48 protein-coding genes, 2 tRNA genes and 1 other RNA gene (1 of these 51 running past the window's edge) are annotated in these 57,671 nt (G+C 47.2%); 20 read left to right on the forward strand and 31 right to left on the reverse strand.

Annotated features, from left to right (window positions below; translation table 11 throughout):
- Positions 1–629: 629 nt before the first annotated feature.
- Positions 630–1,697: a chorismate synthase gene (gene aroC / locus C8D98_RS12460; RefSeq protein WP_132874500.1), complete on the reverse strand. Its 1,068-nt coding sequence runs from the start codon at positions 1,695–1,697 to the stop codon at positions 630–632.
- Positions 1,698–1,709: 12 nt separating this feature from the next.
- Positions 1,710–2,087, reverse strand: a complete 378-nt coding sequence (gene crcB / locus C8D98_RS12465; RefSeq protein ID WP_132874501.1) for a fluoride efflux transporter CrcB — start codon at positions 2,085–2,087, stop codon at positions 1,710–1,712.
- Positions 2,088–2,121: 34 nt separating this feature from the next.
- On the opposite strand from crcB, the gene C8D98_RS12470 reads away from it, so the two are divergent.
- A complete protein-coding gene (locus C8D98_RS12470) occupies positions 2,122–2,385 on the forward strand; it encodes a hypothetical protein (protein ID WP_132874502.1) in 264 nt (87 codons plus the stop codon).
- Here the strand turns inward: C8D98_RS12470 and C8D98_RS12475 are convergent.
- The 20 genes from C8D98_RS12475 to C8D98_RS12570 all read right to left on the reverse strand — a co-directional run bounded on the left by C8D98_RS12475 (position 2,372) and on the right by C8D98_RS12570 (position 27,856).
- A complete protein-coding gene (locus C8D98_RS12475) occupies positions 2,372–4,555 on the reverse strand; it encodes a heavy metal translocating P-type ATPase (protein WP_132874503.1) in 2,184 nt (727 codons plus the stop codon). The two genes, C8D98_RS12470 and C8D98_RS12475, sit on opposite strands and share 14 nt — an antisense overlap.
- Before the next feature lie 91 nt (positions 4,556–4,646).
- The gene (gene lon / locus C8D98_RS12480) at positions 4,647–6,983 is read right to left on the reverse strand and encodes an endopeptidase La (protein WP_132874504.1); all 2,337 of its coding nucleotides are present in this window, start codon (positions 6,981–6,983) and stop codon (positions 4,647–4,649) included.
- A gap of 21 nt (positions 6,984–7,004) precedes the next feature.
- The gene (locus C8D98_RS12485) at positions 7,005–7,412 is read right to left on the reverse strand and encodes an Hsp20/alpha crystallin family protein (RefSeq protein ID WP_132874505.1); all 408 of its coding nucleotides are present in this window, start codon (positions 7,410–7,412) and stop codon (positions 7,005–7,007) included.
- Positions 7,413–7,432: 20 nt separating this feature from the next.
- On the reverse strand, positions 7,433–8,296 hold the full coding sequence (galU, locus tag C8D98_RS12490) for a UTP--glucose-1-phosphate uridylyltransferase GalU (RefSeq protein WP_132874506.1): 864 nt from the start codon (positions 8,294–8,296) through the stop codon (positions 7,433–7,435).
- A complete protein-coding gene (gene amrB, locus C8D98_RS12495) occupies positions 8,293–9,096 on the reverse strand; it encodes an AmmeMemoRadiSam system protein B (RefSeq protein WP_132874507.1) in 804 nt (267 codons plus the stop codon). The genes galU and amrB overlap by 4 nt, the downstream gene beginning before the upstream one ends.
- Positions 9,075–9,890, reverse strand: coding sequence for a hypothetical protein (locus tag C8D98_RS12500; protein ID WP_132874508.1), 816 nt, complete (start codon positions 9,888–9,890; stop codon positions 9,075–9,077). The genes amrB and C8D98_RS12500 overlap by 22 nt, the downstream gene beginning before the upstream one ends.
- 1 nt (position 9,891) lies before the next feature.
- A complete protein-coding gene (gene mqnE, locus C8D98_RS12505) occupies positions 9,892–10,902 on the reverse strand; it encodes an aminofutalosine synthase MqnE (protein WP_132874509.1) in 1,011 nt (336 codons plus the stop codon).
- A gap of 94 nt (positions 10,903–10,996) precedes the next feature.
- A complete protein-coding gene (locus tag C8D98_RS12510; protein ID WP_132874510.1) occupies positions 10,997–12,301 on the reverse strand; it encodes a GGDEF domain-containing response regulator in 1,305 nt (434 codons plus the stop codon).
- 118 nt (positions 12,302–12,419) lie between these two features.
- Entirely contained in the window at positions 12,420–13,958 is a 1,539-nt protein-coding gene (gene nhaB / locus C8D98_RS12515) for a sodium/proton antiporter NhaB (protein WP_132874511.1), read from the reverse strand.
- A gap of 97 nt (positions 13,959–14,055) precedes the next feature.
- Positions 14,056–15,585, reverse strand: coding sequence for a sodium/proton antiporter NhaB (gene nhaB, locus C8D98_RS12520; RefSeq protein WP_132874512.1), 1,530 nt, complete (start codon positions 15,583–15,585; stop codon positions 14,056–14,058).
- 116 nt (positions 15,586–15,701) lie between these two features.
- Positions 15,702–16,880, reverse strand: coding sequence for a molybdopterin molybdotransferase MoeA (locus tag C8D98_RS12525; protein WP_165871330.1), 1,179 nt, complete (start codon positions 16,878–16,880; stop codon positions 15,702–15,704).
- 2 nt (positions 16,881–16,882) lie between these two features.
- The gene (locus tag C8D98_RS12530) at positions 16,883–17,902 is read right to left on the reverse strand and encodes a molybdopterin-binding protein (protein ID WP_132874514.1); all 1,020 of its coding nucleotides are present in this window, start codon (positions 17,900–17,902) and stop codon (positions 16,883–16,885) included.
- A 23-nt stretch (positions 17,903–17,925) separates the two neighbouring features.
- Positions 17,926–18,327 (reverse strand): bifunctional nuclease family protein, encoded by a 402-nt coding sequence (locus C8D98_RS12535; RefSeq protein ID WP_132874515.1) that lies wholly within the window; start codon positions 18,325–18,327, stop codon positions 17,926–17,928.
- The gene (gene miaB, locus C8D98_RS12540) at positions 18,314–19,645 is read right to left on the reverse strand and encodes a tRNA (N6-isopentenyl adenosine(37)-C2)-methylthiotransferase MiaB (protein ID WP_132874516.1); all 1,332 of its coding nucleotides are present in this window, start codon (positions 19,643–19,645) and stop codon (positions 18,314–18,316) included. The genes C8D98_RS12535 and miaB overlap by 14 nt, the downstream gene beginning before the upstream one ends.
- 44 nt (positions 19,646–19,689) lie before the next feature.
- On the reverse strand, positions 19,690–20,613 hold the full coding sequence (locus C8D98_RS12545) for a glycosyltransferase family 9 protein (RefSeq protein WP_165871331.1): 924 nt from the start codon (positions 20,611–20,613) through the stop codon (positions 19,690–19,692).
- 143 nt (positions 20,614–20,756) lie between these two features.
- Complete coding sequence (gene rfaD, locus C8D98_RS12550) at positions 20,757–21,698, reverse strand: ADP-glyceromanno-heptose 6-epimerase (RefSeq protein WP_132874658.1); 942 nt, start codon at positions 21,696–21,698, stop codon at positions 20,757–20,759.
- A complete protein-coding gene (gene hldE, locus C8D98_RS12555) occupies positions 21,698–23,110 on the reverse strand; it encodes a bifunctional D-glycero-beta-D-manno-heptose-7-phosphate kinase/D-glycero-beta-D-manno-heptose 1-phosphate adenylyltransferase HldE (RefSeq protein WP_132874518.1) in 1,413 nt (470 codons plus the stop codon). Before hldE ends, rfaD begins: the two co-directional genes overlap by 1 nt.
- Before the next feature lie 8 nt (positions 23,111–23,118).
- Positions 23,119–23,832 carry a hypothetical protein gene (locus tag C8D98_RS12560; RefSeq protein WP_132874519.1) on the reverse strand — a complete coding sequence of 238 codons (714 nt, stop codon included), beginning with the start codon at positions 23,830–23,832 and terminating at the stop codon, positions 23,119–23,121.
- Positions 23,829–25,040: a hypothetical protein gene (locus C8D98_RS12565; protein WP_132874520.1), complete on the reverse strand. Its 1,212-nt coding sequence runs from the start codon at positions 25,038–25,040 to the stop codon at positions 23,829–23,831. Before C8D98_RS12565 ends, C8D98_RS12560 begins: the two co-directional genes overlap by 4 nt.
- Positions 25,028–27,856, reverse strand: coding sequence for an anaerobic glycerol-3-phosphate dehydrogenase subunit C (locus tag C8D98_RS12570; protein ID WP_132874521.1), 2,829 nt, complete (start codon positions 27,854–27,856; stop codon positions 25,028–25,030). Before C8D98_RS12570 ends, C8D98_RS12565 begins: the two co-directional genes overlap by 13 nt.
- 157 nt (positions 27,857–28,013) lie before the next feature.
- Between C8D98_RS12570 and pdxA the strand changes: the two genes are divergently transcribed.
- From pdxA to C8D98_RS12620, 10 genes are all read left to right on the forward strand, one after another.
- Complete coding sequence (gene pdxA / locus C8D98_RS12575; RefSeq protein ID WP_132874522.1) at positions 28,014–28,976, forward strand: 4-hydroxythreonine-4-phosphate dehydrogenase PdxA; 963 nt, start codon at positions 28,014–28,016, stop codon at positions 28,974–28,976.
- Complete coding sequence (gene rsmA, locus C8D98_RS12580; RefSeq protein ID WP_132874523.1) at positions 28,960–29,763, forward strand: 16S rRNA (adenine(1518)-N(6)/adenine(1519)-N(6))-dimethyltransferase RsmA; 804 nt, start codon at positions 28,960–28,962, stop codon at positions 29,761–29,763. Before pdxA ends, rsmA begins: the two co-directional genes overlap by 17 nt.
- Positions 29,756–30,373 carry a 3'-5' exonuclease gene (locus tag C8D98_RS12585; protein WP_132874524.1) on the forward strand — a complete coding sequence of 206 codons (618 nt, stop codon included), beginning with the start codon at positions 29,756–29,758 and terminating at the stop codon, positions 30,371–30,373. Before rsmA ends, C8D98_RS12585 begins: the two co-directional genes overlap by 8 nt.
- A gap of 98 nt (positions 30,374–30,471) precedes the next feature.
- On the forward strand, positions 30,472–31,320 hold the full coding sequence (gene accD, locus C8D98_RS12590) for an acetyl-CoA carboxylase, carboxyltransferase subunit beta (RefSeq protein ID WP_132874525.1): 849 nt from the start codon (positions 30,472–30,474) through the stop codon (positions 31,318–31,320).
- Complete coding sequence (locus C8D98_RS12595; protein WP_132874526.1) at positions 31,320–32,456, forward strand: bifunctional folylpolyglutamate synthase/dihydrofolate synthase; 1,137 nt, start codon at positions 31,320–31,322, stop codon at positions 32,454–32,456. The genes accD and C8D98_RS12595 overlap by 1 nt, the downstream gene beginning before the upstream one ends.
- A gap of 35 nt (positions 32,457–32,491) precedes the next feature.
- Positions 32,492–34,624, forward strand: coding sequence for an LPS-assembly protein LptD (locus C8D98_RS12600; protein WP_165871332.1), 2,133 nt, complete (start codon positions 32,492–32,494; stop codon positions 34,622–34,624).
- 4 nt (positions 34,625–34,628) lie between these two features.
- Positions 34,629–35,654 carry a hypothetical protein gene (locus C8D98_RS12605; protein ID WP_132874528.1) on the forward strand — a complete coding sequence of 342 codons (1,026 nt, stop codon included), beginning with the start codon at positions 34,629–34,631 and terminating at the stop codon, positions 35,652–35,654.
- An 11-nt stretch (positions 35,655–35,665) separates the two neighbouring features.
- Positions 35,666–36,655, forward strand: coding sequence for a DHH family phosphoesterase (locus C8D98_RS12610; RefSeq protein ID WP_132874529.1), 990 nt, complete (start codon positions 35,666–35,668; stop codon positions 36,653–36,655).
- 44 nt (positions 36,656–36,699) lie between these two features.
- Positions 36,700–36,861: a rubredoxin gene (rd, locus tag C8D98_RS12615; protein WP_132874530.1), complete on the forward strand. Its 162-nt coding sequence runs from the start codon at positions 36,700–36,702 to the stop codon at positions 36,859–36,861.
- Between the two features lie 62 nt (positions 36,862–36,923).
- Positions 36,924–38,135: an FprA family A-type flavoprotein gene (locus C8D98_RS12620; RefSeq protein ID WP_132874531.1), complete on the forward strand. Its 1,212-nt coding sequence runs from the start codon at positions 36,924–36,926 to the stop codon at positions 38,133–38,135.
- 256 nt (positions 38,136–38,391) lie between these two features.
- On the opposite strand, the gene C8D98_RS12625 is transcribed toward C8D98_RS12620, so the two are convergent.
- Positions 38,392–39,357 (reverse strand): serine protease, encoded by a 966-nt coding sequence (locus C8D98_RS12625; protein ID WP_132874532.1) that lies wholly within the window; start codon positions 39,355–39,357, stop codon positions 38,392–38,394.
- A gap of 84 nt (positions 39,358–39,441) precedes the next feature.
- Between C8D98_RS12625 and C8D98_RS12630 the strand changes: the two genes are divergently transcribed.
- From C8D98_RS12630 to C8D98_RS12645, 4 genes are all read left to right on the forward strand, one after another.
- On the forward strand, positions 39,442–39,855 hold the full coding sequence (locus C8D98_RS12630; protein WP_132874533.1) for a hypothetical protein: 414 nt from the start codon (positions 39,442–39,444) through the stop codon (positions 39,853–39,855).
- Positions 39,856–39,947: 92 nt separating this feature from the next.
- A tRNA-Ser gene (locus C8D98_RS12635) sits at positions 39,948–40,036 on the forward strand.
- 34 nt (positions 40,037–40,070) lie between these two features.
- Positions 40,071–40,169: signal recognition particle sRNA small type (gene ffs, locus C8D98_RS12640), an RNA gene on the forward strand.
- A 61-nt stretch (positions 40,170–40,230) separates the two neighbouring features.
- On the forward strand, positions 40,231–42,132 hold the full coding sequence (locus C8D98_RS12645; protein ID WP_132874534.1) for a SurA N-terminal domain-containing protein: 1,902 nt from the start codon (positions 40,231–40,233) through the stop codon (positions 42,130–42,132).
- A gap of 544 nt (positions 42,133–42,676) precedes the next feature.
- Here the strand turns inward: C8D98_RS12645 and C8D98_RS12650 are convergent.
- The 8 genes from C8D98_RS12650 to C8D98_RS12685 form a co-directional block, all read right to left on the reverse strand.
- On the reverse strand, positions 42,677–44,359 hold the full coding sequence (locus C8D98_RS12650) for a methyl-accepting chemotaxis protein (RefSeq protein WP_132874535.1): 1,683 nt from the start codon (positions 44,357–44,359) through the stop codon (positions 42,677–42,679).
- A 211-nt stretch (positions 44,360–44,570) separates the two neighbouring features.
- Complete coding sequence (locus tag C8D98_RS12655; protein ID WP_165871333.1) at positions 44,571–45,701, reverse strand: sensor histidine kinase; 1,131 nt, start codon at positions 45,699–45,701, stop codon at positions 44,571–44,573.
- 92 nt (positions 45,702–45,793) lie between these two features.
- Positions 45,794–46,027 carry a hypothetical protein gene (locus tag C8D98_RS12660; protein WP_132874537.1) on the reverse strand — a complete coding sequence of 78 codons (234 nt, stop codon included), beginning with the start codon at positions 46,025–46,027 and terminating at the stop codon, positions 45,794–45,796.
- Between the two features lie 125 nt (positions 46,028–46,152).
- A complete protein-coding gene (purF, locus tag C8D98_RS12665; RefSeq protein ID WP_132874538.1) occupies positions 46,153–47,523 on the reverse strand; it encodes an amidophosphoribosyltransferase in 1,371 nt (456 codons plus the stop codon).
- Entirely contained in the window at positions 47,520–49,751 is a 2,232-nt protein-coding gene (gene purL, locus C8D98_RS12670; RefSeq protein ID WP_132874539.1) for a phosphoribosylformylglycinamidine synthase subunit PurL, read from the reverse strand. The genes purF and purL overlap by 4 nt, the downstream gene beginning before the upstream one ends.
- Positions 49,748–50,446: a phosphoribosylformylglycinamidine synthase subunit PurQ gene (gene purQ / locus C8D98_RS12675; RefSeq protein ID WP_132874540.1), complete on the reverse strand. Its 699-nt coding sequence runs from the start codon at positions 50,444–50,446 to the stop codon at positions 49,748–49,750. The genes purL and purQ overlap by 4 nt, the downstream gene beginning before the upstream one ends.
- 2 nt (positions 50,447–50,448) lie before the next feature.
- Positions 50,449–50,682, reverse strand: a complete 234-nt coding sequence (gene purS / locus C8D98_RS12680) for a phosphoribosylformylglycinamidine synthase subunit PurS (RefSeq protein ID WP_132874541.1) — start codon at positions 50,680–50,682, stop codon at positions 50,449–50,451.
- A 102-nt stretch (positions 50,683–50,784) separates the two neighbouring features.
- Positions 50,785–51,795: a glycoside hydrolase family 3 N-terminal domain-containing protein gene (locus tag C8D98_RS12685; RefSeq protein WP_132874542.1), complete on the reverse strand. Its 1,011-nt coding sequence runs from the start codon at positions 51,793–51,795 to the stop codon at positions 50,785–50,787.
- A gap of 78 nt (positions 51,796–51,873) precedes the next feature.
- Between C8D98_RS12685 and C8D98_RS12690 the strand changes: the two genes are divergently transcribed.
- From C8D98_RS12690 to C8D98_RS12710, 5 genes are all read left to right on the forward strand, one after another.
- Positions 51,874–51,947, forward strand: a tRNA-Arg gene (locus C8D98_RS12690).
- 200 nt (positions 51,948–52,147) lie between these two features.
- Positions 52,148–53,293 carry a tyrosine-type recombinase/integrase gene (locus C8D98_RS12695; RefSeq protein WP_132874543.1) on the forward strand — a complete coding sequence of 382 codons (1,146 nt, stop codon included), beginning with the start codon at positions 52,148–52,150 and terminating at the stop codon, positions 53,291–53,293.
- A 212-nt stretch (positions 53,294–53,505) separates the two neighbouring features.
- Entirely contained in the window at positions 53,506–53,820 is a 315-nt protein-coding gene (locus tag C8D98_RS12700; protein WP_132874544.1) for a hypothetical protein, read from the forward strand.
- A 488-nt stretch (positions 53,821–54,308) separates the two neighbouring features.
- Positions 54,309–55,337: a Fic family protein gene (locus C8D98_RS12705; RefSeq protein WP_132874545.1), complete on the forward strand. Its 1,029-nt coding sequence runs from the start codon at positions 54,309–54,311 to the stop codon at positions 55,335–55,337.
- Between the two features lie 774 nt (positions 55,338–56,111).
- Positions 56,112–57,671, forward strand: the 5' portion of a protein-coding gene (locus C8D98_RS12710) for a P-loop NTPase family protein (protein WP_132874546.1). 1,236 nt of this gene lie beyond the right edge of the window; the window shows 1,560 of its 2,796 coding nt (coding positions 1–1,560); the start codon lies at positions 56,112–56,114; its stop codon lies beyond the right edge, outside the window.

Below are 57,671 nucleotides of genomic sequence, written 5' to 3' on the forward strand. Positions count from 1 at the left end.
GCCAGCGTTCGTTCTGAGCCAGGATCAAACTCTCCATCCGAACTCTGTATAAATCTTTTTATCACATATCGACCTTATTCTGTTGTCAAACATCAGTGGAACCCACCTGAACCATTCCTGATCCAACCAAGCCCCGGAGACTTTAAATCCCCTTTGCAGGGGAGGATTAACTTACCTGATTCCCTTTCGAAAGTCAAGAAGTTTTTTTAAACTTTCTTTTTTCCTTCCGTCCGGCCCATCAAGCATCCCGCTCTCTCAAGCGGCTGGTGAATCTATCAAATATACCCACCGTTGTCAATCTCTTTTTTATAAAATCTAACATCTTTTTTTTCAACCCCCTCAAAGGCCTTAACCTTCTCAGGAGTCGGTGAGCTTACTTTATTCAGCCCGCCTTGTCAACCACTTTTTTTGCTCTTCTAAGAATTCTTTTCAGCACCCTTTTAAAAAGCAATCGGCATCTTGCGATGCCGCTTTCTAACATCTTTTCCGTCTGAACCTTTTCACCATTCAAGGTGTGGTGTCCGGCGGAGATGTGTTATAGCCAATCCGGCTTATGAAGTCAATAACTTATTTCATTTTTTTTAACATTTTTCTACAAGCCCTGTCAGGGGCGCATCACGGCCTTATCCTTATTTAGTGAAGAACTTAGCTACAGCTCTGTCAGACATTATCAGGTCAAGGACAGTGACAGCCGACATGGCCTCTGCAACCGGAACGACACGGGGTGCGACGCAGGGATCGTGGCGTCCTTCGGTTATTATTGTCTTCTCATTGCCGTACAGATCGATACCCTGCTTGGGCACGGTAATGGAGCTGGCGGGTTTTACAACGAAGCGGAACACTATGTCCTGTCCGCTGGCTATGCCGCCCAGAGTTCCCCCTGCGTTGTTTGAAAGGAAGCCGTATTTGGTGACCTCGTCGTTATGTTCGCTGCCCCTCATGAGAGCCGCCTGAAATCCGCTTCCGAACTCGATACCCTTAACGGCAGGAATGGACATTATAGCTTTCGCAAGGTTTGCGTTCAGTCTGTCAAACACGGGTTCGCCCACGCCCACAGGTACACCCTTCACAGTTACCTCGACTATTGCGCCCACAGAATCACCGTCCTGTTTCGCATCAAGTATATAGTCTGTCATTGCCTGAACCGCATCAGGGTCGCAGGTGCGTATGATATTCTTCTCTATATAGTCAAAATCTTTTTTAACCGCTTTGTGGGGGCCGACCTGAATAACGTATCCTGTTATAGAGATGCCCAGTTGAGAAAGCACAGCCTTTGCAACTGCGCCGCCGCACACTCTGCCGATTGTCTCACGGGCAGATGAACGGCCGCCGCCTCTGTGGTCACGGATGCCGTATTTGGAGAAATATGTAAAATCCGCATGACCGGGGCGAAACAGATTCTTAACCGCATCATAGTCCTTTGACATCTGATTTTTGTTGAACACCATCATCATTACAGGTGTTCCGGTGGTTCTCCCCTCAAATACGCCGCTGTAGATGTCCACAGTATCGGACTCGTCTCTGGGGGTGGAGACTTCGCTCTGGCCGGGTCTGCGCCTGTCCAGTTCCTTCTGAACATACTCTGTTGAGAGTTCTATGTTGGGGGGGCAGCCGTCTATAACAACGCCGACAGCCTTTCCGTGGCTCTCGCCGAATGTTGTTATGGTAAAAATGTTACCGAATGTATTTCCAGCCATTTAAATCTCCGTTTATGATATTATACTGCGGGCTATGAGCATTCCGCCGTATGCCGCCAGAAGGCTCAGAAAAAGGTTACAGCCTATATATATGAGAGCGGGCACAAAAGAGCCCTCCTCAAGAAGATACATTGTTTCCACTGAAAATGTCGAGAAGGTTGTGAAGCCGCCAAGGACGCCTACGCCTATGAAAAGCCTGATATCCTCGTTCACCACCAGCTTTTCAACAGCCATAACCATCAGAAAGCCTATTATAAATGAACCGGCAACGTTTACGACAACCGTTCCGAAGGGAACTTTTGACGGGAACAGCAGGTTTGTCCATTTAGATGTATAAAACCTTGCAACTGACCCGATGAAGCCGCCTAAGCCGATTAACAAAATTTTCATTTACAAAACCTCATTCCAGTCTTATATAGAAATCATGACATCAATTCAAGGCGTTATTGCAATCTGCATAGTTGCGTTTATTCTGAATCTGCCGTTTGGCTGGCTTAGAACCTACACCAGAAAGTTTTCGCTGGCATGGATCACCTGCGTACACGCCCCCATTCCCGTGGTGGCGATTATACGCATATCCACGAACACTCCATGGACGTATATCCCGCTTTTCCTGCTTTTTTCAGTTGCCGGTCAGCTCATCGGCGCATGGCTGAAAAAGTATTACTACTCCCTCAAAGCTTCTTGATCTTAAGCCTCAGCGAGTTGCTCACCACACTTACAGAAGAGAAAGCCATGGCCACGCCCGCATACATGGGCATCATCCTTATTCCGAAAGCCGGATAGAACACGCCCGCCGCAAGGGGGATCAGCACTATGTTGTATATGAAAGCCCAGAACAGGTTCTGCCTTATGACGTTCAGGGTGTAGCCTGACAGCTTTATGGCTTTGACTATTCTGTCGGTCTTGTCCGCAATAATCGTTATGTCTCCTGACTGCATTGCAACTTCCGTTCCGCCGCTCATGGCAAATCCCACGTCGCTGGCCGCAAGAGCCGCCGCATCGTTTATGCCGTCACCAACCATGGCGACGATATCGCCGTTGTCACGGTATTGATGGAGCTTGTCCAGTTTGCCTTTGGGTGATACTCCGCTGAAGTATTCATAGATACCGAGTTTTTCGGCAACGCTTTTCACGGATTTTTCATTGTCGCCGGAGATTATCACAGGGGTGATGTGCATCTTCTTAAGCTGGGCAACGGTAGCCGCCGCATCCTCTTTAACCGTGTCTGCGACGCCGAACACGCCAACATAGACACCGTCCACAGCCACATAAACATGTGAACCTGCGAAGTCCGAAGGAACAGCCTCGACACCGTTACCGCTGAGGAAATCAAGTTTGCCCACCAGAACCTCACGGCCGTCAACATTTCCTCTCACGCCTTCTCCATCTATATTATGGAAATCAGCCACCAGTTGGGGGTGGATGTTCTTCGATTTTGCATATGTAACCACCGCCTTTGCCAGAGGGTGTTCCGACAGAGACTCAAGGGATGAGGCATATTCAAGAAGTTTCTCCTCGGTATACCCCACTGCAACGTGGACGTCCTCCACTCGGAGCTTTCCGGTGGTAAGGGTTCCGGTCTTATCGAATATCACTCTGTTCACACGGCATGCTTTTTCAAGGGTCTCGCCGTTCTTAACCAGTATCCCCTCGGATGCTCCCCTGCCCGTTGCAACCATTACCGCTGTGGGGGTCGCAAGCCCCATTGCACAGGGACACGCAACGATGAGTACTGAAACGAAGGCCACCAGACTGTTTGTCAGGACAGGTTCGGGGCCGAATATCATCCATGTTCCCAGCGTTGCTCCTGCGATGAGTATCACCACCGGAACAAAGACCGCCGAGAGCTGATCAGCCATGCGCTGAACTTTCGGTTTGGATGCAGTGGCACCCTTTACCGCCTTAATTATGCCCGCAAGCACAGTGTCGGAACCGACTGAGGCGGCATGATAAAGCAGGGTGCCGCTGGTAAGGATCGTTCCGGCATACAGATTGTCGCCCACACGCTTTGAAACAGGAACGGATTCGCCTGTGAGCATGGATTCGTCCACACTGCCCTGCCCGTGTTCCACCACACCGTCAACGGCTATTGAGCCGCCGGGTTTAACACGGATGACATCGCCTATTTTAAGTGACGAGGCGGCAACTTCCCGCTCTCCGTTGTTCTCTATTATGGTAGCGGTCTTGGGTGCGAGGTTCAGAAGTGCCTCTATAGCTCCCGCCGCCTTCTTTTTTGCCCTTGTTTCAAGGAGTTTGCCCAGCAAAATGAACGTGATGATAACTGCTGATGCGTCATAATAAACGTGCGCCGCACCGAGTTTGTAAAAGAAATCATGAAACACTGTGACCGCAGCCGAATAGCCGAATGCGGACAGGGTTCCAAGTGCAAGCAGGGTGTTCATGTCCGAAGTGCGGTTTTTCAGGTTCTTCCATGCAATTTTATAAAATGAGCGCCCGCCGAAGTACATCACATGCAGGGTCAGAAACATCATCACCCAGTTGGTGATCACCATGTATTCGTGGGGCGGCATTATGACCATTGTGAAAAGGAAGACGATGAACGCCACAGGGGCGGTCAGTTTCAGGGATTTAGCGTAATACGCCTCTGTCTCGTCCTCCATGAAGTCCTTATCAGAACCCTTATAGACATAACCGATGCGCTCTATCTCTTCACCGATGGCATCGATATCAGTCACTGCGGGGTCATATTCAACTGCGGCCGAATTAGTCGCCAGATTAACGGAAACGGAGGCTATACCCTCCATCTTGCCGAGCTTCTTCTCGACCCTGCGCACACAGGCGGCACAGGTCATCCCGCCGATATTGACGTTCTTTTCTATAAGTTTTGAGGACATATGAGACTCCGGAAAATATTATTGATACTCAACATCAATATAGAAAAAGCCCTCCTGTTTTGCAAGAGGGCTTTACTGAATATTCAAATATTTAATCTATAAGTGCATGTGGCACGACCTCGTCGAAGGTTGACACATATACTATATCAAGGGATTTTGTGACATACTTCGGCAGTCCACGCAGATCTTTTTCGTTCTTGGCAGGAACCAGAACCTTTTTAATGCCGTGGCGTTTCGCCGCCAGCAGTTTCTCTTTCAGACCGCCGATGGGCAGAACCTTTCCGGTGATGGTTATCTCTCCGGTCATGGCCACACCTTTGTCAACCTTTCTGCCTGTGAGACAAGAAAGGATACAGGTCGCCATAGTTATGCCCGCACTGGGGCCGTCTTTCGGAATAGCGCCCGCAGGAATATGCACATGGAAGTCGAAGTTATCGAAATCGTCCGGGTTAACGCCGTATTTCTCGGCTATGGTGCGGACGTAGGTCATTGCCGCTCTGGATGATTCCTTCATAACATCCCCAAGCTGACCGGTAACGTTCAGAGCACCCTTGCCCTTGTATTTCGTACACTCGATGAACAGGACGTCGCCGCCCACAGGGGTCCACGCAAGACCGGTGACAACGCCGACCTCATTCTCTTTCAGTGCTTCCTCACCGATGAACTTAACCGGCCCGAGAAACTTTTCCAGAGACTTTTCGGTAACTGTGAATGATTCCGACTTGTCTCCCTCAGCTATCTTACGGCCTATTTTCCTGCATACGGTTCCGATGGTGCGCTCAAGGTTTCTCAGTCCGCTCTCCATGGTGTAGCCGGATATAAGCTCGGAAAGTGACTTCTTGGTGAAAATTATCTCGTATTTGTCCAGACCGTTCTCTTTCTTCTGTCTGGGTATCAGATACTTTTCGCATATTTTTATCTTTTCCTCTTCGGTGTAGCCTGGGATGTTGATGATCTCCATCCTGTCTTTCAGCGCCGGAGGAATGGGGTCGAGGTAGTTAGCCGTTGTTATGAACAGTACCTTCGACAGGTCAAACGGCACGCCGAGGTAATGGTCGACAAAGCTGACGTTCTGCACGGGATCGAGAACCTCAAGCAGAGCCGATGAAGGATCGCCTCTGAAATCCGAACCGAGTTTATCTATCTCATCCAGCATAAAAATGGGGTTGTTCGTGCCCGCAGTCTTCATACCTTGAATAATCTTTCCGGGAAGCGCACCGATATAGGTTCTTCTGTGACCTCTTATCTCGGCCTCATCACGTACGCCGCCAAGGGACATACGAACGTATTTTCTGCCCATGGCCTTCGCAACGGACATACCCAGAGAGGTCTTACCTACGCCGGGAGGGCCCGCAAGACAGAGGATTGGGCTTTTCAGGTCATTCTTCAGCTTGCGCAGGGCGAGGAAGTCCAGAATCCTGTCCTTAACCTCTTCCAGCCCGAAATGATCCTCATCCAGAATCTTTTTAGCGTTCTTGATATCTATCATATCCTTGGTGGCCTTGCTCCAGGGTATCTCCACCATCCAGTCGAGATAGGTGCGTGCCACTGTGGATTCAGCCGAATCGGGATGCATCTTCGACAGCCTGTCCAGCTGTTTCATAGCCTCTTCGTTCACCTTCTTCGGCATTTTGCATTTCTTTATCTTCTTGGCATATTCCTCCATCTCCAGCTGGAAATCGTCCTCTTCGCCAAGTTCCTTCTTGATGGCCTTGAGCTGTTCACGGAGGAAATACTCTTTCTGGCTCTTGTCTATCTCGCCTCTGGCATCGTTCATTATCTTCTGCTGAACTTCCAGAATGGATATCTCACGGTTTAGGAGTTCGCCCACCTTCTTAAGTCTGTCCACAGGGTTTTCAATCTCAAGAACCGTCTGTCCCTCGTCCATCTTAAGTCCGAGGTTGGACACTATGATATCTGCCAGTTTGCCCGGCTCCTCAATACTGTCGATAACTGCGAGCAGATCGGGAAGCATGGGTTTGCCGAGGGATACGGCTTTGGTCAGCAGGTCTTTGGAATGGCGCAGAAGAGCCTGAACATCGATGTTCTCCTCTTTAACGTCATCGGCTATCTGCTCAATCTTGACTCTGAGCCCCTGATCGCTCTCAACATAGTCGGTTATCTTCGCACGCTTGATACCCTGAATCAGCAGTTTTACCCTGCTGTCGGGCATCTTGAGCATCCGCAGAATAACGGCCACGGTTCCGACCTTGTAAATCTCTTCCTTCTCCGGATCTTCCACGGAAGCATCCTTCTGACAGGCAAGAAAAATAAGCCTGTCCTCGTTCAAAGCCTCGTTAACTGCGGCGATGCTCTGTTCCCTGCCCACATAAAGGGGCAGTACCATATATGGAAAAACCACGATGTCCCTTACGGGCAGAAGCGGAAGCTCATCGGGTATGTTTATCTCCTGTTCAAACTGTTCCATCCTTGTCCTCCATTAAAATAATCACTCTATCTCACAGGCACATCTGGATATTTTTACGGTGAGAATCCCGTCTTTCAGTTTTGCAGTGGTTTCGGAATCATTTACGCAGAAAGGCAGACGAACCACCCTGCGAAACCATACGGCCTCACGCTCAACACGGATGAACCGCACCATCTCCACCTGCTCTTTGGGTCTCATCCCCTCTATCACCACAAGATCATCCAGCTGATATACGGTGAAATCATCCGCACAAAGCCCCGGAAGCTCAACATACAGAGTAACGTCTCTGTCGCTGATGACTATATCCATTGGCGGCCCCTGAGTTTCCGTCAGGCTGGCCTTTGCCGAATTGGCAAATTTAAGAAGCTCATCCAGTTCCTTTTTGAAGAGTCCGTGGATAAACTTTATTTTCTCTATTCTGTCCTGCATTTGACTCACCTCTCAGGGTGTCAGATTTGCATACCTTTAATAACGTTCATCGCATGCTCACGCATGTCTTCCCTCTCCAGAGCGAAGTTGACAGCCGCCTCGAAAAGACCGAATCTATTGCCGCAGTCGAAACGCTTTCCTTCGAAGTGATAGCCGTAGACCCTGCTCTGTTTTGCAACCTCAAGGATTGCGTCCGTAAGCTGAATCTCCCCGCCTGCACCTCTGGGTATGTTCTCCAGAGCGTCCATGACCTCGTTGGTGAGGATATATCTGCCGATAATGGCAAGATTTGACGGCGGATTCTCTTTCGGTTTCTCCACCATACCCTCAAGCCTCATAAGCCTGTCGTTCACCTTTTCGCCGGGAACGACAATACCGTATTTGCTTGTGTCCCCTTCCGGAACCTCCATAAGGGAGATAACGGATTTTTTGGTCTGGTTGAACTGCTCAATAAGCTGTGCCGTAACCGGTGTCTTGCTCATAATGATATCATCCGGCAGTATCACGGCAAATGGTTCACGTCCCACGGCGTCTCTGGCGCAGAGAACTGCATGGCCGAGGCCTTTGGGGTTCTTCTGGCGGACATAGGTTATGTCACACATTTCGGAGATGCGCTTCATCTCCTCCAGAAGTTCGTTCTTGTTGTTGCCCTCAAGCTGATATTCAAGCTCGGGAGAATAGTCGAAATGATCCTCCAGTGCTCTTTTGCTTCTGGCGGAAACAAATATCACCCTTTCGATACCAGCCGCAATGACTTCCTCAACTGCGTACTGTATCAAAGGTTTATCAATAAGCGTCACCATCTCTTTAGGAATCGATTTTGTCGCAGGCAAAAGTCTGGTTCCGAGCCCCGCAACGGGAAAAACCGCCGTTCTGACCTTCATTCTTCACCCCTGTAATATATAATTCCGGCATAGCCCACCACGCTGTCGTAATCGCCCGAGGCCAGGCCGCTGTGTGTATGTTCCGTAAGTTCCGCCCTGTGCTCCCCGCAAAGTTTGCAATACAGCAAACCGATGTACGCAGGAAACACTCCGCACATTGATATATCATTGCCGACCACAACATTATACAGCATGTTTTCATCGGATTTCAACAGAGCATCTATGGCGAGAGCGTCTTTTTGCTCCGTAATCTGTGCATTTTCGAAGTGATTCATATCAGAACTCACCACAATCAGCACATTTTTGTTCCTAACAGATGAAAATAGTATCTCTGATGCAGTTTTTAAAGTGTTTTTATTGGAATTTTTCACTGTGATGCAGACAATTTTAACGTCAGGCCGCAGAAATCTGAGCATTGGTACAATCACTTCCAGTGAATGCTCCCTGCGGTGAGCCTGTGTGTCACGCTCGAATACCCCCGATGAACAAAGCTCTGCAATGATATCATAATCGGTTTCAACGTCACCGAACGGAGTTTCCCACGAACCTTCGGGAAATACAGAAATTGATGTGCCCTGCCCTGTGTGATTCGGTCCCAGAAGAACAACCGTTTCAGGAATATTCAAGGATGAAAGCGTTCTGAAGGCTGTTGCGCCCGAATAAATGTATCCCGCATGGGGAACAATCGCCATCAGGGCATCTTTTTTGGGTGATAAAGAAGTGTTTTCGTTAAAGAAACGGGAAAGAGTGTTTTTGTCTGCGGGGTAGAAATAGCCCGCTACCGCTGCCTGTCTGCGCATATCTGTTTACCTACCTTGTCAAACCACTCGGAGGACAGCTTAACGGATACGTTGAAATAGCTGAAATCGTTCAGGAGGATCAGCCGTTTATCCAGACTGTTCATCACCCATGGCATTCTGTTTCGGGAGATGACCAGTTCCTTTACCCTTTTAAAGCTGAATTTGTTCAGAAAATGCAGTTTGGAACTTAAAAATGCAAGATTATCGTTGTTTTTATTACCGATTACAACCAGTCTGTTGCCCGAACGGCAAAGCTCGACCCTGTGGCCGTCCTCCATAAAGATTATGTAGTCGTTGCCCAGAGCCTGATTAATATCGAAATCCGTGTCATACATGGACAGTTTTTCACTGCCCGCCACAAACTCCATGTAGCCCGTGACTATGACGGCGTTTCCGTTATCTTCGGCGATGGCCGAAAAGCTGGATGCGCTGGAAATTTTTTGTGTGGAGGTGTAGGTGTCCTCAATGGCCTGCCGCCTGAAAAGCGAAAGATCCACAATATCTCCGGCCGACAGCCCCCTTGATATGCTGCCCAGCTCGAATGAAACCGCACGGACGCTGAACCCCGACAGAAAGCCTTTTTTCATTTTCATGAATCTTTTGGAATTTCCCAGACCGGGCTCGTCCTGAAAAAAAGTTTTGTAGGTTCCGTTATAAAAAACATGAACCGTTTCCGCAGATATGTCGGGAAACTGCTCGTTTCGAACAAGTTTCACGTCGAAACCTCTGTTGCGGACGTTCTCTGCAACTTTCAGCAGGTTCGGGGAGGGGTTTAGGAATATATAATCAGCCATATCAGCCGTATACCTTTATTTCGTTATAGAATGCGTCCCGCTCAACGGCTATCAGCCCTGCGGAACGGGCAAAATCGGCCATTTCGGCCACTGTAAGCCCTTCGCTGCTCTTTGCTCCTGCGGCGTGGGTTATGTTCTCTTTAACAACCGTGCCGTCCAGATCGTCCGCACCGAAACGCAGAGCCACCTGTGCCGTTTTTTCGCCCAGCATCACCCAGTATGCCTTTATGTGGGGCACGTTGTCCAGAACAATGCGGGAAACTGCGATGGTCTTGAGGTCTTCAACACCTGTGGAAGGCGGAACGTCCTTAAGGAAGGTGTTCTCCGGATGGAACGAAAGAGCGATGAAAGCCTGAATGCCCCCTGTCTCCTCCTGCAAAGCACGAAGGGTTTCCAGATGGCGCATTTTATGTTCGTCATTCTCAATATGTCCGTAAAGCATTGTCGCATTTGTCACAATACCAAGCCCGTGAGCTTCCCTGTGTATCTCAAGCCATCTTTCGGCGGGTATCTTTTCAGGGCAGATCACGCTTCTGACCTCCGGAGCGAATATCTCCGCACCGCCGCCGGGCATCATCTCAAGTCCTGCCGTTTTCAGTGCTTTCAGAACTTCAAGAACAGAAAGACCTGATATCTTTGAAAAATAGTCTATTTCAACTGCGCTGAACGCCTTGATGGTCTTGTCGGGGTAGGCAGTTTTAAGTGCATGTACTGCTTCGGTGTAAAATTTGAAGGGTTTGTCGGGGTGCAGACCGCCGACCATGTGTATCTCTCTGGCATCGGGCGCTTTCTCTTCCACATAGCGAACCATGTGGTCGATTTCATAAAGATAAGCTCCCGTATCCCCTGTGTCCTTTGCGAATGCGCAGAAGCGACATTTGCTTACACAGATATTGGTATAGTTGAGGTGAAGGTTGCGGACAAAAAAGGTTTTTTTGCCCCACATTTTATGTCTTATATCATCCGCCTGTCTGCCAAGCGTAAGAAAGTCTTTCGCAAATAGATTTTCCACTTGCCACATCTCCAGATAACGCCGGAATCATAAAAACAGCGTAAGGGAAAAACTAACACAGGGGAGCACTTTAATCAATATTAAACTGAAAAGCTCACATGCTGCATTTGAATGAACCGCCCTCGAACACCTGAGCATTGTTCCGTCCTTTGCTCTTGGCTTCGTAAAGGGCGATATCAGCTTTCTGAACAAAGCTGTCGATGGTATCAGTTTCCGCAAACTCGGCAACGCCGAAACTGCAGGTAACCTCTTTGCAGACGGGGAAATCGTATGACGCTATTGAGTTGCGCAGTCTGTCAGCGATTTCGAAAGCACCTTCAACGTCTGTTCCGGGCATAAGAACTGCAAACTCCTCGCCGCCGTAGCGTGCCAGAATATCGGTCTTCCGGATTCCCTTGCGGATCAGATCTGTCAGATTTATCAGAACCTTGTCACCAACCGAGTGACCATAGATATCGTTTATGTTTTTAAAGTAGTCCGCATCCATCATTATAAGGGAGAGCTTCTGCTGATATCTCTGAACCCTCTCAACCTCTTTTTCCAGTTCGTCGAAGAACTTTTTACGGTTGTAGACCTTCGTGAGCGGATCCTGCATTGAAAGTATCATATAGAGCTGTTTCTCCATCTCCAGATGGGTAACATCGGCAAAGGAGAGCAGGTATTCTCTTTTTCCGGGTACATGTCTGACAGTGAGAATAAATGTTGTCTCATCATCCTCAGCGCCGGAATCGGGCTTCATCACCACAATGCGGCTGGTCTGCCTGTCGTCTGCGGCGGTTGCTATCCATTCGGAAATATTCTTGCCGGCATAGAAGGAGTCGTCCTTGGTAACAAAAACGTTTTCCAGACTGCCGTACCTGAGTCTGAAATCCTCAAGTCCGGTGCAGCGGAGGAAACTTAAAAAAGAATCGTTGATGTATGTGCAGGTTGAGCCGTCTGTGGTTGCAAGAAAGTTGGGGTTGAGATCCATTACCTCACGGAGAAACTTGTTCTGCTGCTCAAGCTGACGGCGATAGAGCACCGCCGAAGACAGGTTCAGAATGACTTTCATAAGGTCACGGAAATCCACCGGCTTTTTGATGTATTTGTCAACGCCGACATCAATGGCCTTCAGCAGAAACTCCTCGTCGTTGTGCCCTGTGGTGATCACGATGGGAATGTCGGGAGACAGTTCCTTAATCTTTCTGGACATCGTAAGTCCGTCCATAACAGGCATACGGATATCCGTCACTACTATGTCGGGTCTGTGCTTTTCAAAAAGCTCCAGTCCTTCCTGTCCGTTGGCCGCCAGATATATGGTGCCGGAACGACGCTGGAAAAACCGCTGCAGTCCCTCTCTTATAGCGGGTTCGTCCTCAACATAAAGAATTGATATGTGTAAAAATCTATCATCCTGCATTGATCACCGTTAATAAAGTCTAACATTATTTTGTGTATATACAAAGCTAAATCATACATAAAAGATGCAAAATGAAGAGACCTGCCAGAATGGGCAGGTCTCTTTAATTATCAGCAGATTACAAAAGATACATTGTTGCCAGATAGCCGGTGATGCTCATTACGATGGTATATGGCAGAGCAAGCTTCACCATTTCCATGTATGACAGTCTGATAACCGGAGCGAGTGCGGAGGTCAAAAGGAACAGAAAAGCCGCCTGACCGTTGGGCGTGGCAACCGAAGGAATGTTGGTTCCCATGTTGATTGATACCGCAAGTTTTGCCAGATGTTCCAGCTTCTGGAAGTTCTCAGGAGAAAGATCGTTCGCATGATGTCCGAGCAGAGGAGCGACATCCTTGAAGTGGCTCATCGTCTCGTTCATGTATACCGTAGCAACAAAAACGTTGTCGGAAATTGCGGAAAGCACACCGTTTGCTATGAAATATGCCCCGAGCTGAGTGTTGCCTTCAAGGCTCAGAACGTATCCGATGATGGGCTTGAAAAGATTCTGATCGTGTATCACCGCAACGATGGCGAAGAAAACCACCAGCAGAGCTGTGAAAGGAAGCGACTCTGTGAATGCGTGGCCGATCTCGTGTTCGCTGATGATGCCGTTGAGAGCTGTCAGCAGAACTATCAGCGTAAGACCTATCACCCCCACCTCTGCAAGGTGCAGAGCGAGTGCAAGAACCAGCAGACAGCCAAGAACACCCTGAATGATAAGTTTCAGTTTTTTGGAGCCGTCCATCTTCTCGGCCTCTTTTTCGACGTTCTTTTTCAGAATGTCGTAGACCGTTTGGGGAAGCTGATAGCCGTAGCCCATTATTTTGATCTGCTCAAGCAGAAGACAGGTCAGAAGTCCCACTATGAGAACAGGAATTGACACAGGAGCGGCATGGAAAAAGAAATCGGCAAAATGCCATTTCATCTTCTCGCCGATGATAAGGTTCTGAGGCTCGCCAACAAGCGTACAGGCACCGCCCAGAGCAGTACCTACAGCCGCATGCATCATAAGGTTGCGCAGGAAGCCTCTGAACTGGTCAAGGTCGTCCCTGTGCTCCTCGGGTATTCCCTCGTCATTGTCGACGCTGTAGTCGTCTCCGGAAAGGGCTGAGGCGTAGCTGTGGTAGACCTTATAAAAACCGTAAGCAACGGTTATAACCACCGCCGTGACCGTAAGGGCATCCAGAAATGCAGAAAGAAAAGCTCCCGCAAAACAGAAGAAGAGCGACAGAAACATCTTTGAGCGGACGTTTATAAGAAGTCTGGTGAAAATGAACAGGAGCATGTCCTTCATAAAATAGATAGCGGCCACCATGAACATAAGAAGCATGATAACCGGAAAGTTCGCATGCGCCTCATGATAAACGGTTGCAGGGGAGGTCATTCCCAGAAAGACCGCTTCAACTGCCAGAAGACCCGCCGGAGGCAGGGGATAGCAGTTCAGTGCCATTGCCAGAGTAAAGATGAACTCAATTATGAGCACCCAACCTGTAACAAAAGGGCCGACAGTATATAGCAGAACGGGGTTAAGGATCAGAAAGGCCAGAATGGTGAGTTTGTACCACTGGGGGGCTTCACCGAGAAAGTTTCGGGTGAAAATTTTTCCCATATTCATTGCGTATTCTCCTCATACAACTGGAAGACATCACGCAAGTTTACAAAATCACCATTCCAAAAACAAGGCCTAAAAAAGGTAGTTTATTACATTATTTTCACAAGATATACACTGTAGCCAGAAATCCTGTGATGCTCATTACGATGGTATAGGGCAGAGCAAGCTTAACCATTTCCAGATACGAAAGCCTGATCAGCGGAGCCAGTGCCGATGTGAGCAGGAACAGGAAAGCCGCCTGACCGTTGGGCGTCGCAACCGAGGGGATATTTGTTCCGGTGTTTATGGATGCCGCAAGTTTTGAAAGATGAACTATTCTCGCCTGCTGTTCGGGTGTTGCATTTTCGGGAGAGCCGAGCAGAGGAACTATATCCTTGAAGTTGCTGATGGTCTCGTTCATATATACCGTGGCCACAAAAACGTTGTCAGAGACAGCGGAAAGAACCCCGTTTGCAACGAAATATGCGCCGAGCTGAGCGTTTCCGGACATACCCAGAACGTAATCTGTCACGGGTTTGAACAGGTGTTGATCATGTATTACGGCAACAACTGCGAAGAAGACCACCAGAAGAGCTGTGAACGGCAGAGACTCCGTGAACGCATGGCCTATTTCATGTTCGCTGATAACACCGTTAAAGGCGCACAGCAGAACTATCAGGAAAAGACCGATGACCCCGACCTCCGCCAGATGCAGAGCCAGAGAAAGAACCAGCAGAACGCCGACAACGCCCTGAACAATAAGTTTCATTCTGCCTGATGCATCAAGCTGTTCGGCCTGCTTCTCAACATTCTTTCTGAGGACGTTATAAACGTTTTCAGGAAGCTGAAATCCATAGCCCATTATCTTTGTCTTTTCAAGAAACATACAGGTGGCAAGCCCTGCGAAAAGCACAGGGAAGGTGACTTTATAGGTTTGAATGACGAAATCTGCGAAGTGCCATTTCATCTTTTCAGCGATTATCAGGTTCTGAGGTTCGCCAACCATTGTGGTTACACCGCCGAGAGCCGTTCCCACAGCCGCATGCATCATAAGGTTGCGCAGAAATCCCTTGAACTGCTCCAGATCCTGTTTGTGGGATTCAATAACCAGCGAGTCATCATCAACAGAATAGTTTTCAGATTCCGTATCTGAAACATATGAATGATAAACAGAGTAAAATCCGTATGCAACGGCGATTATCACAGCCGTAACCGTGAGCGCATCCAGAAATGCTGAAAGAAAAGCACTGACCGCACAGAAAAGCAGCGAAAGCATCATCTTTGAACGGACTTTAACAAGGAGTTTAGTAAAAACGAAAAGAAGGCCGTCCTTCATGAAATGTATTCCGGCCACCATAAACATAAGAAGCATTATAACGGGGAAGTTAGCATGAGTTTCGTGATATACCGAAGCGGGTGTTGTCATACCCATCAGAATGGATTCCAGAGCTATAAGTCCTGCGGGAGCAAGTGGATAGCACTTCAGAGCCATAGCAAGGGTGAAGATGAATTCTGCAATTATGATCCAACCTGTAACAAAAGGGCCAAAAGCAAAAAGAAACAGCGGGTTAACAAGCAAAAAGCCCAGAACAGTCATCTTATACCATCCGGGAGCTTCTCCTAAAAAGTTATGTACCAGCAACTTACCCATACACCTCTCCTGAGCGGAAAAATATTCTTGCTGGCGAGTATACACTATGTTTTAACAAAGAACAATATTTATCAGTAATAACCAAATAGAAATATTACAGACATAAAATTTAATTATTACAGAAAAATTGCCTTCGCCCTATCCCCTGTTTTAAGTGTTCCGGTCTCTTCATCGAGAAGAAGAAGAGCGTTGACACGGGCAAAGCTGTTAAAATGCGAAGTTTTCTGTGTGCCCGCATCTGAAGCGGTATACACACCGTTCTGTGCCCTTACGACCGCCCTGTTTATGTCGAACCTTCCCTCTCTTGAGGATGTCCTTCCGTCCATGACAACGCCTATTTCGTCATTTTCAAAAGTTTCATATCCGTAACATTTCTTCAGGAACGGAACGATATAGAAAATAAGATTTGTCATGAATGCGGCGGGGTAACCGGGCATTCCGATAAAAATTCCGCCGTCCTTCTTTGCCGCCATCAGGGGGCTTCCGGGTTTTATGGCTGTGCGGCTGAAAAGTATCTCGTAGCCGCAGGTAGAGAAGACCTCTTTAACATAGTCGTATTTGCCCATGGATATGCCGCCGGAAGAGATGATTATGTCGTATTGGCCGGACATTTTTTCAAACGCCGCCGCAACCTCCTCCTTACTGTCTTTCACATGGCCGAAATATTCATAATCGAATCCGTGTTTGTTGAACATTGATTCAAGGATATATCTGTTAGTGTTGTATACGAAGCCTTTGCGATATTCGTCTCCGGCTTCGAGAATCTCGTCGCCTGTCACAAAAATGCCTATCTTAGGTTTTTTGTAAACCTGAACGCTCCCCTTGCCCAGATAGAACAGAACAGGGAACAGACCGTCTTTGATAACGCTTCCCTTTGAGGCCACAAGATCGCCTGCAAAGTTCTCCTCGCCGATGCTGTTTATGTTCTCGCCAACCTTCGATTCAGGCAGGTGAACTCTGCCGCCTTCTATAACGGCATCCTCGACCCTTGCCACTGCCTCTGCGTTTTCAGGAACGTTGCCTCCGGTCATAACGAAAACGGTTTCATCTCCGTTTATAACGTCTGCACCTTTGCGCCCTGCACCTGTGTCGCCTATGGGATTATAGGTCTCGTGACCGACTATATGCGCATATCCGTCAACGGCGGATTTGCGGCAGTCGGGATAGTCCCTTTCCGTGTGTATGTCCTCCGCCAGAACACGCATAAAGCTGTCTCTGACAGAGACGGTCTCTGTTTCAGGTTTAACGGCTATAGAATAAAGAATTTCTTTGGCTTTCTGTCTGGTGACTCTCATTTTCAGCCTCTTCCGAAAGGACAGATAGGATATACGCATTTTTTGCAGAAATGACAGAGGCCTCCGTGTGCCAGAAGCGCCATGTCACGCTTGCCTATCTTCTCCCCTGCCAGAATTCTGGGCAGAAGGATATCAAAACTTGTCGCCGAGAAATGCAGTGCGGCGGCGGGGATTGCGCAGACGGGCTTGTCGCCGTAATATCCCATTGTAAGGTTGTTTCCGGGCTGGATCTGCGAGCCTTTCATTTCATATGTCACTCCGGCATCCAGAAGAGCCTGAGCGGTTATGTCATCGGGATCCACAGAAGTTCCGCCTGTGGTGATGAGCATGTCCGCCTTGGCGGCCATCTCCTGAACTGCGGCGGTAACAATATCCGCCTCATCGGGAACTATGCGGTAGTCGATAACCTCAACGCCCATTCTGTTAAGCTTCGGCTCAAGCTTCGGCCTGAAACCGTCCTTTATGCGGCCTTCATAGACCTCGCTGCCGGTTATCAGCAGTGCGGCTGTTTTAACCACATAAGGTTTTATCTCAATTATGGGTGTGTCCAGAATTTCGGTGACCCTGTCCATGACGCTCTGTTCGCAGACAAGGGGGATGATGCGGAATGCGGCGACCTGCTTGCCCTTCTCCACTCCCATGTTGTTGTGGATGGTGGGCAGCGACGGAATACCTATGTTGTTTATCTGGAAAAGCCGCTCTTCGTCCACCTTGAAAAGTCCGTCGATCTCGGCATAAAAGCTGACCTTGCCCTCGGACGATTCGGCATCATAGCGGATGTTACTGCCTGCTATGAGCGGTGCGCCGATCTTTGCGGCGTCGTCTTCGTGAACCCCTGTGGAGTTTCCGTCCTCTATGAATATGGAACGTCTGCCGAGGCTTTTTAAATGTTCGACCTCGTCAGCGGCGATTATGTGCCCTCTTTTGTAGGCTCTGTGTTTAAAGCCCTCTACTATATTGACTTCGGTAATATCGTATGCGAGGACCTGCCCTACGGCCTCCTCGATTGAAACTCTTCGCATTTTACCCCCACAATGAAATGAATTTAGTTGTTTATTTCACAGCACTCATGCGGATGCTTGACATAAATGGGAATATTTCTGTCCATGGCAAGCACAACCCCGTCCGACGGGCGGCAGTCTATCCTGAAGTCCTTTCCGCCGGCTGTCATGAACAGGTTTGCCTTGTATATTCCGCAGTCGCAGTTATCTATCACCAGTTTCTCAAAAGTGACATTGTCCAGTCCGTCCAGAATGGGCGACAGCATGTCGTATGCGGATTTTCTGCATCCGGTTCCGGTGCATTTTCTCGAATGGATGTTCTCAGCCTCAAACTTTCCGATGGGAATAAGGACGGATTCCTCCGTCTGATCCACCGCATCCAGAATCAGCAGATATCTGGAAGTCAGCGGTTCTCTCATGACCTTATATACCTTAACCTCGTACATCTGAATCTTCCTCCAGAGCTTTTCCGTAAAGACTGTTCGGTCTTGCCTGAGTTATGTATACTTTGGCAAAATCGCCAATATTCAGTTCCTTTTCGCTTGAAAAGTTTACCACTTTATTTTGGCGGTTTCTACCGCTGAATTGATTTTCGTCCTTTTTACCACGACCTTCAACCATGACCTCAACAACAGTCTTTTCATACTCCTTCGAGCGTCTGGTGATTATCTCTTTCTGTAGGTCGAGCACCTTTGCCAGTCTCATCTTTTTAGTCTGCTCGGGAACATCGTCCACAAGTTTCTCTGCACCCGTTCCGGGGCGCACAGAGTAGGCGAAGGCGAATATGGTGTCATATTCTATTTCACGCAGAGCATTAAGGGTGCATTCAAAATCCTCATCGGTCTCTCCGGGGAAACCCACGATGAAATCCGATGAAAGCGCAAGGTTCGGGATACGCTCCTTCGCCCGCATCACCATATCCCTGTAATGTCCGTAGGTATATTTGCGGTTCATGGCCTTAAGTATTCTGTCGCTTCCGGCCTGAAGCGGGAGATGGAGGTATTCGCACACCTTTTCGTTGTTCTGCATTATGTCTATCAGCTCATCCGAAAAATCTTTCGGATGGGATGTCACGAACCGTACCCGCTTGATTGAATCCAGCCCGCTGACTTCATTTATAAGCTCCGGAAAGGATATCTTCTCGTCCAGTCCCTTTCCGTATGAATTTACGTTTTGTCCCAGAAGTGTCACCTCACGGGCTCCGTTGTCCGCAAGATACCTTACTTCGGTCAGAATTTCCTCCGGAGTTCTGCTCTTCTCACGACCTCTGACATAGGGAACTATGCAGTAGCTGCAGAAGTTGTCACAACCTTTCATTATAGTTACGAATGATGAAACTGAAACGTTTCTGCGAAAACTGCCGATGGTGAGTTCGCCGTCGTTGACCTGTGTGTCGCAAAGCCTGCGGCCGTTCTCGACACATGCGATGACCTCTTCCAGTCTGTCCAGCCCGTCGGTTCCCACAACAAAATCGATGAATTTGCTGTTCTTCAGGATCTTCTCTCCGTCCTGCTGTGCTACACAGCCGCAGAAACCGACCTTGACTTCCGGACGTTTTTTCTTGATCTGCTTAAACCTGCCGATGGCCGAATCGGCCTTGTGCTGGGGCTTTTCCCGGACACTGCAGGTGTTCACCAGAAGGTAGTCCCCTTCTTCCATTGTTTCTGCGGGGACAAAACCCATTTTTTCTAATATCGAGGCTATCCGCTGCGAGTCGTACTCGTTCATCTGACAGCCCATTGTGTGGATAAAATACTTACGCAAAAAAGGCTCCTTTGTATTCCTGAAACCTAAAATATAATGAATCGTCAGTATAATGGAATAGTTTTTTTCGCCACGGAAAGGACATCTGCCACTGACACCCTGTCCATGCTGTTTTTATCCGCATCTTTTTCAAATCCGTAACAGAGCATTTTGGCTATTTCCGGCGGCGCCACACACACCGTATTTGCACCCAGAGTGCCCCATCGGTTCGGATTAACGGAACCTGCCAGTTCAACGACCGGCGCTCCGCAGGCGGAAGCGAAATGTGATATCCCACAGTTCACGGATATGACCCCTAAGCAGGAAGAAAAGTTGGAGGCTAATTCCACAAGGGGTCGGTCCGCTATAATAAAAGCGTTAATACCTTTGTTGCGTAAAAAGGCTTCAAGATGGGGGGATTCTGCACTATATGAGGTAAAAGCAAGGTAAAGACCGCAGTTTTTTATTTCTTTTGCCAGTTTTGCCCAATTTTCGAAGGCCCACATGCGGCTTTTATATCTATGTCCCCCACAATACATATGCAGAATAACGGTTTTTTCCAATCCTGCTCTCTTTTCCGCCTCCAATTTCGGCAGGACTCCGGTCTGCTCGCAGTACCTTTCTGCGATATTATAATAGTTGTCAAGCTCATGAATTTTTTTATTGTGGTCTGAAATTTCGTCATAACAGAAATGCCTGTGCTGTCCCTCAGTCCTGAAACCTATCCGCCAGCGGGAAGGAATGAGCAGGCTGATCAGTGCATCGAACCTCGGCCATGCGCCGAAATCTATCAGAACATCAGAAGTCCTTAGCTTTCTTAGCCTTATGAGCTGAACCGGTCGCCTGTGGTCGGCAACCACAACCCTGCAAGGGGTCATAAGCTCCGCCGCCTCCCTGTTTTCAGGGGAGCAGACTATGGTCATTTCTGCTTCGGGATATTTAAGGGATATCTGGCGGATTACGGCCGACAGGAGAACCATGTCTCCCATGCCGCCTGTTTTGACAAAACAGAAGGATCTCGGATGGGAAGGTCTGCTGCGCCGCTTCCTTAAAAACGACAAAGCAGCCAGAACAAAAATACCGGCGGACCTGTCGAGAAATCTTGCAAGTCTGCCGGTACGTTTCTGAAACATTAAATTATATAGCCGTCCGTCTTTTCAAGGACATCAAGATAAGCGTTAACGCCGTCCTCAAGGCTTTTAAACTGAACGTCACAGCCTGTTTTTCGCAGGTTTGCGAGATCCGCCTGAGTATATTTCTGATATTTGCCTTTCAATGCATCGGGGAAAGGAATCTCTTTGATAACGGCATCTGTGTAGCGTTTTGAGAACACATCGGCAATGTCGCCGAAGCTTCTGCATGAGCCTGTTCCGCAGTTGAAAATACCCGACACCTGCGGGTTGTTCAGCAGATACATGTTTACTGCGACAACGTCGTCAACGTGGATAAAGTCACGCAGGAACTCCCTGCTGCCCTCAAACACCTTTATCTCTTTTCCCTCTCTGTACTGGTTGAAGAAATGTCTTATAACAGAGGCCATTCTGCCCTTGTGGTTCTCCTGAGGACCGTACACGTTGAAATAGCGCAGTCCTGCCACCTGAATGGAGACATTTTCTGGGTAGCGTCTTATATAGTTGTCAAATATGAACTTGCTGAATGCGTAAACGTTCAGCGGATATTCGTTCTCACGTTTTTCAGCGAAGCCGTTGTCGCCGTTTCCGTAGACAGAGGCCGAGGAAGCATAGATGAAGCGGACGTTATACTCAATGCACTTGTTAAACAGAGCGCATGAATACTCATAGTTGTTCTCCATCATATATTTGCCGTCTGTTTCCATTGTATCGGAGCATGCGCCCTGATGGAAAATAACGTCTAACTGAGGGGCTATCTCGTCGAACATCTCCAGAAAGTCGCCCTTGTCCACATAGTCAAGAAACTCCAGTCTGTTCATGTTCAGGTGCTTTTCGCTCTTTTTCAGGTTGTCGCTGATTATTATGTCTTTATAGCCCGCAAGGTTAAGCCCTCTGACGAGGTTGCTTCCTATAAACCCTGCTCCGCCTGTTACGGCTATCATCATTTTGAATCTCCTTTCATTGCATTAATTACTGAAGTGGTTGAATAACCCTGCACAAAATCTATCAGCACGGTCTTCTTCGCAAACTCTCTGCCCACAACCTCTTCAACCTTATAGTCAGCCCCTTTGACCAGAACATCAGGCGCAACCGCCTTTATCAGGTCATGGGGGGTGTCCTCGTCAAATATTGTGATGTACCCGATGCTCTCCAGTGCCGCCAGAACCTCCGCCCTGTCGTTTTCACTGTTTATGGGTCTTGAAGGCCCTTTTATCCTGCGGATGGAATCGTCACTGTTAAGCCCCAGAACGAGGATATCACCCAGTTCCGCCGCTTTTTTCAGGTATGTGACATGCCCTTTATGCAGAATATCGAAACATCCGTTGGTAAACACTATTTTTTTGCCCGTAAGCCTTGCTTTTTCAAGCTCTGCCTGAAGTTTATCAAGGGGCATAAGCTTGGATTTGACATCGTGAACACCGTTCAGCTCCGAAAGCAGAACCGGAGCCGTGCCTATCTTACCTACAACTATTCCGGCGGCTCTGTTTGCCACCATGACAGCCTCTCTCAGCGAAAAGCCCTTTGCAAGCCCCAGAGCGAGGGAAGCAACTACGGTGTCACCAGCACCGGACACATCGAAAACCTCTCTGGCCTCGGTGGGGAAGTGCATATAGTCCTTGCCGTCAACAACGGTTATGCCCTTTTCGCTTCTGGTTACTACCAGATATTTAAGGCGAACCCTGTCTATTATCTCTCTGGCGGCAAGCACCACCGCCTCGTCCTCATTGGGGACGTGTCTGCCGACGGCCTCCGCAAGTTCCTTCACGTTAGGGGTTACGGTTGTGGCTCCGGCATATTTTCTCCAGTCGCTCCCCTTGGGGTCGACTATAACAGGAATGCCCTGCTTCTCTGCGAGCCTTATTATCTCCTCGCAGACGTTAAGCGTGCAGAATCCTTTGCCGTAGTCTGAAATGACCACAGCTCCGCACTGTTTTATATGCTCCTTCGCTTTGGCGGCCACTTCCGAGGCCTGCGACTGCGTGAGGTTCAGTATCTCTTCAAAATCCAGCCTGACTATCTGCTGTTTCTCGCCGATAACCCTGAGTTTGGTTGTTGTCGGTGCTCCGGTGGAGACCATGTCATAACCGACGTTTATGTTGTCCATCATACCTTTAAGAATTTCAGCATCGGAATCCGCTCCCCAGATTCCCATAACCATCGCATCCGCACCAAGATGGGCTATGTTGTTTGCGACGTTTCCCGACCCGCCGAGGGTCTGGGTTGTTTTTCTTACGTTCACCACAGGAACAGGAGCCTCAGGAGAAATGCGTGAAACAGTGCCGAAATGGTATCTGTCCAGCATAAGGTCACCGGCAACCAGAATTCTGGCTCCCTTAAAATCATATAAAGACATCTGTCACCCTATTTGAGCTTTTTCAGCTCTGAAATTTTATTCTGTGCGTCCGCATAATTCTCGTCAAAATCAGCAACGGCGGAGAACCAGTATATTCCGTCCTCGACCAACCCTTTGTTGCCGCCTGTGGACAGGACAGCATTGTATCTGTGCATGCCCATCTGATAGGCAATTTCGCTCCGTTTCCGCTGAATCTTCTCTGTCTGCGGGTCTATATTGCCCAGTGCCTCATATGCCCTTACAAGATCACCCGAACCGACATGTTTCATCGCCTCACGATATTTTATCTCCGGAGCACGATCGATTATCATCTGGGTATCCCTGTTTATGTTCTTGATAAGCTCTTTTGCCTCCGGCTTTGAAGGCGAAAGTCCGGGGATGGAATTTGCAATGTCATACGCCCGCTTCATTTTTATCTTTGCGTCTTCAACGTTGCCCTCAAGCCCCACGCTGACCCCATCTTCATACAGCTTTTTCGCTTCACCCAGCAGGTCCTCACCCTCGACAATGCGCATCAGCTTCGGTCTCAGGGCTATGGCCTGCCTGTTCAGTCTGTTCAGATTCAAAGCCTCATCAACTTTTGTGTAGGCCTCTCTGTATTCCCCTCTGTCATAAAGCTGCTGAGCTTCACGGGAAAGGTCGTAGCTTCGTGTGTTCAGAGAAAAATAGAAACCGACTGCCAGGATGGCGAAAATGGAAACCACTACAAGAAATGCTTTCATTTCAGAACCCCTGCCAGTTTGGCTTTAAGATATGAATCCTTTATCTTTGCCGCCGTGTCCGCCGCTTCCTTCTTTTTGCCCAGTCCGGCGTAGCCTATTGCGGCATAATATCTGTCCATGTCGTCTGTTTCGCCCCTGAACATGTTAACAAGGCTTTTGTATGACTTTTTCTGGAGCATTATGTCTGCTATATGGAATTTATTCTCGCAGTCGCTGAATTTGGATTCCTTCTCGCCTGTGTAGAGCGAATTTGCGAATATATATTCGCCATATCCGCACAGCCCCGGAAATATCTTAGCTCCCAGGGAATCCGCAAAGGCGGTCAGGCCTTTGGCATCCTTTTTTTCGGCGAAGCAGGCGCCTTTTATCTTAACGAAATCAACACTGTAGTCGCTCATGCACTTGTTAACAAGGTTGCAGTCAAACTGTTTCCCCGTCTCGTTGTAAAGGTCTATGGCACGGCAGACAGCAGCGCCCGAAAGCTCATATTTTGCGTTGATGGCAGCAAACCTTTCCAGATAGCCAGCCTTGTCACCCTTAACCCAGAATCTGTCCAGCTCAAGAGCCGCAAGGTCGCCGTCCATGTAATCGGCCTTGACCTTATCAAATCTGGCATTGTCCTTCTGCTTATAGAAATAGATGCCGAAATATTTTTTTGATGCAGGCGAAAGGGACGCAAGTGGTGTTGCATCGAATATCTTCGCCACTGTCTCCGGTTTATCGGCAGATTTTGTGACCGCCTTCATCCGGATGTTCTCGGATTTTACCTTAGGCAGGACGGTCTTTATGAAAGCGTCGTCCACAGGGCATTTTGAGTTCAGATAGCTGTCGATGACAGCATCTTCCGGCTTGCCCGATGCAAACTCAACAGCCTTGGCACAGTCGCCTGATGTCAGAAGAGCCATGTTGTCCGCCGCCATCTGGTTTCTGTCGAACCTGCCGTCCTCCACATCCACAATATCACGCAGATACTTCTGAGCTTCGGCGGTCTTACCCTGTTTCATATATGTCTTATAAAGCAGATATTTTGCGTAATTCCGCTTCTGGGCGTCCTGTCCGTCCTTAAGATATGCCTCAAGAGCGGGAGCTGAGATTGAATATATCCCGTCTGCAAACGTGTTCAGACCGAGAATATAGTCGTCGTCCCCTGCAAACGCAGGAACAGCAAAAAGGAGCAGAAACGCCAGAATCTTTCTTATTTCAGACATTCAGCCATCACCTCAATGGGATGTTTAACCTCTTTCATGCTCATGTGCTCCATCTGCATTGTGCAGGTGGGGCAGTCGGTAACACCGACATCCGCATCGCTCATTTTCAGCTTGTCGGTCATGGGCGTGCCTATTTTTGTACTCAGGTCATAGTTGTCGGCCTTCATTCCCCAGCTTCCCGCCATTCCGCAGCAGTTGCTGGCGAGATCTTCCACAACAGCACCTTTAAGGCAGGAGAGCATTTTCACGGAGCTGTGATTATCCGGCAGCGACCTCATGTGGCAGGATTTATGGTATGCAAGGTGGAGTTTCTTGTCGCTGAACTCCAGTTTGTCCATATTCATATTAACAAGTGTGCTGATGTGTATCAGCTTGGACTTAACCTTTCTGGTAAACTCATCATCACTGAGGAATCCCCACTCCTTATAGAGCGAAAGCCCGCAGGATGTGCAGGTGGCAACAACGTAGTCCACCTCATCCAGAAGAGCACCCCAGCTTTTTCTGTTGGCCTCCAGCTTCTCCTTTGCGCCGTCCGTAAGACCTTTTGAAAGGTGCGGAATGCCGCAGCAGTGCTGTTCGGGAACGATTACCTCCATTCCCGCCGCCTCAAGAACCTTTATCATCGCCTCGCCTATCTGCGGGCGGACGTAGCTTGCGTAGCATCCGGCAAAATAAAGAACTTTTCTATCGCTCTTAAGTTTTGAGCGTTCTTTCAGCCTGTCGTAAAGCGAGTTTTTTGCCAGCGGCACAAACTCTCTTTCAGATGCGATGCCCGACACCACCTCCATGATGTTCCTGGCAAATTTATGTTTCATCACGGGTTCCAGAAGCCATGTCACCTTGCGGAGGTTTCTGCCCATGTCTTCAAGTTTCGTTGGTATTCTGTCGGTGAGTGATACGCCGAATTTTGAAACGTAGTGAGAGCGTGCTTCGATGCTGAGCTTCGGAATATTAACCGCAGAGGGACATTCGATATGACAGCTTCCGCAGTTGACACAATGGCTTATGACCTCCTGCAACGCTTCTTCGTAAAGCGCTCTGTCGTCCACAGCGCCGCTTAAAAGCGCACGAAGTATGTTCGCCTTTGCTTTGGGAGCCGAATATTCGTCACGGGTAACCTTATAAACAGGGCACATTCTGGTGGCGGTTGTAACGGTTGTACATTTCGAACAGCCGTGGCACTTCTCCGCCTCCTCTACAAACCCTTCGCTCCATTTAAGGTTCTTATTGGGGATATCCACGCTGGAATACTCTTTTCCGTAGCGCAGATTCTTCATCATCTGGTTATCGTCGTGCTGGGTCTTTATCTCAGGGTTCAGCAGTTTCCCGCTGTCCAGAATCTCTTTGGTCTGCATAAAGATGTCGTAAAGGTTTCCGTACTGCATCTTTATATATTTGCTGCGCAGTCTTCCGTCGCCGTGTTCGCCGCTGACAGCTCCGCCAAGGCGGTTCACCAGCGTGAAAACCTCATCGGCAAGTATGCGCAGAAGCTCTATGTCGTTAGGGTCTTTCAGATTCAGCAGGGGTCTGGTGTGCAGAAGTCCCTTGGCGATGTGACCGTAAATCACGAACTTGGCCTCGTTGCGCTCAAGTATCTCGTACAGACCTTCAAAATATTCAACCAGCCTGTCGGTGGGTACGGCGGCATCCTCTATCAGCGCAAGGATCTTGCGCTCACCTTTGATTTTATAAAGGATCGGCACTGCGGCCTTGCGAACCGCCCAGAATTTCTCCTTCTCCTCTTCGGAGGCGGCGGTGTACATCAGCGGAGAAAGATTCTGCTCCTCAAGAATGGCCTTTGCCTTTTCTGCCAGAGCCGTTGTCTCCTCTTCGCTGTATCCGTCGAACTCGAACATGCATACGTTGTCGTATCCGTCCGGAATGGCATCGTTAAGCTTTGCGTCGGATTCCTTCGCAAATTTAAGGAGGGATTTATCCATTATCTCTATTCCTGCAGGATTCATGGGCAGGATGGCCTGAGTAGCCTTTGCTGAGTTGATTATATTGTCGAAATACGCAACCACGAGGCTGTCGTGGGTGGGCTTTTTGTGCAGACGGAACTTCAGGCGGGTGGTTATCACCAGAGTGCCCTCTGAGCCGCCTATGAGCTTGCCGAGGTTCAGTTTTCCGCTGTCGACAAGGCTTCTGAGGTTATAGCCTGAAACATTATATCTGACAGGGGGATATCCCTGCTCTATCTGTTCTTTATTGTCAGAATACAGGTCGAACAGTTTTCTGAAAGGTTCATCCAGACTGTTGTAGTCAGTTGAGGCTATCTGGCTGAATGTGTAAACCTTGCCCTCTGATGTTACGAACTCCGCATCCTCTATATAATCGGACACGTTGCCGTATTTAACTGAATGGGCACCGCTGGCGTTGGTTCCGTACATGCCGCCGAAGGTCGCATACTCACCGCTTGAGGGATCGGGCGGAAAGAAAAGCCCCTTGCCCTTAAGAGCAACCTCAAGTTCGCCGAATCTGTAGCCCGGCTGACAGACGAAGGTTTTGCCCTGTTCGTCTATCTCTATCAGCTGGTTCATGTATTTGGCAAAATCAAGAATGATTCCTCTGCCCACCGCCGAGCCGCAAAGCCCCGAACCTGCGCCTCTGGAATGGACAGAAAGACCGTATTTATTGGCAAATCTTACCGCTTCTACAACGTCGGTGGTGTCCTGCGGATAGACAACGCAGGCGGGTTCAACTCTGAAAATTGAACCGTCTGTGGAGTGCAGATATCTGCGAACCGCATCTGTATATACATCCCCACGGATATTCTCCGTGAGCTCATCGAATATGTTTTTAGTAAGCTGGGGCATTTTATCTCCTTCCCTTTTGCCTTTTGATTAGCATCGGGCGTTTTATCTTACAGGGTTTTAGCTCCATTTTCAAATACTACATATAATATTTAGTTGATATTTTTACGCAAGTTTTTAACACTTGAAACAGAAAGGCGGATGCTATATCCTCTGAACCATGAATAAAATTAAACTTGCCATAACAACGGGCGACCCCGCAGGAATAGGTGCGGAGATAGCCTGTAAATTCGCAGAAAGCCTTTCAGGAAGCGAAGAATACGAAATAATCCTTGTGTCCTATGAGCACATCATCAGGCATACATTCGAAAAACTCCTTAAAAGACCAATACCTCAGCTGACCATTGCCGAGCCGGACGAGAAGCTCGGATTTGATATGGAATACGGCGTCATTAAGCCGGAATACGGCAAAGCATCCATGCTTTTCGTTGAAAAAGCTGTAAAGATGGTGAGAAACGGTGAAGCAGACGCACTGGTCACCTGCCCCATCAACAAAGCGGCCATAAAGGCCGGAGGATACGATTTCCCCGGGCACACCGAGTTTCTGGGACATCTGACAAAATGCCGCAACTTCTCCATGCTGATGGTCGGCAATAAAGTTCGCTGTGTTCTCGCCACAACCCACGTTCCCATGGAGAATCTGGTTGAGAAACTGGACGAAAAGGCGGTTATGAACGCAATTCTGAATGCAAACTCCGCCGGACAGTTCTTCTGTGGCAAACGTCAGCCGAAAATTGCAGTATGCGGACTGAACCCCCATGCCGGCGATAACGGAGCACTGGGTGATGAGGAGATAACCCTTATCAGCCCCGTGATAGAAATTGCACAGGCGGAAGGCATCGACGTTGAAGGCCCTTTCCCTGCGGATTCTCTGTTTGTTAAGGCGGCAAAAGGGGACTATGACTTCGTTGTGGTGATGTACCACGATCAGGGGCTTATCCCTGTTAAGATGGAATCTTTCGGCAACGCCGTGAACGTGACGCTGAATCTGCCTATAATCAGAACCTCCGTCGACCACGGAACAGCCTTCGACATAGCAGGAAAAGGCATAGCCTCCTGCACAAGTATTAAAAGAGCCTCCGAAGTGGCGGCGGAAATGGTGAAAAATGCTCGACTTGCTTGAAATATATAAAAATGAATTCGGATTTACCAAGAAGAAGTTCGGTCAGCACTTCCTGACCAGCAGACATACCATTGAGGACATAGCGAACTCTCTGGCCTCTGCCGAGTGCAAAAACGTGGTGGAAATAGGCCCTGGATGCGGTGTGCTCACCATCGCCATGCTTGAAAAAGGTGTAGCCGTTACCTCTGTTGAAATTGACGAGGATCTGGCAAAATTCCTGCCCCGCTACCTGTTCATTTACCCTAAATTCAAGCTGATACACTCCGACTTCATGCTGATAGAGGAATCACAACTCCCCGAAGGCAAGATAGCCTTTGCGGGCAACCTGCCGTACAACGTTTCCGTCGATATACTGATGCACTGCGTTAAGTTCTTCCATCGCATGGAGAAAATGACCTTCATGTTCCAGAAGGAGGTGGCAGACAGGATAAACGCCAAACCCAACTGCAAGGAATATTCATCATTATCTGTTATTTCATCCTACTTCTTCACCATGAAAAAGCTGAAAGAGATATCAGGCGGGCAGTTCTGGCCTAACACCAAGGTTCGCTCCACTGTACTTGAGTTCTATCCCCGTGAGAGATACTTTGAGCCGGAGCGGGAAAAACGGTTCCTCGATATGGTTCGCCAGTCTTTTGTTCTTAAGCGCAAGACACTGAAAAACAACCTGAAATCCATCCCCGACATAGACGGGATACTGGACAGGGCAGGACTGGCACAGAACATCAGAGGCGAGCAGATGACCGTTGCAGACTTCATCCGACTTTTTGAGGCAGCAGATGTATAATACTCCGTTCACGGAGATGTCCTTTACAGTGTTTGACACCGAGACCACCGGCATGTCGCCCGCAAGGGGCGCAAGACTGGTTGAGATCGCCGCAGTCAGGGTCAAGCCCGGTCTGGTGGTTGACCTTCAGGACACCTTCAGCTCACTCATAAACCCAAAGACCGATATTCCCTATCAGGCATACGCAATTCACGGCATAAACACTCGCATGGTTGCCGATAAACCCGAAGCATACCAGGTGCTTCCGCAATTTCTTGAGTTCACTGGAAACAGCATAGTCGCCGCACACAATGCCGGATTCGACTACTCATTCCTTACGCATCACCTTGAAGAGAAAGGACTTTCCACCGGACTCAGATGCATAATAGACACGGTTAAGCTGTCCCGTGCAGCTGAAAAAGGACTGAAAAGTTACTCCCTCGACAACCTTATTCATCATTTCGACATGAAAATACCATTACCCGATTCTTATCGTCACAGAGCACTGTTTGATGCCGCCCATACGGCACTGCTCCTCTGTATCTGTTTGAAGAAACTGGCAAACGAAGACATATGCACACCTGCGCAGCTATTCACACGACACCGCCAGACATTCCATATTTTCCGGTAAAAAAGAAAACATTTGCAAAAAAAACTGAACAGTTTTATTATTCAACTTTCTGATACCGGTATAATGTCGGTATAGACACACAAAAACACGGAGAAAATATGGGCATCAGAGATTTTTTACGCGATAAAGTCCAGAAAGTTACTACTCCTGACCAAAGAAAGGAGATTGACGAAAAACTGTGGCTTAAATGCAGCGGATGCGGGGAGATCAACTATCACAAAGAGGTAGCCAAAGCTCTTCAGACTTGCCCCAAGTGCGGAAAGCACTTCCCGATTTCAGCTAGGGAAAAAATAGACATAATAATAGACCCCGGTACTTTTCAGGAGATCGACGAAAACCTGAAATCCCTCGACCCGCTCAAATTCAAAGACTCAAAAAAATACCCTGACAGAGTTAAAGCCGCTGTCAAAAAGATGAACATGAACGATGCTTTCGTTTCGGGCATTGCCAGAGTAAACGACCGCCCCGTTCACATCGGCGGCATTGAGTTCGGCTTCCTCGGCGGAAGTATGGGCAGTGTTGTTGGTGAAAAGATCGTCAGGCTCGTTGAGAGCGCAATTGAAAAGAATACACACGTCATTACTATAAGCTGTTCAGGCGGCGCAAGAATGCAGGAGAGTATCCTCTCTCTTATGCAGATGGCAAAAACCTCTGCCGCACTGGTTAAGCTTCGCCAGAAAGGCCTCGGCCACATATCTCTGCTCACAGACCCCACAACAGGCGGCGTTACCGCAAGCTACGCAATGCTGGGCGATGTGAACATTGCCGAACCGGGCGCACTTATCTGCTTTGCAGGTCCCAGAGTTATCGAACAGACCATCCGCCAGACGCTCCCCGAAGGTTTCCAGCGTTCCGAATTCCTTCTGGAGCACGGAATGGTTGATATGGTTCTCCACAGAGAACACTGGAAATCCGGTATTTCTCAGGTACTGGAATTTTTCGGCTGATGCCGTACTCTCTTTTCGAAGTCTTTTTTAAAAACAGGGGTGAGTTCAAGAATCTTGAGCTCACCCTTAAACGTATAAAGACCGCCGCCGAATCCTACGGCATAGGCGACAACATCGCAAAAAACATCATCCACATAGCAGGAACCAACGGCAAAGGCAGCACGTCTTATTTCATAGACCAGATCCTGCGCCACCGAGGGCTTTCAACAGGGCTTTTCACCTCTCCCCACATCTCATCCGTCACCGAGAGGATAAAGCTGAACGGGGCAGATATCTCCGGCGAGGAATTCGACAGGATATTTTCCATCATCGAACCGTCAATACTAATTAACTCCCTCTCCTATTTCGAAACCCTGACTCTCATAGCCTTCTATTATTATATGGAGAATCAGCCGGACGCAGTCATAATTGAGACAGGACTGGGCGGCAGATTCGACTCTACAAACATTCTGGACAGAAAAATCCCCGTCATAACCAGTATCTCAATGGATCACATGGAATATCTGGGCAATGACATTATATCTATAGCCAACGAAAAACTCGCCATAATCAAGAATAACCCATTGTTCTTTCTGGGTGCAAACACAAAAGAGGTTTCAGACCACGCCCGAAAGGAGTTTGCGGACAGAAGGATAATCCAGTCTGACTATTCGGAGACAGCCCACAGAGGATTTCAGCCTCCTTATGCGGATAATCTGCGGCTGGCCGAAGCTGTTTGCGACCATATTATAAAGGGCTCGGTTCCCGACACCCTGAAACTGCCGCCGTGCCGCATGGAGCGTTTCGGGCGATTTGTGCTCGACGGAGCCCACAACGAGGACGGCCTCAACAGGCTAATGGCAAACTACAAAGATAAAAAACCAATTGTAATATTTTCATGCACCCGTGACAGGGATGCGCAGAAGCATATCAACATCATAAAACAGGCTGCATCAGAGGTCATTCTGACGCAGATTCCGAACAATGAAAGAAGCATAGATGTCAATGATTTAATAACAGATGCGCACAAGCGGGCGGATGTGTGGGATGCGGTCAAATTAGCCGTTGAACTTAAGCAAAATACTGATATACTCGTATGCGGTTCGCTATATCTCTGTGCGGCGGTCAGGGAAATATTGGTCAAGGGCAGCCTGTGAAATTAATTTTTTCTATATTTATAATATGTTTGTGTATGTCTTCATACGCAGCTGAAAATGTCACCCTTGAGGCTGACAATGTTATTTCGTCCGACAAAAACTATTACGAGGCAAAGGGCAACGTAAAGGTTTTTCAGGGGGAGAGAACTCTCACTGCGGATGAAATAAAGTATTATAAAGACAGAGGATTTCTCGAAGCTACCGGCAACGTCCGGATTATTGAGAACGGCGAAACCGTCGACTGCGACCGTCTTGAATATGACACCAACGCACAGACGGGAAAATTCTTTCAGGCTGATGCCTTCATTCAGCCCTACAACTGGTTCAAAGCCGATGAGGTTCACAAAACAGGCAAGGACTCCTATTATCTTAAAGGAACAACCTTCACAACATGCAGCGGCGACGACCCCGCATGGACACTATCTGCGAGTTCGGCAAAAATAGACGTTGGCGGCTATTTCTCAGGCTTCAACGTTGCGGGCTGGGCAAAGAGCGTTCCGGTGTTTTACTCACCTTATATAATATATCCCATCAAAAACGAAAGAGAGACGGGATTCCTTGTTCCCAAAGTGGGCTACAGCTCCGATCTGGGTGCGTTTATACAGCCCAAGTTCTATTATAATATTGATGTGGACAAGGACACAACCTTCGCCGCACTGTTCAACCAGAACGACAACACTCTCTATGCGAACGAGTTCCGCATGCGCCCCAGCACAGAGAGCAGCATATACAACTATGTGGAATATGCGGCAAAATCCAGAAAATCACCCACCGGAGAGGCCGAGAAAACAGGGCCGAACATCGAATCCGGCAGATTTTTCATCTACAACGATTCATCAATAGCCATCACAAAAAATCTCAGACTGGACATCGACCTTGAAGCGGTATCGGACTACAGCTATCAGGACGACTACGAAGACTATAACTTCGCCAGAAACTATGACAACGAAGACGAAAATTTCTACAACAACATACAGCTTTCCTACGGATCCAGATTCAGCGACATAACCCTTAAATACAACGACACCATGTCCTACACCGTCACAAGCTCATACATGAAGGAGCACACATATCTAAAGCCTTCTATATCGGCTGAAAAGGACATATCGGATCTGCCCGTAAGCGTGAGGTACTATGCGGCTCACGATGAGGTCCGGAACACCAAGTTCATATACAACTATGCAACCTCAACCGAGGAGAACCGCAAGATAGACTACTCAAGAGACCACGCAAGCCTGATGTTTTACAAGCCCGTACCTGTTTATATAGGTACGTTTACTCCCTCGGTAACAGGCTATTTAACCAAGTGGTACAACTTCGAAAGCAACTTCGACATGACAATGCCCCAGACGGACAAAGTCTCCGGACTTGCGTATCTCAATGTGGACGGCGACACCATCACCCGCAGAATGTATACCATAGACTACTCCTTTGCCATGAACGAGATATTCAGAAACTACAAAAATTTCAGACACTCGATATATAACACCCTCAGATACACCCAGACCCCCGACATAGACCAGACAAATCTGGTTGACTATATCGATCAGGACGTTATAGACGAGACCCGCAACTACTCATATTCACTGAAAAACTATTTCAAATCACACGACTGGACACTGAAACTGGAGAATATTCAGGGATATGAAATGACCAGACAGGACAAACGCTACGAACCACTGGTTTCTAAAGCGGAATACTCCACAATAGGCGGGTTCTACGGCTATCTTGAGCACCAGTACAATTACTATGAGAAGGATGTCGACTTTTTCCTCACAAGGCTCAGCCTGACCTACGGAAAATTCGTCATATCCGGCCGCTTTGCATTCGACAAAGAGACCAGCGATGATAAAAACACTACCATACAGGGCAAAATAACATATACTACACCTGTATACGACCTTGCCTACACCAGAACAAGCTCCGGATGGAACAACAAGCTCTCGGCAAAGGCCGACACATCCGTCGATGACGCCCTTTCACTGCTCTACAAGAGCGAATGCTGGGAGGCAGGTGTTTCCTACATCAGAAAAACGCAGATACGCAACGTTGCAGTCAGCAATGCCAGCGACGTTGAGCATGTTATAATGCTGACCCTCGGACTGAAAGGCCTCGGCAGATACAGTTCGTCTGTTTACAGCACCACAGAATATGAGAGCGGAGACTGACAGAATGAAGAAGCTTTTTTTAACAGCCGCAGTTGCGCTGTTTTTCGCATTTAACGCCCATGCCCTTGTCGTTAACGGTTCTTCGACCGTTACAGTTCAGGGTGACAACATAAAACAGGCAGACCAGAACGCCAAAACAGGCGCTCTCATAAACGCCCTTTACAACTATTTCTCCAGACAGGCAGAGGAACAGGGCGGCGAGGTTCCGGAGATAACATCGGAATATTTCAAGTTCATCAGAAGCTACAAAATAGTGGACAGACGCTACAGCCACGGCACCATAACCTATTCCGTTATAGCCGACGTGGACAAACTAAGCCTTTCAGACGTCAACTATATGATAAAATCCAGAACCGATAACGCAGTATACGTTATCGATTCCGCACACGATACCTATGAAACCAACTCGGCCATAGCGAATGCACTGAAAAAGTATTCGTTCAGCACCAAAAAGCAGATGGAGTTCCTCTCCTCTGTGGCAGACAGCGCAATTCCCGATCTGGTATATTCGGCCTTCCAGAACTCAGCCGCACAATACCTTTTCGATATTAAAGCCGAAACCAGCTTCAGCGGCGGAAAATGTACGGCAACACTGAACGTTCGCATCGCCGGAAAAGCCAAGGAATACCCATCACAAAAAACATCAGGCGAGGGCACAGGCCAGTCCCAGGCATCGTGCATTGCCACTGCAATATATAATGCGATGGAACTCGCACTCTATTCCGTGCGTGAGGGAGCCATACCCGCACCCTCTCTTGACAGAGAACTGACAAAAATAACACTCACTGCCGCAAACTATGCGAACTTCGCAACGCCCAAGAACCTTATGGAAACGCTGAAGAACAAAACCTTCATCACCTCCTACAGCATAAAAGGCTTTGCGGAAAAATCGCTGGACGTTGAAGCGGAGATATATGTTTCCCCCGATATGCTGCTTAAGAAACTGCAGGGAATTGAAAAGAACTATGGTTTCAAAGCATCTAAACTTGAGGGCGGGAATATTCTCCTTGATTTTACGCCGCAGGAGTAATAATCTTTGTCATGATAGATAGAATCTTAGAGGATATTAAGCCCCGAAGAAAAGTTCTCATCCTGACCCACAACAACCCCGACCCCGATACCATAGCGGCGGCAACAGGGCTTCGGTTCATCCTCTCCGAGCGTCTTAAAAAAAGATGTACCGTTGCGTTCCACGGAATTGTCGGCCGAGCCGAAAACCGTGAGCTTCTCCGTATGTGCAAAATAGAGATGCACAGCTCCATGAAGCTGAATTTCGCACGCTATGACTACCTTATCGTTGTCGACACCCAGCCCAAAGCCGGAAACGTTTATATTCCCGAAGGCTTTAAGGCGGACGTTGTCATAGACCATCACAACTACAGAAACAGCACAGCCGAAATACGCATCAACGATGTACGCCCCGATGCGGGCAGCACCAGTACCATTATCACCGAATATATGAAGCATCTGAGCATAATCCCCGACACCGACACAGCCACAGCTCTTTACTACGGAATAAAAACCGACACAGTCGGTTCGGGACGAACCAGCACATGCACCGACAAGGCGATGATGTCATACATCTTCCCCTATATTTCACATAAAAAACTCACCAAAATAGAAAATCCGGAAGTCCCCAGATACTATTTCAAAAACCTGAAAAAGGCTGTAGAATGTTCAGAGATAATTGATAATCTGATATTCTGCGATCTGGGCGAGGTCAGAAACGCCGACCTGATAGCGGAAACGAGCGATTTTCTCCTTCGTATGAGGGATATAAAATGGACGTTCGTTGTCGGGCGTATAGACAACGCCGGATATTTCTCTCTCAGGTCAAAATCCATCCGCACTGCGGTGGGCAGAATGGCCATAAGCCTTGTTAAAGGCCTTGGAACCGGCGGCGGTCACATGAAATCTGCAGGAGGCCAGCTCAACCTGACCGACAGGGATTATCAGGAAGTCATCTCTATAATAAAAGAGAGACTGCTCAAGAAGATAGGAATCACGAACGCTGAAATCAAAAAGATTTGACTTGCATAAAAGGATAAGTATACTCTTATTAAAAGGAGGTCTATATGAAGTATATCTGTACAATCTGCGGCTGGATTTATGACCCGGCAGTTGGCGACCCCGATGGCGGAATCGATGCCGGAACGGCATTTGAAGACATCCCCGAAGACTGGGTCTGCCCCGAATGCGGCGTAGGCAAAGACAGCTTTGAGGCTTATCAGGACTAAGAAATAAAGCCGCCGCAGCAAACATACGGCGGCTTTTTTTCACTTATTTTGCTGGAGGAAATATGCATGCAACTGAGCTTAAAAAAGATATTTACTGGGTCGGCGTAAAGGATCCTGAGCTTGAGATCTTCGATATAGTCATCCCCACTGAACACGGAACGACATATAACAGTTATCTTGTTATGGGCAAAGAGAAAACAGCTCTCATTGAAGCCTGTAAGCTTAACTTTCAGAAAGAATATATCGCCAGAATTGAAGAGATAATCCCCGTCAATAAGATCGACTACGTTATCCTGAACCACAATGAGCCTGACCACTCTGGAGCACTCCCCACTCTTCTGGATATGAATCCCGACCTTGAGGTCATCTACTCAAAAACGGCAAAAACATTTGTGGACAACATCGTAAACCGTGAATTTAAAGGAAGGGCTGTCGGCGACGAGGATATTATAGACCTCGGCGGAAAGACACTCCGTTTCTTCCACACCCCATTCCTGCACTGGCCCGACACAATGTTCACCTACCTTGTCGAAGATGAGATACTCTTCCCCTGTGACTTCCTCGGCGCACACTACTGCCCCAAAGGCGACGTTCTGCTCAACAGCGAGGTCACAGCAAAAGAAGAGGCCAAAGAAGCCTTCCGCTTCTACTACTCAATGATAATGCGCCCCTACAAAGAGCACATAACCAAAGCTCTGCAAAAGATTCAGGGGCTTCCTATAAAAATGGTCTGCCCTTCACATGGCCCTATCCTTGTGGAAGAGATAGACTTTTACATGGATTTCTATGAGAAATCCGCCGCACGCTATTACAAGAACATGGTGAACCGTCAGGTCACCCTTGTTTACGCTACGGCATACGGCAATACGAAGAAACTGGCGGATCAGATCCGTGCGGGAATCGAAGAGGTCGGCGTTAAAGTTGACATGTTTGACTCCGCCACAACGGATATAATGACCCTTATCGACTCCATAGAGATATCCCACGGGGTTCTCATAGGCACTCCTACGCTGAACGCCAAGGCGCCCCACCCCGTTCTGGAACTGTTCTCATATTTCGTTGTTCTGAACGTTGTGAACAGACTGGGCGGATGTTTCGGTTCATACGGCTGGAGCGGCGAAGGTGTGAAGGTGTCTGAGGACATCATGAAGACCATGCGTATGAAAACTCCCCTGCCCTCGTTCAAGGTCAAAATGACCCCGTCCGAGCAGGAACTGAGAGACGCTTATCAGTGGGGCAGAGAGTTCGGAATGCAGGTGCTTGAGGCCTCCTGATAAACTGTAAATGGTTACTTAGTCTCTCCCTCCTTTTCTAAAGGAGGGTCGGGGTGGATTCTTTGGCTGAAAAAAATCAAATCCCTCCAACCCTCCCTTTGTAAAAGGGAGGCATAAAGACAAAAAATAGAGTAAAAAAAGGGCGGTCATCAGACCGCCCTTACTGTTTACGATTCAGAAGCGTCATTCTGAGTGTAACGAAGAATCTCAATTGAGATCCTTCGGCATATGCCTCAGGATGACGACGTTTTGTTGTTTATGCTCCTTTTCTTCTCACTATAAAGTAAATTCCGGCCGCACTCAGCATAAGGATGAATGCCAGAGGCGAACCGTCTTTCGATGCAGAGCATCCGCCGCCGCCACCACCGCCGTTGTCTGAGCTGTCGCCTCCGCCAGATGAGCCGGAGGACATTTTGCTGTCTATCCATGATTTATAGTTGGCAACCTTTGTATATACGCCGTAATAGTTGGGTTGTGCACACATGTAGCCGTTGCTGACAATACCGATAAGCGCATATCCTGAGCTCTCCTGAACAAACAAAGGGCCGCCGCTGTCGCCCTGACATGAGTCTTTGCCGCCTTCTGCATAGCCTGCGCAGAGCATATTATCGTTTAAGCCGTTGTATTCAGGCACATCATCGCAGACAGAGTTTGCCACGACGGGAACATCCACTTCCATGAGGTCTGTGGGGTATGTATGGGGATTAACCGGATAAACTGTTGAACCCCAGCCGGTTACAGTTGCCAGAGTCCCCACGGTGAATCCGGTGTTGCCGGATGAAGAGATTCTGCTGATAGGGCTGAGCGGAATTGCAGTATTGAGTTTAAGAAGTGCAATATCGCTGTCAAAGGTCACGCTGTTGTAGTTTTCATGTGAATAAACAGCTGAAACCCGAACGGTGTAATTCGTTCCGGAAGTGCTGCTGGAAAGTGTGTTGGTTCCTGCAAGAACACGGAGTTTGCTGAAATCCGTAAGGTAGTCCTCAAGGCAGTGCGCCGCTGTGACAACCCACTGTGATGCGATAAGTGTTCCGCCGCAGAACTGCTGGCTCAGCTCCGACGAACCCTTTGAGGTGTCCAGTATGGCCACCATGAAAGGATACGCACCGTCTGCCGCTGCCGAACCGCCGATTATCCTCCCTTCTGTGTCTGCCGCAAAAGCAGGCATAACTGCAAATAACACCGAAAGCCCCGCAAGGAGCAGTTTGACTTTTTTTAGCATATCAAGCCCTCATGAACTTATTTTATATGATAATATCATATATGGTATGCTACTACAAAGTAACTATTACCTCAACGGTGCATTATGAAAATCATATTATCAACATTATTGATTCTTTCTGCGGTGATGGCATTTGCAATGGGCGACAGGAGCACTCTTTCATCATTTGAAAAAGTTGAAGGTTTCGCCTCCTTCTCAAAGCCTGTGTACGGTGTCAAAATATTCAACTCCGAAGAGGAGTATGCCGCTTTTCACAAGGCAAGGGCGCTGGTCAGCAAAAACACCGCAACTTTCGACTACGGTAATTTCTCCCTGCTGACCGCATATCTGGGAAAGGAGGCCGGCGACTCATGCATCAATGTCTACCGGATCGATGAGACCGATAAATATATAGTTGTATACGCTGAACCTGTAAAGTGTGACAAAGAATGGCAGACCCCATACGTTTACTATAAAATCAAAAAGACGGATAAGCCCGCCAAGATCATTGTCAAATAGGCTCCCCTAAAAAATATGGGAATAATAAAACCATACTATTGACATTAAAGTGAAAGCCTGATATACATTTGATTCCTTTTTGGAATCACGAAGGAGAGGTGTCCGAGTCAGGCTGAAGGAGCACGCCTGGAAAGTGTGTGTACGCTAACACGTACCGAGGGTTCGAATCCCTCCCTCTCCGTTTCGATGTTTTAAAAGAGAATATCAGGCTGGCCCGATGGGGTCTCTGCAACAGGTTTCCCGCGAACCCCGCCAGGTTCGGAAGAAAGCAACGGTAGTGGGTTAATTTGTGTGCCGGAGTCACCCTGTCGGGTCTTAAATTTTTAACTGGATAACATTCAGTTCAGTCAAATTCTACCTCACGAGGTATTCATTATGATCTCCAAGTTCAGACAGCAGAAAAAACTGACCGTATTCGCCCTTTGGTTCGTAATCGCAGCCTTCATAGGCACGATCTTCTTTGCATGGGGCATAGGCGACCAGATCGCCCAGAGCAACTTTGCCATCAAGGTCAACGAAACAGTTATCACCGATGCGGACTACAGCCAGAAGCTTGACGCAACGAGAGAAAACTTCCGCAGCCTCTTCGGAGCTCAGGCAGACGAGCTTACCAAGGACAACATTCTTGAGAAAACGGTCGTAAACGAGCTTATCGCTCAGGCACTTCTCATTGAAGAAGCCAAAAGACTCAACATACCCGTTTCGGATGCCGAAGTTCAGATGGCTATCCAGAACATGCAGTCTTTCCAGACTGACGGTCAGTTCAATATCGAACAGTACACAGAGATTCTCGCCAGAAACAGAATGACCCCCGCCGTTTTCGAACAGAAGGTTAAAGACGACATCACCAGCCAGAAGATGACGGAAGTTATTAAAGGCAGCGTGGCCGTTACTCCCAAAGAGATCGAAAACGAATACAAATACCGCAGCTCAACTGCTGTTATTAACTTTATAGCTTTCAACGCCGACAGCTATCTTACAAACGTAACAGATGATGCAGTTCTTAAAAAATACTATGACGAACACAAAGAAGAATACAGAGTCCCCGAGAAAGCTAACTTCATAGCTCTGGTTTTTGACCCCTCTGTTGTTCAGAACATGGACATTCCCGTTTCAGACAAAGAGGTTGACGACTATTTCCAGAGAAATAAAGCGACTCTCACTCAACCCGAAAGCGTTAAAGCTTCACACATCCTTTTCAGAGTTGAAGACTGGACCAACAAAGCCGACGTTGACGCTAAGCAGAAGCTTGCAGCTGATGTTCTGGCTCAGATAAAGGCCGGAGCTGATTTCGCAGAGATGGCTAAAAAGTATTCCGCAGACTCAAGCGGTCAGCAGAGCGGCGACCTTGGCTATTTCAGCAAAGGTCAGATGGTTCCTGAGTTTGAAACTGAAGCTTTCAGACTTAAAAACGGCGAAGTATCGAACATAGTTAAAACAGATTTCGGCTTCCACATCATAAAAACAATCGACCACAAAATAGAGGCAAGCCCCTCAAAAGAGCAGGCAAAAGCTCAGATAATCGACCTTATTAAAAAAGAGAAGGGTCAGGCCGCATTCAAGAGCTTTGTATTCGACAAATACAAAGAGATCGTATCCGAATCCAACATCACGGCCTACAACAAAAAGAACGGCGGCAAACTCCCCGTTGCTAAACTTGAAGGCGTGACAGAGACAGGCGAAGGTTCACCCCTTGCCGGAAAACCCGACCTTGCCAAAAGAATCATGGCTATGACAAAAACTGAGATCAGCCAGATCCTTGACTTTGACGACAAAAAAGTAATCTTTGAAATGACCGACAAGTTCCCCTCATACATCCCTAAGTATGAGCAGATAAAGAACAGGGTCGCAATGGAATATAACGCTGAACAGAGTGTTAAAGCCGCTGAGAAGGCCGCTCTTGAGGCTGCAAAATCCAAAACCATCGAAGAGGCTTCTGCTAAGGCCGGTAAATCTTTTACCACAACAAAGGCTTTCAACAGAAACGAACCCATCGAGGGTCTGGGCATGAACAACGACCTTATGGACGCTGTTTTCGCATCCAAGCCCGGTTCATTTCTGGCCAAGCCCTACACAGTAGGTGCGAACGTCTACCTTGTTCAGGTGGTCAGCATCGCTCCTCCTGCGGCTCCCGTATCCGCCACACTGAAAGAGCAGATATCCACATCACTGCTCAGTGTTAAGCAGGACGAAGCGGTCAACGACTACATCGCGGCACTTAAGAAAAAGGCCAAGATTGAGGTCAATCCCGCACTTCAGCAATTCTACGTTAAGTAACTACAAAGCCCCGCTCCGGCGGGGCTTTTTTTATCTAACGATGTCACCGGATATCCCGACGTTAAAGCATATCATTAAAAAAGCCCGCATAAGCGGGCTCAGGTTGTTGATACACTAAAATAACTGCATTGCTCCCTCCTTTGACAAAACATTTGCACTATTTTATGCAACTGTTTCTGCACCGGGCTAGCCGGAAAGGAGGGCTGGGGTGGATTTTCATTGGTATTAAATGTAAATCCCCCTTGGTCCCCCTTTATTAAAGGGGGAGATAAAACAAAAAAATCGACTTTGTCATCAGTCTGAGCCCGCATAAGCGGGCTTTATATTGTTCTTGTTTGTGCTTAGAACCGAGCAGTTCAAGGCGTGTGAGAAAAAATATGCGCAGTGTACGTCTTTGTAAAGGTTATAAGCGCAAAATATAAATTTCAGGTTAGACCCGAGCGGGTCAAGGCGAAGGTTTAAAAATCGGCTGAGTGTACATAGAAGTACATGATGACGATTTTTAAACCTTCAACGCAGAAGCGCGATGCGGTATAACCTGAAATCAGACCCGGAACTTGCCGACCATAACCATCATATCATTAGACTGCATCTCCAGATCATTAACCGTTCTGGATATCTCGTGCAGTGCGTTTGAGCTTTGCTCTATTCCTGCGGAAATTGTCTGCGTATTATCGTTTATTCCGGAGATGGCCGAAAGCTGCTCACGGATAGATGTTTCAATTACTCCGTTCATGTCGTTCATTGCCTTCACAGAAGCCACTATTTCATCGAAGAACGACGATATGGACTTCATGGTATCCACGCCTGAGTCGACGTGTTTAAGGGCTGTCCCCATGTCTCCTGAGGCTTTCATGGACTCCTTGCGGAAGTTCTCGACTATAACGCTTATCTCGCCTGTGGCAGACTGGGTTCTTTCCGCCAGTTTGCGCACCTCGTCCGCAACCACCGCAAAGCCCCTTCCGTGCTCCCCTGCTCTTGCGGCCTCAATGGCGGCGTTAAGAGCCAGCAGGTTTGTCTGGTCTGCGATGTCGCTGATAACGTTCAGTATTACGTTTATTTCCTGAGATGAATCCGCCAGACGGCCGATTGCCTGTCCAAGCTCGTCCACCCTGCTTTTGATAACCACGACCTCATCAACGGCCTTCTGGAGCATTCTGCTGCCCTCTTCGGTGTTCTTTTCGGTCTTGTCGGCCAGCTTAACGTTGTTGCTGAGGTTCACTGCGATCTGCTCCGATGAAATGCTTATCTGCTCTGTGGCCGCCGCAACGCCCGAAATCTGCGCCGCCTGATCTCTTATGGTGACAGACAGCTCCTCTGTTGCAGATGCCAGTTCAACACTGCCTGAAGCCACCGACTGTGACGAGGACTGTATGGATGATATTATCTCTTTCAGTTTCATAAGGAACGTATTGAAATAGACCGAAAGTCTGCCGACCTCGTCCTGACTGTTCACGGGGAGCTGTTTTGTGAGATCTCCCTCGCCGGAAGATATTTCGCCCAGAACTTCACCGACATTTTTGATATTGTTTATTACGGAGCGGAGGAGAAAACCTGCCAGCAGAACGGAAAGCACAGCACTGGCAGCGGATATTACAACTGTCCATATTATGAGCCTGTTGACCCTTTCAGCAGATTCCGCCTGAATTGCGGCGAGCTTGTCGTCCACATCATCAATGTAGAAACCTGTTCCCACCATCCAGTTAAGTTCAGGGATCATCGCCGCATAGCTGAGTTTCGGCATTATGGCGTTCTTGGATTTTTTGAGTTTTTTATAGGGAACATATCCGCTTCCCTTCTGCGCCTCTTCTATCATCTGCCTGATAAACGGCACGCCCTCATCATCTTTAACGTCTATTCTATTCTTGCCCTCCAGTTCCGGCGTCATGGGGTTTGCAATGAGAACACCGTCCGGCTGATAGAGGAAATAATATCCGTCGGATCCGAAGTTTATGCTGTATGCGAGATACTGCACCCTCTTCGCCGCCTCCTCCTCTGTCAGGTCAGGATCTTTAAGAATAGTGTTTGCGGCAGAAAGAAAAAGATCCACCAGCTGTTTCAGCTCGTTCTTTTTCTCGGTCATAAGTCTTTCTCTGGTCTGTTCCAGTTCCAGTGCGCTTTCGTTTTTTATTGAAAGGATATTTGAGATACCTACTGTCAGAGTAGCTATCATTACGGGGAGAAGAACCAATAAGGAAATCTTCATTCTCAATGATTTAGCGAACATGCAAAAGTCTCCTGCAATCTGAATTAATAAGGCCTATATGTGCATTTTGAAAATAGTATAGCTATAAAATCAATTATTTCAATTACAAACCTTGAGTGTCCATGATCAGGAAAAATTACAGAATGATAGGATTTTAAATTATTTCAGCAGAAAATAGTTAAACACAGGAATAGACGCAGGGATCATCTGAAGCGGAATATATTGATAATACTTATAATATTATAGGAATATGTACACGGAAAACCGTGCCGTTCTCCTCGTCGGTATGAAAATCAACCCGTCCGTGGAGATATCTTTCGGTGAGAAGTTTTATGCTGTGGGTTCCAAGACCGGAGCCCCTCTTTTTCGTCGTGAATGATTTTCTGAAAATGAGATGCCTGTGTTCCAGAGGGATCACCTGCTTGTTGTGAACGGCAAAAACGGCTATTCCGCCCTTACAGCAGACGGAAACAGTCACTTTATCTCCGATTGACGAGGCCTCAATGGCGTTTGTAAGCATGTTCAGAAGCACACGGCGCAGAAGGGATTCGTCAGCATTGATCTGGAAATCCGTATTACCCGCATCACAGTATATTACCTTACCGAATGAACATTTCATATTCTCTGCCACGGAAACAACTTCTTTCAGAACATCCAGCGAGCTGAATACGGAATTGCTCACCAGAAGCTCGTTCGTTTCGGCTGCCTTGAGAGTTTTATGGGCACAAAGCTCGTTGATAAGCTGTTCCGAGGTGGCCATCAGAAGTCTGTTCAGCTTCTCACGCTCAGGCTCTTTCGCCTGCTTCTCCTCCAGAATCAGCTGGAGCATGGAGTGGATGCCACCTGCTATGTTTATGATGTCATGGAAGAATATCTGTTCAAGGACATTCATGCGTTTCTGGCGGCCTATATCGCAGATAGAGAAGAGAGTATAGCGCATGCCTCTGAACTCGAAGGGCTTGCTGCTGACGGAAAGCTCATAGGTTTCCCCGTCCGCAGAGGTTATGACGCATTCCTCAATCCGCTCTTCACCTTTCAGCTGGGTTTCCAGAATGGCGTTCACCGCTCCGCACTCTCTGCAGAAAACGGCAGTGCCGCAGCCGCCGTCCGTAAGTGCGTTGGTGCATTGGAATATTTCGCCCGGTCTCAAGCCCAGAACTATCTGCGCATCCCCTATTCCATAATTATTCATAAGAGTGCGGTTTACATAAACAGTCTGACGTTTATCGTTTAATATCAGTATGTTCTGTTCAACTTTATCCATCAGGGTTTTGAAGATCGGTTCGGACGAGAGGATATTGTATATCTCCAGTATGGAATTCCGGTCGTCTCTTTCGGCTGGTGCGAAGTGTGTTTCAGTCATCGTCCCTTTCCATAGATATCTAATTATAAGTATAAGGGATATCTGCATTATGAACAAGGGAAATAAAAAAAGACCGCCCCGAAGGGCGGCCTTTACTGCTGTTGTTTCAGTTTCAGTCTGGTCATGATGTCCCCTGCGTCCGAAAGTCCCCAGCAGAGCGGCTCGCCGTTCATGGTTACATAGGGCAGGGTCAGCCTTCCTTCGACAATGGAACCGATATCGTCTATGTAGTCCAGAATCTCAGGAGAGGCAACATCAACATATTTAAAATCCACTCTGTCCGGGCCGAACTCGCTGTTCAGAAGCGCATCCAGCTTGTATGACATCTGTTCGTAGGGATCCTGTCTTGACCCGCAGCCTGCGGGCGAAAACGAGGGGCCTCAGCCGGAGACAAACTCCATACTGCTGCCGAAAACCCGGATTACTATAACGTCATTCATACAAAAAACTCCTACTCACTGTTTTTATGCATGGTGGGGTATTCGCCGGAAAAACAAGCATGGCAGTAGTTCTCGCTGCCCACGCAGTCCATAAGACCCTCTATGCTCAGATAGCCGAGGCTGTCCGCAGTGATGTATTTTCTGGTCTCCTCGACAGTGTGTGTCGAAGCGATAAGTTCTTTTCTTGTGGGGGTATCTATACCGTAGAAGCAGGGAAATGCAGTGGGGGGTGAGCTGATGCGCATATGCACCTCTTTTGCGCCCGCCTCACGAAGCATTTTTACGATCTTACGGCTGGTGGTTCCCCTTACGATGGAGTCGTCAACCACAACAACCCTTTTGCCGTCTATAACCTCTCTTACGGGGTTAAGCTTTATCTTAACTCCGAAGTGACGGATGGACTGGCTGGGTTCGATGAAGGTTCTGCCCACATAGTGGTTTCTCATAAGACCCATCTCAAAAGGGATGCCGCTCGCTTCGGCATAGCCGAGAGTGGCAACGACACCTGAATCCGGAACGGGGATAACCACGTCCGCCTCAACAGGCGTCTCCTTCGCAAGCCATCTGCCGAATTTTTTACGAACCTCATAAACGTTGCGTCCGAAAAGATAGGAATCAGGACGTGCAAAGTAAATATGCTCGAATATGCAGGGCTTAGGTGTTGTCTTTTCAAAGGGGAAAATGGATTTGATGCCGTCGTCGTCGATTATGACCATCTCGCCCGGCTCAATCTCACGGACAAAGCTGGCCTCAATAAGATCAAGCGCAACCGTTTCCGATGCGAGGATGTATCCGTTGTTCTTGAGTTTGCCAAGAACCAGCGGACGCATGCCCATGGCATCACGCACGCCTATCATTCTGTCTTTTGTCATGATAAGCAGCGAGAAAGCACCTTTCAGCCTGCGCAGAGAATCGGTGATAGCGTCAATAAGGTTGTCCTTGCCGCATTTTGCAATGAGGTGGACTATGACCTCAGAGTCGGATGTTGAACCGAAGATCGCTCCTCTGGCAACAAGACCCTCTTTTATCTCGTCGGCATTAACAATGTTTCCGTTGTGTGCCAGCGATATCTGACCGAAATTGATGGTAACGGTTATGGGCTGGGTGTTCGCAAGGGCTGAGACCCCTGTGGTGGAATATCTGTTGTGCCCGATGGCGATATCGCCCTGAAGCTTGTCCAGCTTCTCCTGGCTGAAAATATCGGCCACAAGACCCATGCCTTTTTCATACACGATCTTCGATCTGTCGGTAACGGCTATTCCCGCTCCCTCCTGACCCCTGTGCTGAAGCGAGTACAGCGACAGATAGACAAGATTTGCCGCCTCTCTGTTTCCGTGTACTCCCGCTACCCCGCATTCTTCGTGAAATTTATCAAAAATCATTTCATTCTATCTCCGATGCTGTTTTTCCAGATTTTTTCGAGTTCCGACACTTTTGATGAAATCAGTTTGTCGGTTTTGTTGGATATCTCGATAAGTCCGCTGCATGTACGCCCAATCTTCGATATAGGCAGATTATATTTTTCCGCAAGGGCTGTTATGGCCTGTGCGTTGTTAACATCTATCTCAAGTATGACACGTCCGTGGTTTTCACCGAAAAGCAGTGCATCATTGCGTATTCCGCTCTCCAGCTTAACGTTCACGCCGACGTTTCCGCCGCCGAAGCACATCTCGCACAGAGCAACCGCAATACCGCCCTCGGATATGTCGTGGGCAGATTTGACAAGTCTTCTGTCGGCCGCTTCGCACATGAAATCGATTATGCCCTTCTCACGCTCAAGGTCGACCTCGGGAGCATCGCCGCGCTCAAGTCCGTGGATGGATGCCAGATATTCGCTTCCGCCCATGTAGCCTGTGTTCTCACCCAGCAGATAGACTGCGCTCTCCATGCTTTTGAAGTATGAGCCGATGCGCTTTGTAACGTCGTCGAACACGCCCACCATAACCACTGTGGGTGTGGGGTGTACGGGTTTGCCCTCTGTTTCGTTGTAAAGGGAAACGTTTCCGCTGATGGCAGGTGTTTCAAGCACTTTTGCCGCTTCCGCCATACCCTCCACCGCCGAAACGAACTGCCACATTATCTCAGGCTTTTCGGGGTTTCCGAAGTTCAGACAGTTTGTGAAGGCTCTGGGGCGTGCGCCGCTGACGGCGACGTTTCTGGCTGATTCGGCTATCGCCGCTTTTCCACCCTCAAAGGGGTTGAGCAGACAGAATCTGCTGTTGCAGTCGCTTGATATGGCAACGCCCTTCTCTGACTCGTTAAGCCTGATGACGGCCGCATCCGAACCGGGAAGCTGAACAGTGCCCACACGAACCATGTGGTCATACTGCTCCCATACCCATCTTTTGGATGCTATGGTCTCGTTGGCAAGCAGAGTTTCCAGAACTTTCTGGAGATTTGCAGGCGCATCTACTTTGGGCAGACGCTGAAGCTCGTCCATATAGTCGGGTCTTGAATAGGGTCTGTTATATTTGGGTGCCTCGTCGGCCAGAGGAGCCGCCTCAAGAGCCGCAACCTCTTCGCCTTCCCAGAACAGCCTTACATAGCCGTCATCGGTAACTTCACCTATAACAACGGCATCCAGATCCCATTTATCGAAGATCTCTTTAACTTTGTCTTCATATCCTTTCTTCGCCACCATAAGCATACGCTCCTGTGACTCGGAAAGCATTATTTCATAGGGATTCATGCCCTTCTCACGCATGGGCACCCTGTCCAGATCAAGCCTTACGCCCGAACCCGACTTGGAGGCCATCTCAAAGGAGGAACTGGTAAGCCCTGCGGCTCCCATGTCCTGAATACCTACAATGAAGTCTGTTTTCATAAGCTCAAGGCAGGCCTCAAGCAGAAGTTTTTCTTTGAACGGATCGCCAATCTGTACGTTGGGGCGTTTAGCCTCGCTGTTCTCGTTGAACTCCTCGGAGGCCATGGTTGCGCCGTGGATTCCGTCACGTCCGGTCTTCGCACCGACGTAGATAACGGGGTTGCCGAGACCTTCCGCCTTCGCCAGATAGATGTTCTCCTTGCGGACAACGCCCAGAGCGAATGCGTTTACCAGCGGATTGCCGTCGTAGCAGCTGTTGAAATATACCTCGCCGCCAACTGTGGGAACGCCGAAGCAGTTGCCGTAGTGAGAGATCCCCGCCACAACGCCTTCAAATATCTGACGGTTCTTAGGTTTGTCCAGTTTTCCGAAACGCAGTGAGTTCATAGCAGCAACGGGTCTTGCGCCCATGGTGAAAACGTCGCGAAGGATACCGCCTACCCCTGTTGCCGCTCCCTGAAAAGGTTCGATGAATGAGGGGTGGTTGTGGGATTCAACCTTGAAGCATACGCAGAGGCCGTCGTTGTCGACCTCGATGATGCCTGCGTTCTCGCCGGGGCCCTGAACAACCCACGGTGCCTTTGTGGGGAATTTTGCCAGATGCACACGGCTTGACTTGTAGCTGCAGTGCTCGGAATACATCGATGAGATTACGCCAAGCTCTATATAGTTGGGCGTTCTGCCCAGAAGTTTCTTAACACCCGCAAACTCTTCGGCGGAAAGACCCATGCCCTTCGCCGCCTCGGCAGTTACTTCGGGGAAACCGAATTTTTCGTATACGCTCATTTGCAGCCCCCGATAAATTTTGCTATGGATTCAAACAGGAAATAACCGTCTCTGGTCTCCATAACACCCTCCGCACACCTTTCGGGGTGGGGCATCATACCCAGAACGTTGCCCTGCTTGTTAACTATTCCCGCAATGTTGCCCAGTGAGCCGTTGGGGTTTGAATCGTCCTCTGCCGTGCCGTTGTCATCGCAGTAACGGAAAACAACCTGTCTGTTGTCCTCCAGCGATTTAAGGCCGTCGGCATCTATATAGTAATTACCCTCCGCATGGGCAATGGGGATACGCACAACTTCGCCAGCCGCATAAAGGTTGGTGAAGGGGGTGTCCGTATTGTCTACACGCAGGTTTACATATTCGCATTTGAATTTCAGGCTTCTGTTGCGCAGGAGTGCGCCGGGAAGAAGACCCGATTCTGTGAGCACCTGAAATCCGTTGCAGATTCCAAGCACATGACCGCCGTTTCCGGCGAAATTGATAACTTCGTTAACTATGGGCGAAAACTTCGCAATTGCACCGCAGCGCAGGTAGTCGCCATATGAAAACCCGCCGGGGAAGACAACGAGGTCAACACCCTGAAGGTCGGTATCCTTATGCCAGAGGAAAACCGTGTCCGCACCGATGACGTGCTTAAGCACATGATAGCAGTCGTGGTCACAGTTTGACCCCGGAAAAACAACAACTCCGGCTTTCATGCTTACGCCTCAAACTCTATGCTGTATTCTTCAATGATCATGTTTGCAAGCATTGTAGATGCTATTTTCTCAAGGTCCTTGCGGCAGGCCTCGCTTTCAACCTCTATCTCAAACACTTTGCCGACCCTTACCTCTTTTGCAAAATCATAACCCATTCTCTCAACTGAGCTTTGAATTGTCTGGCCCTGAGGGTCGAGGACGCCGTTTTTGAGCCTCACATACACTTTTGCTTTCATTTAAAGACACCTTTTATTGTTTATTTCTGAAAATGGACGCACCTGTAGCGGAAGATTTTTTATATCAGAAACCTTCGGGCATGTCATTAGAAAATCTGATAATTAATTGACCTGAATCCCCAGTACCTGACGGACTTTTTCAGGGTATCGTTTTTCATAAAAAAAGTAGTTGGAAAACAGCAGTATGTTGTTTCCTGCGCCAACCGCCAGTTTAACGGTATCTTCGAAACTGTAGTTGTCGGCTATGGCTCCCATCTGCAGATCGTCACTGATGATTATGCCTTTGTAGCCCATGTCCTGCAGGAGCGAAATGGTCTTTTTGGAGAGTGTTGCGGGATAGTCGGGGTCGATTCCGCCGTTAAAAACGTGCGCAGTCATAATCATGTCTGCGTAGCCGTCGGAGATAAGCCTCTGGAAAGGCTCAAGCTCTATATCGTTCCATGTGTCCGTGACATCAGTAAAGCCCTGATGAGAGTCTTTCTTAGAGCTTCCATGCCCGGGAAAATGCTTAAGACAGGTTATCACACCGTATTTTCTGTGGGCGTTTATAAAAGCCTTGGCATAAGCCACGACAGTATCAACGTTTGATGAATAGCTGCGTTCGATGCCGCCGATTATAGGGGACGCAGGGTTGATGTTCAGGTCGATAACGGGGGCGAAATTCACATTAAAACCAACGTCGGCAAGGTCTCTGGCGGTTAGCTCATAAACTTTCTCCGCCTGGTCAGGCGTCATATGCCTTGCGATGTACTGGGCAGTAGGCTCTTCAACAAAACCTTTGTCAACCGTGAGCCTCTGTACCCGGCCGCCCTCTTCGTCCACAGCCATCATAAGGGGAACGAATGATCTGTTGTGGCTGTTCAGCTCCGCAATGAGTCTTTTGACCTGACGTCTTGATTCGATGTTGTATCCATAGAACACGACTCCGGCCACAAGTCCGTTTTCTATCTGTTGCTTAAGCTCTTTCAGCTCTTCGTCTTTATAGTCTGTTGCATGGAACCCGACCATGACCATACGTTTCGACACGATATTTTTGTCTATGGCGGGCATATCGGCAAATGCGCCGTAAATAGCTGATAACATGAGAATTGCAGTAATGATTAGTTTTTTCATGGCAACAACATAGCAGACTTTTCAGAAAAAAGAAATAACTTGACAAAAAGTTCCTCAATATATAGAAATTTCTTTCACGCCCCCGTAGCTCAGGCGGATAGAGCGATGGATTCCTAATCCAGAGGCCGCATGTTCGAGTCATGCCGGGGGCGTTTGTTTTACCAATGTTTTCAATCACTTATCAGAAATATCCTAAAAATTCAAAATTACTCTAAGTTACTGATAATTTCTCTGGATTACCCTTTTTGGCGCAAATATGGCGCAAAGAAATTCAAGCTATATGACTATTAAATAAGAGCTTTTTATTTGACAAATCCTCTAAAAAACACTATATTGATTTATGAGGTGAGTCATGGGAGTAAAATTTATTACAACTAATTACCCTGGTGTCGTCTATTACGAATCTGCGAAAAAAACACACAACAGTAAACCGGATCGTTGCTACTATTTTTCTGAAAAGAGAAAAACGGTCGACGGCAAATATAAAACGTTCAGAACAAAAATTGGGTGGGCATCCGAAGGCGTCACCATAGCTTATGCCAATGAAATACGTTCAGCTAACATGAAGTTGCGCAAACACGGCATAACAAAAGACATTGGGGCATTCATGACTTTCAGAGAGGCGGCAGAGTTATATCTCAGAGATTTCGCTAATGGGAAAAGTAGTATCAAAGCAGACATTAGTCGTTTAAGTTACCGAATTCTCCCTGAATTTGGCGATAAGATCTTAAATGAAATAACAGCTGCACGCGTTCAGCAATTTTATAATAAGCTCTTGAAATCACCTACGAGAAACGGAAAAATTATGGCTCCTGCCACCGCTGAGCACCATATTAAAATCATACGACAAATATTTAATTACCTGAAATATCAGCATAATTTTTTAAAAAACAATCCCGCAGATTTTCACTATTTAAAGTTGGCAAAATACGATAACACATTAATACGGTATCTGAATGACAAACAAACTGACGCTCTATTAAATGTTCTCGCCGAGTACAAAAACAAAACAATAGCCAATATGATCACTCTGTATCTCCATACTGGCATGCGCAAATCTGTTATTCTCAATCTCACGTGGTCACAGATAGATACGCATTTATGGACCATACAGTTCACCAACAAGGACAGCTCCCTTGATACAATTGTACTTAACTCTGCTGCCCAAACTGTTTTAGCCGAACAAATGGCAAATGGCTCAGACTCAGAATTTGTCTTCACGTCTAAAAACGATAAAAACTGGGTAAACATTTCAAAACATTGGAAAAAAATTAAAGAAATGGCTGGATTAACAAATTTCAGACTACACGATCTCCGTCATAATTTTGCAACACAACTCCACTTTAATCAAACCGAAATGAGAGATATCATGGCTCTAATGACACATAAAGACGCAAAAACAACATTAAAATATACACATGTCAACCCTGCCAGACTTAGAGAAATGAGCGAGCTTATTGTCAAGAAACGCATTGACAAACAAGACAAATCGAACTAAAATATGAAGTCATCAATTTAATTGAGGACACGTATAACCACCAGCTCAACGGGGTGGAATCGCTACGGCGAATAAACGCACAGATGTTGCGTCTTTAAGCGGACACTAGATGTCTGATTTTCCCACTATTCAACATTATAACAATAAAAAAACACCACAACAAAATTTATCTAGCAATATTAATATGTTATGCGTTTTATACGGAGCAACATATGAACATTCTGTTCCTACGCATCGTGCACATTATTATGCGCAAACACAATTCCTATATCGATAGGAAATTTTTCGAATTGTCCCATCAGCTCATCGCTGAAATTACCAATCAGCAGAAATTTTCTCGAATTGATGCAACATTCAGCATCGAGGAAACTGCTGCGTTACTACACACCACTCCTGCGAATCTCGCAAAATGGCGGTGTATCGGCCGAGGTCCTCGCTACCGTAAAGACGGTGGAAACGTTTTTTACACGGCAAAAGACCTGCAGACCTATCTCAACAGGATAGCGTCTAAGAAACCAAAATATTAAACCTAAACGCTAAACATTAATATTGTTTAGACACCAACTTTCACCCTGAAAGTCGACAATTTTAAATTAAAAAATAGCAACACAATAATTAATAAATATAAAGAATACATTCAAAAGCACTGGAGCGATCCGGTGCTTTTTTTGTTTAAATATTCAACCCGGCGCAAGAATCAACGTTCCAACATGCAATTTGCTGCTTATTAAACGTAAATATGGGTATCAATACGCAATTAATTTCGTTTTGACACTGAAGGCAATATTATTTATGTTTCTTCATGAACTGCTTCAACACAATCAACAACGCCATTTTAACTGAAGCCAGATTCAAAGCCAATCACACAAAATAGAGATTGCAGTCAAAATACTTATAAAATAATTTGCGCCTCTCGCTCTTTGTTACGTTTGATAATTTTATCCCTAGCGTAACAAGGACAATTTTGTTACAATATAGTCAGTTACATTAAAACTGTCTTTACGAGCGTAACAAGATGCAAAACATTTCAGATGAACTCTTAAACCCTCGCCTCTCCTTACTGAATAAACTCGGCGGCATATCTTCGCCAGTCGTAACCAATAACGAATGGCTGTATCTGCTCACAGAAGAGACAAGAAACTCCATATTAATTGAAGGATATTTCGTAGATAAGAAATCACTCCAAGATGTGTTCAGCAATAAGAAATATAAAAACAATAGTGACGATGTTGACAAAGCTGTCAACTACCACCAAGCTGCCAATACATTCTACGGACTCGCATACAACGACTACGTGGACAAAACAGACTCGTTCCTTACCTCCGCAATCATCAAAACCATCAACTCCACTCTGCGCCAAGGAGACAACGACACAGGTTTCCGCAGAGATCATATCGTAATAACAGGCTCAAAACACACTCCGCCAGACTACGTTGACATTGAATATCTCATAAAAAATCATTTCCTTGAACATATCATAAAGTCGAGAAAGGCTTATATGGCAGGCGGAATAAAGCTCTCTACATACATTAACTCTATTGCAAAACTTCATTGTCTTTTCGAGGCGATACACCCCTTCGCTGACGGCAACGGCAGAACCGGAAGAATATTCCTAAACTGCATGCTTATTGCATCGGGATTACCTCCCGTTATCATCAAAGGAGCAGATAACGACAGAAACAAATATTATGCCGCACTTGAAGAGTTCGACTCAAAACTTGGAAATAGCCTGAATTTCAGAGATTCATTTTACAGGATTGACAACCTGATAAAAGATGAAGGCAACGCAGAGCTTATGACGGGCATTATTTATGATTCTCTTCTTTATAGTTTAGACACTTTCATATGCAATACTCTTGAGAATAAAGGCGTAAAAATCAGCCCTATTGCAGATATTGCGCCATCTATGGGCTACACAGCAGACTCTCTTCGTGTCATGGTCAACCGGGGACAACTCATTGCAAAAAAAGCAGGTAAAACTTGGTGTTCCAGCGAAATACTCCTTATTAAGAATAATATGACTGAGATTGAAAGCACTATTTAATAACTACAAGTTAAAATACGTTTATTTCAGCGTGAATTTTCTATTCTCCGTATTTTCGCTTCTAACGAAATTTGCATCCATAAACACAAAACTCCAACTCACAAGCTTTTTTTCGTCTCATACAGGCTCACAGCCACTCACAACGCCATACCAGAGTTGCAACGCCATGACATAGGAAAAAACCGCATATCAATGGATGATATTACTGACAGCTAAAATTTTAGTTTGCACATAAATCTTTCCCAAAAAAGCCGAATAAAATCACTGTCGATTTTTACACTGACTGAATTCATTTGCATAGAAACCAATTGTTTTATTTTAAAAAATGTAGAATTAGAAATCGCTTTCGCTCGAAATAGAAACTGTAAAACATACGAAGTATATAATAGTGGATAATGCTGGCGTTTCTAGAAACGCCGAGCGGCGTTTGTAGGAACGCCGGCCGGCGTTCACGGAGCTGCTAACTGGTTGCTAAAAATTCTGAACATTATCTCATAATTTTTACTATATAGTTTTGCGTTTAATTATTTTAATAACTATTATTTCAGGCTCATTTCTACTCTAAAATTCTATGTTAACTAATCACACAGCACTAGGGTTCATGTAACTCAATATCGGGCATCGCAATCCCAGTTGAGACCCAAAACAATCCCAACTCTGTCTAGCATTGATGCCTCACAAAACCACTTCAGCTTAAAAACAACTATAAAACATTCAATTTGGAAATTGATTTTTTAAATGTTATTATTACAAATATGATATTAGGAGCAAAGAATGGTAAGAAAACTTAGAAATGAAATTATAATCAACTTAAACGACGAGAGAGACGCATATGCAGTCAGTAATACAAACGAATGGATTCACATAAAACAACGAAAAAGAATAATTGAGCTAATTCAGGAGTCACTCACAAAGCTTGAAAATATAAAAGATTACCAAAACGCATTTTCAGCCATAAGACCTCATGATACCATTCTGATCTCCGGGGGAAGGGGCACAGGAAAAACAACTTTTATTTTAAGTTTATTCAAAGAAATCGAATCGGGGACTATTCTTTCTGACAAAAAAATAGAGTTAATCGCACCTATAGACCCAACACTCATAGAAGATAAAAGCAACATTCTGATCAATATTATTTCCAAGATTAAAGAGAAAGTCAAATGCAGCATATCCGTCAAGAATCAATGCGATAAAATTGATGCGCAATACAGAGCATGGGAAGAATCTTTGAAAGCACTAGCAGATGGCTTGCAAGGGCTTGACGGCATTGGCGGCGACATGCGTACTTCCGACTGGCATGACAGTGATTACATAATGAAAAAAGGGTTATCTAATGTCCATGCCGCAAATAATCTCGAGTCAAATTTATCAACGTTCATGAAAAACAGTCTTACGCTACTAGATAAAGAAATCTTCATGGTAGCTTTTGACGACATCGACACAAATTTTGAAAAGGGGTGGTCTGTTCTTGAAGTCTTAAGAAAGTATCTTGCCATCCCACAATTAATCACAATAATGACAGGAGATATTTCTCTTTACTCTTTACTTGTCAGAAAGCATCAATGGGAAAATTTTGGCGAAGACTTAATAAAAAATGATGTTGTTCAATATACGGGAAGATACAATGAGCCTATTCGAAACCCTATGAGATACGATGACACAGTATCTGAACTTGAAGAGCAATATATGCTCAAAATACTTAAACCTGAAAGAAGAATTATGCTCGATTCCCTGTTCAACAAAGGGAGTTATTTCTCAATAAAAATAAAACACATTGACACATCTCAATCAGCAATAATACAAGACCTGGCAAGCTTTTACAGCGAATTTTTTAACCTTTTTGGTATTAGATCCGGATTCGGCAGATACTATGAATACGTTACGTCTCAACCAATTCGTAAACAAAAACAATTGATGTATATCTATAGTAAAACCAAGAACAAAGAAATAATTATTAATTCTATGTTTGATATTTTCTGGACGGAACTTGACAGATGCGGCATCAATATTTTCAATTTACGCAATAACAGAAGCAATATTATGCAGGAATCACTTCATTATTTGCTTAAGAACTTTATTCTTTACGGTGGTTTTTCGTTTGAGCTTTTCTCAAACAACGAGAATATTAACGGTTCGCAGCTTATGTTAAGTTTTGTACTTAATAACAGTTTTGAAAATAATCCCTCAACAATATTTGACTACTTAATAAGAATTGGTTTCTCCACAAACTTTATCAAGCGTATTGAAGCAACCACCGGGCAAGCAACTTACCCTGTCACAAATATCCCAACCTCGAATGATTATCTAAATCATATAGGCACATGGCAAGATAAA

Origin of the sequence: Seleniivibrio woodruffii (genome assembly GCF_004339245.1) — a bacterium.
Taxonomy (GTDB): Bacteria; Chrysiogenota; Deferribacteres; order Deferribacterales; family Geovibrionaceae; genus Seleniivibrio; species Seleniivibrio woodruffii.

Coding starts and splice junctions, on each gene's coding strand:
- aroC (WP_132874500.1), bottom strand. CDS start 1,697: ATGGCTGGAAATACATTCGGTAACATTTTTACCATAACAACATTCGGC.
- crcB (WP_132874501.1), bottom strand. CDS start 2,087: ATGAAAATTTTGTTAATCGGCTTAGGCGGCTTCATCGGGTCAGTTGCA.
- C8D98_RS12470 (WP_132874502.1), top strand. CDS start 2,122: ATGACATCAATTCAAGGCGTTATTGCAATCTGCATAGTTGCGTTTATT.
- C8D98_RS12475 (WP_132874503.1), bottom strand. CDS start 4,555: ATGTCCTCAAAACTTATAGAAAAGAACGTCAATATCGGCGGGATGACC.
- lon (WP_132874504.1), bottom strand. CDS start 6,983: ATGGAACAGTTTGAACAGGAGATAAACATACCCGATGAGCTTCCGCTT.
- C8D98_RS12485 (WP_132874505.1), bottom strand. CDS start 7,412: ATGCAGGACAGAATAGAGAAAATAAAGTTTATCCACGGACTCTTCAAA.
- galU (WP_132874506.1), bottom strand. CDS start 8,296: ATGAAGGTCAGAACGGCGGTTTTTCCCGTTGCGGGGCTCGGAACCAGA.
- amrB (WP_132874507.1), bottom strand. CDS start 9,096: ATGCGCAGACAGGCAGCGGTAGCGGGCTATTTCTACCCCGCAGACAAA.
- C8D98_RS12500 (WP_132874508.1), bottom strand. CDS start 9,890: ATGGCTGATTATATATTCCTAAACCCCTCCCCGAACCTGCTGAAAGTT.
- C8D98_RS12510 (WP_132874510.1), bottom strand. CDS start 12,301: ATGCAGGATGATAGATTTTTACACATATCAATTCTTTATGTTGAGGAC.
- nhaB (WP_132874511.1), bottom strand. CDS start 13,958: ATGAATATGGGAAAAATTTTCACCCGAAACTTTCTCGGTGAAGCCCCC.
- nhaB (WP_132874512.1), bottom strand. CDS start 15,585: ATGGGTAAGTTGCTGGTACATAACTTTTTAGGAGAAGCTCCCGGATGG.
- C8D98_RS12525 (WP_165871330.1), bottom strand. CDS start 16,880: ATGAGAGTCACCAGACAGAAAGCCAAAGAAATTCTTTATTCTATAGCC.
- C8D98_RS12530 (WP_132874514.1), bottom strand. CDS start 17,902: ATGCGAAGAGTTTCAATCGAGGAGGCCGTAGGGCAGGTCCTCGCATAC.
- C8D98_RS12535 (WP_132874515.1), bottom strand. CDS start 18,327: ATGTACGAGGTTAAGGTATATAAGGTCATGAGAGAACCGCTGACTTCC.
- C8D98_RS12545 (WP_165871331.1), bottom strand. CDS start 20,613: ATGGGAGACATGGTTCTCCTGTCGGCCGTAATCCGCCAGATATCCCTT.
- rfaD (WP_132874658.1), bottom strand. CDS start 21,698: ATGATAGCCGTAACAGGCGGAGCAGGGTTTATAGGAAGCAACCTCGTC.
- hldE (WP_132874518.1), bottom strand. CDS start 23,110: ATGTCTTTATATGATTTTAAGGGAGCCAGAATTCTGGTTGCCGGTGAC.
- C8D98_RS12560 (WP_132874519.1), bottom strand. CDS start 23,832: ATGAAAGCATTTCTTGTAGTGGTTTCCATTTTCGCCATCCTGGCAGTC.
- C8D98_RS12565 (WP_132874520.1), bottom strand. CDS start 25,040: ATGTCTGAAATAAGAAAGATTCTGGCGTTTCTGCTCCTTTTTGCTGTT.
- C8D98_RS12570 (WP_132874521.1), bottom strand. CDS start 27,856: ATGCCCCAGCTTACTAAAAACATATTCGATGAGCTCACGGAGAATATC.
- pdxA (WP_132874522.1), top strand. CDS start 28,014: ATGAATAAAATTAAACTTGCCATAACAACGGGCGACCCCGCAGGAATA.
- rsmA (WP_132874523.1), top strand. CDS start 28,960: ATGCTCGACTTGCTTGAAATATATAAAAATGAATTCGGATTTACCAAG.
- C8D98_RS12585 (WP_132874524.1), top strand. CDS start 29,756: ATGTATAATACTCCGTTCACGGAGATGTCCTTTACAGTGTTTGACACC.
- accD (WP_132874525.1), top strand. CDS start 30,472: ATGGGCATCAGAGATTTTTTACGCGATAAAGTCCAGAAAGTTACTACT.
- C8D98_RS12595 (WP_132874526.1), top strand. CDS start 31,320: ATGCCGTACTCTCTTTTCGAAGTCTTTTTTAAAAACAGGGGTGAGTTC.
- C8D98_RS12600 (WP_165871332.1), top strand. CDS start 32,492: ATGTCTTCATACGCAGCTGAAAATGTCACCCTTGAGGCTGACAATGTT.
- C8D98_RS12605 (WP_132874528.1), top strand. CDS start 34,629: ATGAAGAAGCTTTTTTTAACAGCCGCAGTTGCGCTGTTTTTCGCATTT.
- C8D98_RS12610 (WP_132874529.1), top strand. CDS start 35,666: ATGATAGATAGAATCTTAGAGGATATTAAGCCCCGAAGAAAAGTTCTC.
- rd (WP_132874530.1), top strand. CDS start 36,700: ATGAAGTATATCTGTACAATCTGCGGCTGGATTTATGACCCGGCAGTT.
- C8D98_RS12620 (WP_132874531.1), top strand. CDS start 36,924: ATGCATGCAACTGAGCTTAAAAAAGATATTTACTGGGTCGGCGTAAAG.
- C8D98_RS12625 (WP_132874532.1), bottom strand. CDS start 39,357: ATGCTAAAAAAAGTCAAACTGCTCCTTGCGGGGCTTTCGGTGTTATTT.
- C8D98_RS12630 (WP_132874533.1), top strand. CDS start 39,442: ATGAAAATCATATTATCAACATTATTGATTCTTTCTGCGGTGATGGCA.
- C8D98_RS12645 (WP_132874534.1), top strand. CDS start 40,231: ATGATCTCCAAGTTCAGACAGCAGAAAAAACTGACCGTATTCGCCCTT.
- C8D98_RS12650 (WP_132874535.1), bottom strand. CDS start 44,359: ATGTTCGCTAAATCATTGAGAATGAAGATTTCCTTATTGGTTCTTCTC.
- C8D98_RS12655 (WP_165871333.1), bottom strand. CDS start 45,701: ATGACTGAAACACACTTCGCACCAGCCGAAAGAGACGACCGGAATTCC.
- C8D98_RS12660 (WP_132874537.1), bottom strand. CDS start 46,027: ATGTCATACAAGCTGGATGCGCTTCTGAACAGCGAGTTCGGCCCGGAC.
- purF (WP_132874538.1), bottom strand. CDS start 47,523: ATGATTTTTGATAAATTTCACGAAGAATGCGGGGTAGCGGGAGTACAC.
- purL (WP_132874539.1), bottom strand. CDS start 49,751: ATGAGCGTATACGAAAAATTCGGTTTCCCCGAAGTAACTGCCGAGGCG.
- purQ (WP_132874540.1), bottom strand. CDS start 50,446: ATGAAAGCCGGAGTTGTTGTTTTTCCGGGGTCAAACTGTGACCACGAC.
- purS (WP_132874541.1), bottom strand. CDS start 50,682: ATGAAAGCAAAAGTGTATGTGAGGCTCAAAAACGGCGTCCTCGACCCT.
- C8D98_RS12685 (WP_132874542.1), bottom strand. CDS start 51,795: ATGAAAAAACTAATCATTACTGCAATTCTCATGTTATCAGCTATTTAC.
- C8D98_RS12695 (WP_132874543.1), top strand. CDS start 52,148: ATGGGAGTAAAATTTATTACAACTAATTACCCTGGTGTCGTCTATTAC.
- C8D98_RS12700 (WP_132874544.1), top strand. CDS start 53,506: ATGAACATTCTGTTCCTACGCATCGTGCACATTATTATGCGCAAACAC.
- C8D98_RS12705 (WP_132874545.1), top strand. CDS start 54,309: ATGCAAAACATTTCAGATGAACTCTTAAACCCTCGCCTCTCCTTACTG.